Origin of the sequence: Lysobacter sp. CA196, assembly GCF_052078695.1 — a bacterium.
In the GTDB taxonomy this organism is placed as follows: Bacteria; Pseudomonadota; Gammaproteobacteria; order Xanthomonadales; family Xanthomonadaceae; genus Lysobacter.
Map to the genome: position 1 here is coordinate 112441 of NZ_JBQJIN010000008.1, position 57671 is coordinate 170111.

General features: G+C 67.2%; 43 protein-coding genes (2 of these 43 only partly in view). 27 read left to right on the forward strand and 16 right to left on the reverse strand.

Annotated features, from left to right (window positions below; translation table 11 throughout):
- From ACTOWK_RS09970 to ACTOWK_RS10010, 9 genes are all read left to right on the forward strand, one after another.
- Positions 1 to 161: the 3' portion of a CheR family methyltransferase gene (locus ACTOWK_RS09970; protein WP_441330015.1), read on the forward strand. Its footprint begins 1108 nt before the window's first position; only the last 161 of its 1269 coding nucleotides appear in the window; its start codon lies beyond the left edge, outside the window; it ends in the stop codon at positions 159 to 161.
- A gap of 25 nt (positions 162 to 186) precedes the next feature.
- On the forward strand, positions 187 to 771 hold the full coding sequence (locus tag ACTOWK_RS09975; protein WP_441330016.1) for a chemotaxis protein CheW: 585 nt from the start codon (positions 187 to 189) through the stop codon (positions 769 to 771).
- The gene (locus ACTOWK_RS09980; RefSeq protein WP_441330017.1) at positions 768 to 3014 is read left to right on the forward strand and encodes a hybrid sensor histidine kinase/response regulator; all 2247 of its coding nucleotides are present in this window, start codon (positions 768 to 770) and stop codon (positions 3012 to 3014) included. Before ACTOWK_RS09975 ends, ACTOWK_RS09980 begins: the two co-directional genes overlap by 4 nt.
- Positions 3011 to 4030, forward strand: a complete 1020-nt coding sequence (locus ACTOWK_RS09985; protein WP_441330018.1) for a chemotaxis response regulator protein-glutamate methylesterase — start codon at positions 3011 to 3013, stop codon at positions 4028 to 4030. Before ACTOWK_RS09980 ends, ACTOWK_RS09985 begins: the two co-directional genes overlap by 4 nt.
- Positions 4027 to 5040, forward strand: a complete 1014-nt coding sequence (locus ACTOWK_RS09990; RefSeq protein ID WP_441330019.1) for a diguanylate cyclase — start codon at positions 4027 to 4029, stop codon at positions 5038 to 5040. The genes ACTOWK_RS09985 and ACTOWK_RS09990 overlap by 4 nt, the downstream gene beginning before the upstream one ends.
- A gap of 442 nt (positions 5041 to 5482) precedes the next feature.
- The gene (locus tag ACTOWK_RS09995; protein ID WP_441330020.1) at positions 5483 to 8926 is read left to right on the forward strand and encodes a hypothetical protein; all 3444 of its coding nucleotides are present in this window, start codon (positions 5483 to 5485) and stop codon (positions 8924 to 8926) included.
- A gap of 13 nt (positions 8927 to 8939) precedes the next feature.
- Positions 8940 to 9959, forward strand: coding sequence for an OmpA family protein (locus ACTOWK_RS10000; RefSeq protein WP_441330021.1), 1020 nt, complete (start codon positions 8940 to 8942; stop codon positions 9957 to 9959).
- 8 nt (positions 9960 to 9967) lie between these two features.
- Entirely contained in the window at positions 9968 to 13366 is a 3399-nt protein-coding gene (locus ACTOWK_RS10005; RefSeq protein WP_441330022.1) for a hypothetical protein, read from the forward strand.
- A 519-nt stretch (positions 13367 to 13885) separates the two neighbouring features.
- Positions 13886 to 17701, forward strand: coding sequence for a beta strand repeat-containing protein (locus ACTOWK_RS10010; protein WP_441330023.1), 3816 nt, complete (start codon positions 13886 to 13888; stop codon positions 17699 to 17701).
- Positions 17702 to 17896: 195 nt separating this feature from the next.
- Here ACTOWK_RS10010 and ACTOWK_RS10015 read toward each other — a convergent pair whose 3' ends face one another.
- The 4 genes from ACTOWK_RS10015 to ACTOWK_RS10030 all read right to left on the reverse strand — a co-directional run bounded on the left by ACTOWK_RS10015 (position 17897) and on the right by ACTOWK_RS10030 (position 21596).
- Positions 17897 to 18760 (reverse strand): plasmid replication/partition related protein, encoded by an 864-nt coding sequence (locus tag ACTOWK_RS10015; protein WP_441330024.1) that lies wholly within the window; start codon positions 18758 to 18760, stop codon positions 17897 to 17899.
- Between the two features lie 154 nt (positions 18761 to 18914).
- Positions 18915 to 20282 (reverse strand): XVIPCD domain-containing protein, encoded by a 1368-nt coding sequence (locus ACTOWK_RS10020; RefSeq protein ID WP_441330025.1) that lies wholly within the window; start codon positions 20280 to 20282, stop codon positions 18915 to 18917.
- Positions 20279 to 20899, reverse strand: coding sequence for a hypothetical protein (locus ACTOWK_RS10025; protein ID WP_441330026.1), 621 nt, complete (start codon positions 20897 to 20899; stop codon positions 20279 to 20281). Before ACTOWK_RS10025 ends, ACTOWK_RS10020 begins: the two co-directional genes overlap by 4 nt.
- An 85-nt stretch (positions 20900 to 20984) precedes the next feature.
- Positions 20985 to 21596 (reverse strand): response regulator, encoded by a 612-nt coding sequence (locus tag ACTOWK_RS10030; RefSeq protein WP_441330027.1) that lies wholly within the window; start codon positions 21594 to 21596, stop codon positions 20985 to 20987.
- 815 nt (positions 21597 to 22411) lie between these two features.
- Here ACTOWK_RS10030 and ACTOWK_RS10035 point away from each other — a divergent pair.
- Together ACTOWK_RS10035 and ACTOWK_RS10040 are read left to right on the forward strand one after the other, a co-directional pair.
- Entirely contained in the window at positions 22412 to 23539 is a 1128-nt protein-coding gene (locus tag ACTOWK_RS10035) for a type IV secretion system protein (RefSeq protein WP_441330028.1), read from the forward strand.
- Positions 23540 to 23544: 5 nt separating this feature from the next.
- Positions 23545 to 24060, forward strand: coding sequence for a DUF4189 domain-containing protein (locus ACTOWK_RS10040; RefSeq protein WP_441330029.1), 516 nt, complete (start codon positions 23545 to 23547; stop codon positions 24058 to 24060).
- Positions 24061 to 25036: 976 nt separating this feature from the next.
- Here the strand turns inward: ACTOWK_RS10040 and ACTOWK_RS10045 are convergent.
- A complete protein-coding gene (locus ACTOWK_RS10045; RefSeq protein WP_441330030.1) occupies positions 25037 to 25276 on the reverse strand; it encodes a hypothetical protein in 240 nt (79 codons plus the stop codon).
- 363 nt (positions 25277 to 25639) lie between these two features.
- On the opposite strand from ACTOWK_RS10045, the gene ACTOWK_RS10050 reads away from it, so the two are divergent.
- Together ACTOWK_RS10050 and ACTOWK_RS10055 are read left to right on the forward strand one after the other, a co-directional pair.
- Entirely contained in the window at positions 25640 to 25954 is a 315-nt protein-coding gene (locus ACTOWK_RS10050; RefSeq protein WP_441330031.1) for a hypothetical protein, read from the forward strand.
- A 235-nt stretch (positions 25955 to 26189) separates the two neighbouring features.
- Entirely contained in the window at positions 26190 to 26732 is a 543-nt protein-coding gene (locus ACTOWK_RS10055) for a nuclear transport factor 2 family protein (protein ID WP_441330032.1), read from the forward strand.
- 228 nt (positions 26733 to 26960) lie between these two features.
- Here ACTOWK_RS10055 and ACTOWK_RS10060 read toward each other — a convergent pair whose 3' ends face one another.
- Together ACTOWK_RS10060 and ACTOWK_RS10065 are read right to left on the reverse strand one after the other, a co-directional pair.
- A complete protein-coding gene (locus ACTOWK_RS10060) occupies positions 26961 to 28133 on the reverse strand; it encodes an efflux RND transporter periplasmic adaptor subunit (RefSeq protein ID WP_441330033.1) in 1173 nt (390 codons plus the stop codon).
- Positions 28130 to 31324: an efflux RND transporter permease subunit gene (locus ACTOWK_RS10065; protein WP_441330034.1), complete on the reverse strand. Its 3195-nt coding sequence runs from the start codon at positions 31322 to 31324 to the stop codon at positions 28130 to 28132. The genes ACTOWK_RS10060 and ACTOWK_RS10065 overlap by 4 nt, the downstream gene beginning before the upstream one ends.
- A 463-nt stretch (positions 31325 to 31787) precedes the next feature.
- Here ACTOWK_RS10065 and ACTOWK_RS10070 point away from each other — a divergent pair, with 463 nt between their 5' ends.
- From ACTOWK_RS10070 to ACTOWK_RS10095, 6 genes are all read left to right on the forward strand, one after another.
- Entirely contained in the window at positions 31788 to 32741 is a 954-nt protein-coding gene (locus ACTOWK_RS10070) for an AraC family transcriptional regulator (protein ID WP_441330035.1), read from the forward strand.
- A gap of 249 nt (positions 32742 to 32990) precedes the next feature.
- Complete coding sequence (locus ACTOWK_RS10075; protein WP_441330036.1) at positions 32991 to 33731, forward strand: hypothetical protein; 741 nt, start codon at positions 32991 to 32993, stop codon at positions 33729 to 33731.
- A 641-nt stretch (positions 33732 to 34372) separates the two neighbouring features.
- Positions 34373 to 35710 (forward strand): hypothetical protein, encoded by a 1338-nt coding sequence (locus ACTOWK_RS10080; RefSeq protein WP_441330037.1) that lies wholly within the window; start codon positions 34373 to 34375, stop codon positions 35708 to 35710.
- An 11-nt stretch (positions 35711 to 35721) separates the two neighbouring features.
- Positions 35722 to 36213 carry a hypothetical protein gene (locus ACTOWK_RS10085; protein ID WP_441330038.1) on the forward strand — a complete coding sequence of 164 codons (492 nt, stop codon included), beginning with the start codon at positions 35722 to 35724 and terminating at the stop codon, positions 36211 to 36213.
- Positions 36210 to 38180 (forward strand): GMC family oxidoreductase, encoded by a 1971-nt coding sequence (locus ACTOWK_RS10090; RefSeq protein ID WP_441330039.1) that lies wholly within the window; start codon positions 36210 to 36212, stop codon positions 38178 to 38180. The genes ACTOWK_RS10085 and ACTOWK_RS10090 overlap by 4 nt, the downstream gene beginning before the upstream one ends.
- Positions 38181 to 38842: 662 nt before the next feature.
- Positions 38843 to 41290, forward strand: coding sequence for a S8 family serine peptidase (locus ACTOWK_RS10095; RefSeq protein WP_441330040.1), 2448 nt, complete (start codon positions 38843 to 38845; stop codon positions 41288 to 41290).
- 140 nt (positions 41291 to 41430) lie between these two features.
- On the opposite strand, the gene ACTOWK_RS10100 is transcribed toward ACTOWK_RS10095, so the two are convergent.
- Entirely contained in the window at positions 41431 to 42375 is a 945-nt protein-coding gene (locus ACTOWK_RS10100; protein ID WP_441330041.1) for a helix-turn-helix transcriptional regulator, read from the reverse strand.
- A gap of 100 nt (positions 42376 to 42475) precedes the next feature.
- Here ACTOWK_RS10100 and ACTOWK_RS10105 point away from each other — a divergent pair, with 100 nt between their 5' ends.
- Positions 42476 to 42883: a GFA family protein gene (locus tag ACTOWK_RS10105; RefSeq protein WP_441330042.1), complete on the forward strand. Its 408-nt coding sequence runs from the start codon at positions 42476 to 42478 to the stop codon at positions 42881 to 42883.
- A 70-nt stretch (positions 42884 to 42953) separates the two neighbouring features.
- Positions 42954 to 43418, forward strand: a complete 465-nt coding sequence (locus ACTOWK_RS10110) for an MmcQ/YjbR family DNA-binding protein (protein ID WP_441330043.1) — start codon at positions 42954 to 42956, stop codon at positions 43416 to 43418.
- Here ACTOWK_RS10110 and ACTOWK_RS10115 read toward each other — a convergent pair.
- On the reverse strand, positions 43330 to 44754 hold the full coding sequence (locus ACTOWK_RS10115) for an aminotransferase-like domain-containing protein (RefSeq protein ID WP_441330044.1): 1425 nt from the start codon (positions 44752 to 44754) through the stop codon (positions 43330 to 43332). The genes ACTOWK_RS10110 and ACTOWK_RS10115 overlap by 89 nt on opposite strands.
- A 320-nt stretch (positions 44755 to 45074) precedes the next feature.
- Here ACTOWK_RS10115 and ACTOWK_RS10120 point away from each other — a divergent pair, with 320 nt between their 5' ends.
- Genes ACTOWK_RS10120 through ACTOWK_RS10140 form a run of 5 tightly spaced genes read left to right on the forward strand, consistent with a single transcriptional unit; the run spans position 45075 to position 47099 of the window.
- Complete coding sequence (locus ACTOWK_RS10120) at positions 45075 to 45485, forward strand: hypothetical protein (RefSeq protein WP_441330045.1); 411 nt, start codon at positions 45075 to 45077, stop codon at positions 45483 to 45485.
- Positions 45482 to 45688 (forward strand): twin transmembrane helix small protein, encoded by a 207-nt coding sequence (locus ACTOWK_RS10125; protein ID WP_441330046.1) that lies wholly within the window; start codon positions 45482 to 45484, stop codon positions 45686 to 45688. The genes ACTOWK_RS10120 and ACTOWK_RS10125 overlap by 4 nt, the downstream gene beginning before the upstream one ends.
- A 54-nt stretch (positions 45689 to 45742) precedes the next feature.
- Complete coding sequence (locus tag ACTOWK_RS10130; RefSeq protein WP_441330047.1) at positions 45743 to 46000, forward strand: hypothetical protein; 258 nt, start codon at positions 45743 to 45745, stop codon at positions 45998 to 46000.
- Positions 45994 to 46122 (forward strand): hypothetical protein, encoded by a 129-nt coding sequence (locus tag ACTOWK_RS10135; RefSeq protein ID WP_441330048.1) that lies wholly within the window; start codon positions 45994 to 45996, stop codon positions 46120 to 46122. The genes ACTOWK_RS10130 and ACTOWK_RS10135 overlap by 7 nt, the downstream gene beginning before the upstream one ends.
- The gene (locus tag ACTOWK_RS10140; protein ID WP_441330049.1) at positions 46119 to 47099 is read left to right on the forward strand and encodes an ADP-ribosylglycohydrolase family protein; all 981 of its coding nucleotides are present in this window, start codon (positions 46119 to 46121) and stop codon (positions 47097 to 47099) included. Before ACTOWK_RS10135 ends, ACTOWK_RS10140 begins: the two co-directional genes overlap by 4 nt.
- Positions 47100 to 47451: 352 nt before the next feature.
- Here ACTOWK_RS10140 and ACTOWK_RS10145 read toward each other — a convergent pair whose 3' ends face one another.
- The 5 genes from ACTOWK_RS10145 to ACTOWK_RS10165 all read right to left on the reverse strand — a co-directional run bounded on the left by ACTOWK_RS10145 (position 47452) and on the right by ACTOWK_RS10165 (position 55573).
- Entirely contained in the window at positions 47452 to 48570 is a 1119-nt protein-coding gene (locus tag ACTOWK_RS10145) for a ricin-type beta-trefoil lectin domain protein (RefSeq protein WP_441330050.1), read from the reverse strand.
- Positions 48571 to 48809: 239 nt separating this feature from the next.
- On the reverse strand, positions 48810 to 50690 hold the full coding sequence (locus tag ACTOWK_RS10150; RefSeq protein WP_441330051.1) for a glycoside hydrolase family 35 protein: 1881 nt from the start codon (positions 50688 to 50690) through the stop codon (positions 48810 to 48812).
- Between the two features lie 84 nt (positions 50691 to 50774).
- Positions 50775 to 51056, reverse strand: a complete 282-nt coding sequence (locus ACTOWK_RS10155) for a transposase (RefSeq protein ID WP_441330052.1) — start codon at positions 51054 to 51056, stop codon at positions 50775 to 50777.
- Positions 51057 to 51135: 79 nt separating this feature from the next.
- Positions 51136 to 52506, reverse strand: a complete 1371-nt coding sequence (locus ACTOWK_RS10160) for a hypothetical protein (protein ID WP_441330053.1) — start codon at positions 52504 to 52506, stop codon at positions 51136 to 51138.
- A gap of 64 nt (positions 52507 to 52570) precedes the next feature.
- Positions 52571 to 55573, reverse strand: a complete 3003-nt coding sequence (locus ACTOWK_RS10165) for a TonB-dependent receptor (protein ID WP_441330054.1) — start codon at positions 55571 to 55573, stop codon at positions 52571 to 52573.
- A 418-nt stretch (positions 55574 to 55991) separates the two neighbouring features.
- On the opposite strand from ACTOWK_RS10165, the gene ACTOWK_RS10170 reads away from it, so the two are divergent.
- Positions 55992 to 56705 carry a FadR/GntR family transcriptional regulator gene (locus tag ACTOWK_RS10170; protein WP_441330055.1) on the forward strand — a complete coding sequence of 238 codons (714 nt, stop codon included), beginning with the start codon at positions 55992 to 55994 and terminating at the stop codon, positions 56703 to 56705.
- 33 nt (positions 56706 to 56738) lie between these two features.
- On the opposite strand, the gene ACTOWK_RS10175 is transcribed toward ACTOWK_RS10170, so the two are convergent.
- Both ACTOWK_RS10175 and dgoD read right to left on the reverse strand, forming a co-directional pair.
- The gene (locus tag ACTOWK_RS10175; protein ID WP_441330056.1) at positions 56739 to 57491 is read right to left on the reverse strand and encodes an SDR family NAD(P)-dependent oxidoreductase; all 753 of its coding nucleotides are present in this window, start codon (positions 57489 to 57491) and stop codon (positions 56739 to 56741) included.
- On the reverse strand, positions 57485 to 57671 hold the final stretch of the coding sequence (dgoD, locus tag ACTOWK_RS10180) for a galactonate dehydratase (RefSeq protein WP_441330057.1). Its footprint extends 959 nt past the window's final position; 187 of the gene's 1146 nt are visible here — the last part of the coding sequence; its start codon lies off the right edge, out of view — the gene reads right to left on this strand; the stop codon is at positions 57485 to 57487. The genes ACTOWK_RS10175 and dgoD overlap by 7 nt, the downstream gene beginning before the upstream one ends.

Here is a 57671-nt window from a genome sequence, read left to right on the forward strand (position 1 = left end):
ACGACGCGGCCGAAGACTATTTCCGCAAGGCCTTGTACATGCAGCCCCAACACGAAGAGACCCTGATGCATCTGGCGTTGCTGCTCGAAACCCGCGGCGACGCGGCCGCAGGGCGCGTCCTGCGCCTGCGTGCGCAACGCTCGCGCAGGACGGCAGGCTGATGCGCACCGATAAGGACTCCGCAGGATGAGCGTCAAGCACACGCCGACGGGATCGATCAGCGCCGTCGCCCGGCTGCTCGACCGCGCGCCCGAGCCGGAGGCCTTGCACGAGGCCACCCGCCACGTCGCCGCCAAGGCCGAAGACCTCCGGTCGCTGACCGCGTCGGCGTTCGTGTTCCGGCTCGGCGCGGAATGGCTGGGCCTGGCCGCCGCGGTGGTCGACGAAGTCATCGAGCCGCGCCCGATCCACAGCTTGCCGCACCGCCGCGAAGGCGTGGTGCGCGGGCTGGTCAACGTGCGCGGGCAACTCACCGTGTGTGTAGCGCTGGAAGCGCTGTTCCACCTGGAAGCGGGCCAGGCCGATGCCGTGCGCAGCTTGTTGAGCCGGCGCCTGGTGGTGCTGGCCTGGCAGGACCAGCGCCTGGCCTTCGAGGCCGACGAAGTGCACGGCTCGCATCGTTACGACCCGGCCGGCATCGGCAACGTCCCGGCGACGGTCGCGCATTCGGTCTCGCCGTTCAGCACCGGTATCCTGGCGATGGGCCGGCGCAACGTCGGCGTGCTCGACGACGCGCTGGTGTTCGGCGCACTCAATCGGCGGCTCGGATGAGCACGGGCAACCTCCAGGATTATTCGCTGCACGACCTGTTCCGCATGGAAGTGGAAGGGCAGGCGCAGGTGCTGACCGAGGGCTTGTTGATCCTCGAAAGCCATCCGGCCTCGGCGCCGGAGCTCGAAGCCTGCATGCGCGCGGCGCATTCGGTGAAGGGGGCCGCGCGCATCCTCGGCCTGTCGGCGGCGGTGGCGGTCGCGCATGCGATGGAAGACTGTCTGGTCGAGGCGCAACAGGGGCGGCTGATCCTCGGCAACCTCGTCATCGATGCCTTGCTCGGCGGTGTCGACCTGTTGGCGCGTATCGCTGCGACGCCGGCCGCCGAAACCGCGCCGTGGATGCGCGACGACGCGCCCGAGGCCGAACGCTTCCGCAGCGTCCTGGCCGCGGCCCTCGCCGCCGATCCGGTGCCTGCCGCGGCGATCTCGCCGGCGGCGGAGGCCGAGCCCGAACCGGCCGCCGAGACCGCCCAGGCCGACGCCGAAAGCGAAGAGCGCGTGCTGCGCATCACCGCGCGCAGCCTCAACCGCATGCTCGGCCTGGCCGGCGAGTCGCTGGTGGTGTCGCGTTGGCTCGATCCCTACATCCGCTCGATGAGCCGCCTCAAGCGCCTGCAGAACGACAGTGCGATCGCGCTGGACCGGCTGGCCGACGTTTCGCCGGCCATGTCGCGCGATCAGCACGCCAACGCATTGCTGATGGAAGCGCGCTCGGCGATCGCCGAATCGCAGCGGCAACTCGCCGACCGCATCGCCCAACTGGACTTGTTCGAGCGCCGCATCGCCAGCGTCGCCCATCGCCTCTACGACGAGGCCTTGTCGAGCCATATGCGGCCGTTCGCCGACGGCACCCGCGGCTTCAAGCGCATGGTCCGCGACCTGGCGCGCGAGCTCGGCAAGGAGGCGCGGCTGGAGATCGTCGGCGCCAAGACCCAGGTCGACCGCGACGTGCTCGCCAAGCTCGAAGCGCCGCTCGGCCACCTGCTGCGCAATGCGGTCGATCACGGCATCGAGGCGGCCGAGCAGCGTCGCGCCGCCGACAAGCCCGCCGGCGGCCTGGTGCGGCTGGAAGCCCATCACGTGTCCGGCCTGCTGGAAATCACCATCGAGGACGACGGCCGCGGCATCGACCTGGAGCAGGTGCGCAGGATAGTCATTGCACGGCGCCTGGCCGACGAAGAGACCGCCTCGCGCCTCAGCGAGGCGGAACTGCTCGAATTCCTGTTCCTGCCCGGATTCACCCTGCGCGAGGTGGTCACCGAGATCTCCGGGCGCGGGGTCGGCCTCGACGCCGTGCAGAACATGGTCAAGCAGTTGCGCGGCACGGTCCGGCTGTCGTCGCAGGCCGGCGGCGGCACCCGCTTCCAGTTGCTGCTGCCGCTGACGACCTCGGTGCTGCGCGCGCTGGTGGTCGAGATCGGCGCGGAAGCCTATGCCTTCCCGTTGACCCAGATCGTCTGTACCGCGATGGTCGCGCGCGAAGAGGTGCAATGGCTGGAAGGGCGCCAACATTTCCAGTTGAACGGCCGCCGCATCGGCCTGGTGTCGGCGCAGCAGGTGCTCGGCGGCGCCGAAGCCAAGGCCGCGCCGGAACAACTGCACGTGATCGTGCTCGGCGCGCCCGGCGGCGGCCACGAGTACGGCCTGGCGGTGGAGCGCTTCCGCGGCGTCAGCGAGTTGGTGGTGCAGTCGCTGCCCACTGAGTTGGGCAAGGTCAAGGACATCAGCGCCGGGGCCCTGCTCGACGACGGCACCCCGGTGCTGATCGTCGACGTCGAGGACCTGCTGCGTTCGGTCGAGCGCCTGGTCTCGACCGGGCGCCTGACCCAGCTGCGTTACGACGACAGTGCGCAGACCGCGACCCGCAAACGCGTGCTGGTGGTCGACGATTCACTCACCGTGCGCGAGCTCGAACGCAAACTGATCGAAAGCGGAGGTTACGTGGTCGAAGTGGCGGTGGACGGAATGGACGGCTGGAACGCGGCGCGGGCGGGCCATTTCGACTTGGTCGTCACCGACATCGACATGCCGCGCATGGACGGCATCGAACTGGTCGGCCTGATCAAGAAAGACCCGCGCCTGCGCAGCGTGCCGGTCATGATCGTGTCGTATAAGGATCGCGAGGAAGACCGCCGGCGCGGCCTCGATGCCGGCGCCGATTTCTATCTGACCAAGGGCGGCTTCCATGAGGAAGCGTTGTTGCAGGCGGTGGTCGACTTGATCGGCGAGGCCGCCGCATGAGGATCGGCATCGTCAACGACCTGGCGCTGGCGGTGGAAGCGCTGCGCCGCGCGATCGGCCAGCGCGGCGAACACCGCATCGCCTGGACCGCGACCAGCGGCGAGGAGGCGGTCGAGCGCTGCGCCGCGGACACGCCGGACCTGGTGCTGATGGACCTGCTGATGCCGGGCATGGGCGGGGTCGAAGCCACGCGCCGGATCATGGCGCGCAGCCCCTGCGCGATCCTGGTGGTGACCGCCAGCGTCGGCGGCAACGCCTCGCTGGTGTTCGAGGCCATGGGCCACGGCGCCATCGATGCCGCCGACGTGCCGACCCTGGGCATCGACGATTACGCCGGTGCGCAGGAGTTGCTGGCCAAGATCGACCTGATCGGGCGCCTGGTCGGCGATGCGCCGTCGCGGCAGGCGAAGCCGCCGCCGCTGCGCCGCTCCAGCACCAAGCGCCTGGTGGCGATCGGCGCTTCCGCCGGCGGTCCGGCGGCGCTGGCCGAATTGCTCGGCGGATTGCCGGCCGGCTTTCCTGCGGCGATCGTCATCGTCCAGCACATCGACGAAAAGTTCGCCAGCAGCATGGCCGACTGGCTCAACCGCTTTTCCGCCAACCCGGTGCGGCTGGCGCGGCCGGGCGATCGGCCGAGCACCGGCAGCGTGTTGCTGGCCGGCACCAACGAGCACCTCGTGCTCGGGCCCGACGGCGAGCTGGCCTACACGCCCGAGCCGGTGGAACAACCGTACCGGCCTTCGGTCGACGTGTTCTTCGAGAGCATCAACAAGGACTGGCCGGGTGAGATCGTCGGCGTGCTGCTGACCGGGATGGGGCGCGACGGCGCCAGCGGGCTGCACTCGCTGCGCATGCGCGGCCATCACACCATCGCCCAGGACCAGGCCAGCAGCGCCGTCTACGGCATGCCCAAGGCGGCCGCCGATCGCGGCGCCGCCGTCGACATTCTTCCCTTGGATCGAATCGCATCGAAGTTGCGGTTGCTGTTCGGGGACATCAGGAACGTAGCCCCATGACTGAGCATTCTTCGAGCTTTACCTCGGCCCCGCCCCGCAGGCGCCGGTTCGTGGTGCTGCTGGTCGACGACCAACCGATCATCGGCGAGGCGGTGCGCCGGGCGATCGCCAGCGAGCAGGACATCGAGTTCCACTACTGCAGTTCGGCCAGCGACGCGGTCGCGACCGCCGAGGCCTTGCAGCCGACGGTGATCATGCAGGACCTGGTGATGCCCGGCGTCGACGGCATGACCCTGGTGCATCTGTATCGAGTGCACGCGACCTTGCGCAACGTGCCGATCGTGGTGTTGTCGAGCAAGGAGGACGCGGCGGTGAAGAGCCAGGCCTTCGCCACCGGCGCCGCCGATTACCTGGTCAAGCTGCCGGACCCGATCGAACTGGTCGCGCGTATCCGCCATCACTCGCAGGCCTATCTCAACCAGATCGAACGCGACGCCGCCTACCGCGCGCTCAGCGAGAACCAGCAGAAGCTGCTGGAAATGAACGAAGTGCTGCGCCGGCTCAGCGACGTCGACGGCCTCACCGGGCTCAACAACCGCCGCTATCTGGACAGCTATCTCGACACCGAATGGCGCCGCGCGGTGCGCGAGCAGGGCGACTTCTCGATCCTCATGGTCGATGTCGACAACTTCAAGGCCTACAACGACGCCTACGGTCACCTGATCGGCGACGAGGCCCTGAAGGCTGTGGCCGGCGCCGTGCAGCGTTGCGCGCAGCGCCCGGCCGACGTCGCCGCGCGCTTCGGCGGCGAAGAGTTCGCGCTGGTGTTGCCGTCGACGCCGAGCGAAGGCGCGCGCCGCGTCGCCGCGCAGATCTGTGCCACCGTCTACGAGTTGGCGATCCCGAACACCGGCGCCGAGGTTGGCCGGGTCACCGTCAGCGTCGGCGGCGCGACGTACTCGCCCTGCAGCGGCGATTCCTACGAGCCCTTGCTCGAAGCGGCGGATTTCGCCCTTTACGAAGCCAAGCGCGCCGGCAAGAACCAGGCGGTGCATCGCGAACTGCCCTGAGCCGTCGCCGCCCGCTGGCGGCGGATGAGTGTTGTGCAGCGCCATTGGGTTCGCCGCGGCGCGCGAGTTCGCGACACCGAGCTCGGGCACCGAGCGCGTGCCGAGCGGTCGATCAGCGATGACAACCAGCGGCCTTGCGCACGATGCGGCGCAAGGCCGGTGTCTGCGCGCGGCGACTAATGTGCTTTGTGTGATCGGCGCAATGAACTGACACAAATGAGTGACGCATAGCGTCACTATTCGTCATTTATGTTGATTAATGTCACAAATTTTCCCCGTCAGGCCGGTACTGACGAGCTTGGCACGTGGCTTGCGTCTCTAATTCAAAATTGTGATTGTAGTCACAAAAATATAGAGATCGAGAGTCGCCGCCCTCGGGCTGTGGTCGCTCTCTGCCTTACCGGACAGCCCGCCTCGGGTTGTAAACGAGGGAAGCAAGGATATGCGTCAAACGGAACGACTTCTGCGCCGGAGTGCGCTGAGCACACTGGCCTGTGCGATCGCCGCGATCTGCGGCACGGCGCAGGCGCAATTCAAGACCGATAAACCCCTGCCGACGCCGTTGCTGGCGCAACGCCTCGCACCGCAGCAAGCCGCGACGATCCGCGTCGCCGTCGACCGCGACAGCCTGCCGGCCGACGGCCAGACCCCGGCGAAACTCGACATCCAGGTGCTCGACCGCGATGGCCGGCCGCTGCCGGGCGAGACGATGCTGACCCTCGAATCCTCGGCCGGCCGGTGGCAACTGCCGGGTGCGAGCAGCGATCAATTCGGCCTGGCGCCGCGCGATCTCGATGCGGCGATGCCGGGGTTCCAGGTGGTGGCCAAGGACGGTGCCGCGCAGGTCTGGCTGTTGGCGCCGATCGAACCGCAACAAGTGCAGGTGCAGATCTCCGCCGGCGCGGCCGTGGCCAAGGGCGAGATCGGCTTCGTGCCGGCGCTGCGCGAGATGATCGCGGTCGGCCTGGTCGAAGGCATCGTCAGCTTCGATCGCAAGAACCCCTTGAGCCTCAGCCCGGCGCGGCCCGAGGACGGCTTCGAGGACGAGATCCGCAACTGGTCGCGCCGTTCCGGCGACGGCAAGCGCAGCGCCGCCTTGCGCAGCGCGTTCTTCCTCAAGGGCAAGGTGCGCGGCGATGCGCTGCTGACCCTGGCCTACGACAGCGACAAGCCCGACCGCGACCGCTTGTTTCGCGACCTCGACCCCGAGCGTTGGTACCCGGTGTACGGCGATGCCTCCATCGTCGGTTTCGAGGCGCGCAGCAACAGCCGCCTGTACCTGCGTTTGGACAAGGAGCGCAATTATCTGTTGTACGGCGACATCGTCACCGGCGACGGCTTCAGCCAGCGCAACGGCCAGGGCGGCGTCGCCTCGCTCGCGACCCGCGACCTCGGCCAGTACAACCGCGCCATGACCGGTCTGCGCGCGCATGCCGAAGGCGCGCGCGGCGCGCTCGACGTGTTCGCCGCCTACGACAACCTGCGCCAGGTGATCGAGGAATTCCCCGGGCGCGGCCTGTCCGGCCCGTACACGGTCAGCAACAGCGCCGGCGCGGTGCTCGGCAGCGAGCGGGTGGAGATGATCGTGCGCGATCGCCATGCGCCCTCGCGCATCGTCGAGGTCAAGCCGATGCAGCGTTTCGTCGACTATAACTTCGAGCCCTTCAGCGGCCGCATCCTGTTCGCGCAATCGGTGCCTTCGGTCGATGCCGCGCTGAACCCGGTGTCGGTGCGGATCAGCTACGAAGTCGACCAGGGCGGCGAGCGCTATTGGGTCTACGGAGCCAACGGCCAATACCGCGTCGGCGAGCGTTTCGAACTCGGCGGCAGCTACGTCAAGGACGAAAATCCCTTGTCGCCGTATCGACTGGCCAGCGGCAACGCCACCGTGCACTTCGGCGAGCAGACCTGGCTGCGCGGCGAAGTCGCGCGCAGCCGCAGCGCCTACAACACCTTGCCGGGACTGCTGTACACCGCGCTGCCGGGCGCGGCCGTCAACGGCGGACTGATCGATCCGCTGCGCAGCGATGAGGTCGAAGGCGATGCGTGGCGGCTCGCCTTCGGTCATCGCGGCGAACGCAGCGACGTCAACGCTTATTACGGCGAAAGCGATGCCGGCTTCAATAATCCGGCGTCGTCGTTCATCGGCGGACGCAAGCAGGGCGGCCTGGATGCGCAATGGCGCTTCGACGAAGCCTGGGGCTTGTACGCGCAAGGCAGCCATGTCGAGGACACGGTCAGCGATGCGCGCCGCGATCAAGTCCAGGCCGGCTTGCGCTACACGCCCAACCCAGCCTTCACCCTTGAAGTCGGCGCCAACCGGGTCGACGAACGCGCCGGTCGCTACGGCTACGGCAACGGCCTGTCGGTGCCGGCGCCGATCACCGCGCCGTTCGGCGTCGGTGTGGTCGCACCGGGGTTCGGCGGCGGTTTCTACGGCGCCTCGCCGAACGCGATCAATCCCGGCACCGGCCAGACCCTCTACAACACCGGCTACGGCTGGAGCGGCCAGTACGGCAGTTGGGTCGGCAACGGCCTGGCCGGCGTGCCGGTCGAATACACCGCGCTGCGCGTCGCGGCGCAGTGGCGCGTCGACGAACGCTTCGACCTCAGCGCCGAGGCCGAGCAGGACCTCGACCACAGCGAGCACCGCCGTGCTGCGCTCGGCATGGGCGTGCGCGTACACGAAAAAACCCGTTTGTACGGCCGTTACGAGTGGAACACCGGCCTGTCGTCGGTGGCGACCGCCGAGGGCGCGGTCGACGCCGCCGGCCGTCGTCATGCCAGCCCGTACGAAAGCAATGCCTTCGTCTACGGCCTCGACACCGAGTACATGGACGGCGGTACGGTGTTCAGCGAATACCGCATGTACGACGCCTACAGCGCACGCCAGTTGCAATGGGCCAGCGGCCTGCGCAACCGCTGGCGGGTGACGCCGGCACTGAGCCTGCAGACCGGGCTGGAGAAATTGCAGGTGCTCGACGGCCGCGGCCAGGAGGCGACCGCAGCCAGCCTCGCCGCCGAATGGCGCCCGGACGAGTTGTGGCTGATCAGCGGGCGCCTGGAATGGCGGCGCAGCGACAACGTCGGCGACAACGTTCTGCCGAACGATCCGGTCACCGGCCTGCCGGCTACGGTGCCGTGGCTGAGCCAGGGCTACGACACCTGGCTGTCGACCTTCGCCCTTGCGCGCAAGCTCAATCGCGACTGGACCGGCCTGCTGCGCAACTATCACCTGCGCAACCGTTACGACGGCGACGCTCGCGACAGCTACGAAGACCGTTTCCAGCTCGGTTTCGCCTATCGCGACACCGACCGCAACCGGCTCAACGTGCTCGGCAAGTACGAGTTCTGGACGCGCCGCGACAGCAGCCTGGCCAACAGCGGCCTTGGCAGCGGCCTGCTCAGCGGTAGTTCTCCCGTCGACGGCGACGACCGCTTCGTTCTGGGCAACGAAGGCTTCGACAAACATGTGCTGTCGCTGCATGCCGACTGGCATCCGTCGCGGCCGTGGTGGCTCAGCGGCCGTCTCGCCGGCAAGCGCCAGCGCGATTACTTCGACGGGCGCAGCGATCGCTACACCGCGTATCTCGCTTCGGGCCGACTGAGCTACGACATGTCCGAGCGCTGGGACGTCAGCGCGCTCGCGGCGCAGATGTGGAGCCCCGGCGGCGCGCGCCAGTACGCGTTCGGCGCCGAGCTGGGCTACCTGGTCAAGGACAACCTGTGGCTGTCGGCGGGCTACAACGTTCGCGGCTTCCGCGACGACGACCTGACCCAGGGCGAATACACCAACCAAGGCGCCTACCTGCGCCTGCGCTTCAAGTTCGACGAAACCCTGTTCCGCGGCAACGACCCCGCGACCAACCCCGCCTTGCCGCGCTGAGGAGTATCGAGTGATGAAACACCACCCCACGAAGGAACGTCGGCACCTGTCGGTGTTGCTCGCGCTGATCGGCCTCACCGCGTCGCCGGCGCAGAGCCAGACCGCAGCGCAGACCTTGACGCCGGCGCCGCAGCGCATCGCCGATGCCGCCGTGCACGCCGACCATGAGACTTATGCGGCGACGCAGGCGCGGATCAAGGCGCTCAACGACCGCGGCATCGAAGTCGACGACTACGCGCTGTCGAAGGCGCAGTGTTGGCTCGACACCAGCTTCCACGAGTACAGCCGCAACGACCGCGGCGGTTATCCGCAGGCGGCGTTGGCCGAGTCGGCCAGGCTGATCGCCGCGCTCGAGGCCGGCACCGATCCGGGCAGCGAAACCCCGCTGGTCAACGGCGCGGAGAAGCTGCGCCCCGACCTGTGGGCGCGTTACGACGCCTTGCGCGGTCATTCCGGCTTCCGCTGCGCGCGCCAGGCCACCGCCTGTGCCGAGGTCGAGCTGGTGCACGCCGGCAACGAGATCCACGACGGCGGTTGGCGCCACGCCAAGCCCTACCTCCAGATCGCCGAAGACGGGTTGGCGCGCGCCGAAGCCGCCGCCGAGGCCTGCCCGCCGCCGCCGTCGCCGCAGGCACCGCCGTCGCAGAAGACCGAGTACGAATTCTCGGCGGATGCCTTGTTCGAATTCGATCGCGGCGATCTCGCCGGCCTGCTGCCGCGCGGCAAGGGCCGGCTCGATGCGCTCGCCGCCGAGTTGCGCGAACGCGGCGAGGTCGCCGGCTTCCACGTCGTCGGCCATAGCGACCGGCTCGGCGCCGAGGGCTACAACCAAGGCTTGTCGCAGCAGCGTGCCGACACCGTGCGCAGCTACCTGCAAGGGCAGGGCGTGTCCGCACCGATCACCGCCGAGGGACGCGGCGAACACGAGCCGGTCAGCCAGGGCTGTGTCGGCGAGCGCGCGACCGCGGCATTGAAACAATGCCTGCAGCCGGATCGCCGGGTGCGGATCGAAGTCCGGACCGCGGCGAAGTGAGGACCGGCATGATCATCGCGCCCCTTTCCCGCCTGCGCGGCTGGCTGCCGCGCGCGGCGGCCTTGCTGCTCGCCGCGGCGCTGCCGGTCGCGCCCGCCGCGGCGCAGACCTGCGCGCCGCTGTTCAACGAAAGCTTCGGTTTCGGCTCCGGCACCAGCCGCATCGGCCCGCCGTTGGCGCCGTCGCAGACCACCTACCGCTACGAAGACACCGCACCGCCGTGCATCGGCCCGGACTGCCGGGTCAACGACGGCGAGTACTCGCCGGTGCAATCGCCGCGCAGCGACGGCGGCAACGGCGCCTGGCGCGACGGCACCGACCACACCGGCGACCCGAACGGTTACATGATGCTGGTCAACGCCGACTTCGACCCCGGCGTGTTCTATTCGCGCGATTTCACCGGCCTGGCGGTCGGTGTGCGCCACGACTTCACCGCCTGGCTGAGCAACGTGCAGGAATACCTGCCCGGCGACGGCGACATCGACCCCAACGTCACCTTCCGCATTATCGACCCGGGCACCGGCGCGGTGCTCGGCAGCGTCAGCAGCGGCGACATTCCGGAACTGCCGGGCACCGTGCTGACCTGGAACGAATACGGCGTGAGCTTCGTCCCGACCCAGTCGAGCCTGCGCCTGGAAGTCGTCAACAACAGCCCCGGCGGCGCCGGCAACGACCTGGCCCTCGACGACATCTCGCTGACCGCGCTCGACAGCTGCGCCAGCGACGTGACCCTGGTCAAGAGCGTCACCGACGGCAACGGCAACGGCATCGCCGAACCCGGCGAAGCGTTGAACTACACCATCACCCTGCGCAACATCGGCAACCTGACCGCGATCAACTACGACGTCATCGACAACCTCGACGCCAATACCGTCTACGTCTCGTCCGACAACGGCGGCACTCACGACGGCGCGGCGAACGGCGGCACGGTGACTTGGCGCAACCTCAGCATCGCGCCCGGTGCGAGCCTGAACCTCAACATCGCGGTAACCGTGGTCGACCCGATACCGGCCGGCGTCGCACGCATCCTCAATCGCGCCTACAACCCGGACAAGGGGCCGCCCGATTGCAGCAGCGACCCGAGCCTGCCCGGTTGCGCGCAGATACCGACCGGGCCGCGCGTGAGCGTCGCGAAGAGTTTGTCGGCCGAGTCGGGCAACGTCGCCGGCCGCGCCGAAGCCGGCGAGACCCTGACTTACACCCTGACCCTCAGCAACAGCGGCGGCTCGGCTGCGAGCAATCACAGCTTCTACGAGTTGCTGCCGGCGCATACCGCCCTGGTGTCGGTGAGCGGCGCCAGCGTCGCCGGTTGCGCGGTCGGCGATGTCGGCGCGCGTGCCTGCTCGCTCAGCGTGGCCGGCCCGATCGCGGCCAATGGCGGCACTGCGGCGGTGAGCTTCGTCGTGCGCGTGGCCGATCCGATTCCGAGCGCCGTCACTGCGATCTATAACCTCGTCACCGACGACACCGGCGGTCCACCGCCGGTCGGCTGCGATCCGGCCACCGACCCGAACGGCTGCACCACGCCGCCGCCGGGCTGCGATGCCGCGACCGACCCGAATCACTGCGTGCAAACGCCGGTGATCCAGCCGACCGTGACCGTAGCCAAACGCCTCAGCGGCGAGAGCGGCAACCTGCCCGGCCAGGCCGAGCCCGGCGAAACCCTGAGCTACACCCTGACCCTCAGCAACGGCAGCGCGGTCGCGGCGAGCAACCACAGCTTCTACGAGTTGTTGCCGGCGCATACGACCTTGGTGTCGGTGAGCGGCGCGAGCCTCACAGGTTGCGCGATCGGCGATGCCGGCGCGCGTCCTTGCACGCTGACCGTGGCCGGGCCGATCGCCGGCAACGGCGGCACCGCCGAAGCGAGCGTCGTGGTGCGTGTGGCCGACCCGATTCCCGCCGGCGTGAGCGGCATCTACAACCTGATCACCGACAACACCGGCACGCCGCCGCCGGTGGGCTGCGATCCGGCCACCGACCCGAACGGCTGCGCCACGCCGCCGCCGGGTTGCGATGTCGCGACCGACCCCGCGCATTGCGTCGGCACGCCGGTGGCGACGGTGTTGAGCGTCAGCAAGGACGCTCAGGGCCCGCCGCAGGCGGTGCCGGGCACCGCCGACGAGTTCCTGGTGCGTTACGCGATCGTCGTGCGCAACCAGGGCGCCGCGATCGGCCGCTACGACCTCAGCGATACGCCGCAGTTCGGCGTCGGCGTAAGCGTGCTGGCAGCCACCGCAACGCGCAACGGCGCCAATGTCGCGGTCAGCGGCGTGGGCCCGTGGGCGCTCGCTACCGGCCGCGATCTCGTCGCCGGCGCCAGCGACAGCTATGCACTGGAACTGCGCGTGCGCGTCGCCGCCTCGGTGATCGCCGATCCCTCCCACAATGCCTGCGTCGCCGGCAGCAGCGGGCGCGGCCTGTTCAACGAAGCCTTGTTGACGATGGCTGGGCGCACGCTGCGCGACGAGGCCTGCGTGGACACGCCCTTGCCGTCGACCGAAGCCGTGCTCAGCGTCGAAAAGATCGGTTCGGTGCGCGAAGCCGAAGTCGGCGACCTGGTCGCCTACAGCGTGCGCATCCGCAACAACGGTGCCGGCCTGGCCTTGGCGCCGGTGCTGGTCGATCGCCTGCCGGCCGGGTTCCGTCTGGTCGGCGACAGCGTGCTGGTGCGCGGCGCCAGCCTGGTGTCGCTGAGCGGCGCGCCCGGGCCGGTGTTGCGCATCGCCCTCGACCGCCTGGCGCCGGGCGCCGAAGCGGTGGTGCGCTACCGCGTGCGCATCGGCGTCGGCGCGCAGCAGGGCGACGGCATCAACCGCGCCCAGGCCGAATGCACGGCCGGCACCGGCATGCGTGCCTGCTCGAACCTGTCGCAGTGGAAGGTCGAGATCCGTGGCGGCGTGTTCTCCGACGAAGGCTGCGTCGTCGGACAGATCTTCGTCGACTGCAACCTCGACTCGGTCAAGGATCGCGAGGAACTCGGCATCCCCGGCGTGCGCCTGTACTTCGAGGACGGCACCTATCTGATCAGCGACGTCGAAGGCAAGTACAGCTATTGCGGGCTGCGCCCGGCGACCCACGTGCTCAAGGTCGACTCGACCACCTTGCCGCGCGACAGCCGCCTGACCACGTCGAGCAACCGCAATGCCGGCGACGCCCACAGCCTGTTCGTCGATCTCAAGAACGGCGAGCTGCAACGCGCCGACTTCATCGAAGGCTCGTGCAGCAACCCGGTGCTCGAACAGGTCAAGGCGCGTCGCGCCAACGGCGAGGTGCGTTCGGTCGAGACCGAATCCGGCCAGCCGGCGTTGCGCTTCGAGAGCAAGCCCCCGGCGGCGCCGCAGCAGGCGACCGAGTCGGCGAACCAGCCGATCGAGCGCGCGCGTCACGACGGCGGCGAGCGCTGACGCCGGCACGAAGAATCGACCCGCCGCACGACGGCGGGTCGCAATCCGGCCGCAAGGCCGCGACGCGAGGGGCTACCGGGCGACCCCGCCCGTGGATAAACGCCTCTCGATTCATTCACGCACGCCACGACGACGAGCTTCCCCTAGCTCGCACCGCCACTCGACGCACGTCGTTGCTGAGGCGCGCATCGCTGTGAGCGATCGTCTCCAGGAAGCGACCGACGAATCGCCCACCGCGGAAGACTCGTGCGCGGCGCGATCATCATCGGACTTCGTCGCTTCGCGACCGCTCGTCGGAACTCACATACGTTCACTGGAATCGAGCCATTCGTCTCCCCAGCGACCGAGTGGGCTGCATTACTGTTAAACATGTCACACAAGGGGTGGGGCATGGGGAAACCAGGTCGTTCGGGCAGAGGGCAAAGCGCGCTTCTCGGTGTCCGGCAAGGGGCTGAACCGATATCTGCACGGATCGCGACGCCGCCGCGGCGTGCGGCCAAGGCGCTTGCGCTGTCGGCGATGCTGCTCGGCGGCTTGCTGGCCGCTCCGGCCCAGGCTCAGTTCAAGGTCGCCCAGGCGTTCACCAACAGCACCGCGCCGGGTTGGACCATCATCGGCACCAACAATGCCCTGACCAATAACGACAGCGGCATCCTGACCGGCGGTTATGGCCTGATCGCCGACGGCAACAGCACCAACGACGCCAACGGCAGCGGTTGGTTGCGCCTGACCACGGACCAGGGCACGCAGGTCGGCAATGCCTTGTTCACCGGCGGCACCTTGCCGTCGAGCAACGGCGTCATCGTCGAGTTCGACTATGTGATCTGGGGCGGCAACGGTGCCGACGGCATCAGCTTCTTCCTGTACGACGCGACCCAGACCATGCTCGGGGCCCTGCCCGGCGCCGGCCTGGGCTATTGCGACGGTCTCGGCGGTTATCTGGGCATCGGCCTGGACGAATTCGGCAATTTCTCCGGACAAGCCCCGGGGGTCACCGGCGGCTGTTCGCCGTTGAGCGGCAGCCCGGGCGGCGCCGGCGCCGACAACGTCGTGGTCCGCGGCCCCTTGAGCGACAACAACCGCTTCATCTCGCGCACCTTGCTCAGCGGCGGCATCGACGTGCCGACGGTCACCGTGCGCCCGGCCTCCGATCGCGCCCGCATCGTACTGATCCCGAACGGCTCCGGTGGCTACCGGGTGTCGGTCGGCGTCGGCCAGAACGGCGGCGCCGTCACCACCGTGCTGTCGGAGCTCAACTTTCCCTACACCGCGCCGAGCAGCCTGCGCATGGGCTTCGGCGGCGCAACCGGCGGGCTCAACAACATCCACGAAGTGCGTGAGTTGACCGCTGCGGCGCCGGACGATATCGCGGTGACCAAGACGGTGTCGGCCACACCGTTGTTCCGCGGCCAGCCGATGAGCTACACCGTCACCGTCGCCAATACCGACATCAACCTCACCGACCCGGGCAATCAGGCGCCGTCGATCGATGCCGCCAATGCGCCGGACATCACCGACACCTTGCCGGCCTCGGTGACCGGCGCGACCTGGACCTGCAGCGCCACCGCCGGCTCGACCTGTCCAGCCGCGAGCGGCTCGGGCAACCTGGCCTTCACCGGCGGCTATACGCTCGCGCCCGGCGGGGTGCTGACTTTCACCATCAGCGGCACCGTGGCGGCCGGCGCGACCTGCGGCGCCAGCGTTCCCAACACGGCCAGCGCCAATTTTTCGGCCACCGACGGCTTTTCCGACATCGACCCGAGCGACAACTCGGCGACCGCGAATTTCACCGTCGCCTGCGCCGACCTGGCGATCAGCAAGACCAACAGCCAGACGATCTATGGCGCAGGCCAGTCGTTCAACTATGTGCTGGTGGCCAGCAATGCCGGCCCTGCATCGGTGACGAATGCGGTGTTCACCGATCCGGCCATTGCCAACTTCACCGTGACCGGCGTGACCTGCGCCAGCCCGGTGGGAGGCGCTGTCTGCCCGACGGTCGGGGCCGCACCCGGGCAGCTATCGGTAGCGAACATGCAAGGCGCCGGGGTGAACATCCCGACCCTGCCTTCGGGGGGCAGCGTTACCTTCACCGTCTCCGGAACCGTGGCCTCCAACGCGACCGGCAACCTGACCAACACCGCGCAGATCGCGCTGCCGAACGGTGGTGTCGACACCGCTCCGGCCAATAACACCGCCTCCGACACCGACACGCCTCAGCCCAATTTCGGGGTTTGCGATGCGCGGCTGTGGCTGGAGCAGTCGCCGGGCGCGCCGACACCGACCACGCTGTACCAGATCGGCACCAGCACCAATCCGCTGACCTTCAATCCGGTCGGCACGACCAACCTGCTGTACAACGCGGTCGGCTACAACACCGGCGACAACTACCAGTACGGCCTGGTGACGCTCAGCACCAACACCCTGGTCAGGGTCGGCGCCGACGGCACCACCGTCAGTCTCGGCGCGGTCACCGGGTTACCGGTCGCGACCTATATCAGCGGCGCCTTCGGTACCGCCGGCAACATCCTCTACGTCAAGGACAACGTCGCCGCCGGCACGACGATGTACGCGATCAACGTGGCCACGTTGACCGCCACGCCGCTCACCCTGAGTGCGGCGATCAGCATCGCCGACTGGGCCTGGGTCGGCGGCTTGCTGTACGGCGTGACCAACGGTGGCCAATTGGTATCGGTCAACCCGACCACCGGCGCGGTCACCAACATCGGAGTGCCGAACGGCCTGGCGACCGGCTTCTTCGGCGCCATGTACGGTGCGCCGAACGGTCTGTTCGGTTCGGGCAACAACCCGCCCAGCGGTTTCTACCAATTCGACCTGGCGACCGGTGTGGCCACCTTGATCTCCGGTGCGCCGGGTTCGAGCTCGAACGACGGTTCCAACTGCGCGACGGCCAACATCACTTTCGGCGCCGATCTGGCGATCACCAAGACCAACACCCCCGGGGTCAACGGCAACGTCGACCAGGCCAACGACACCTATACGCCGGGCACGAACGTCGTCTACACCCTCGTGGTCAGCAACAGCGGCCCGTTCGGCGCGCAGAACGCGACGGTTGCCGATCCCTTGCCGGCCGGCATCACCACGGCGAGTTGGACCTGCAGCGGCAGCGCGGGCGGCGTGTGTGCGGCGAGCGGCAGCGGCGCGATCAACGACGCCACCGTCGACCTGCCGGTCGGCGGCTCGGTGACCTACCTGCTGACCTTGACCGTACCGGCGAACTTCACCGGTGCCTTGACCAACACCGCCACGGTGACCGCTGGTGCCGGCACCAGCGAGGCCAATACCGCCAACAACCAGGCGACCGATTCCGATACCTCGGTGTCGCGCCTGACCCTCAGCAAGATCAGCCTCGGCGGAGTCGGTGCGTTCAACTTCACCGGCACCAACGGCGTGGTCGCGCAGACCTTGACCACGACCGTGGCTGGCACGCCGGTGAACGGCGTCATCCAGACACTTACGAGCGTCGGCGTGGCGACCACGATCACCGAAGCGGCGGTGGCGGGCTACGCGGTCACCGACATCACCTGCACTGGCCTGGCCGGTGGCGGCACGGCGACGTTGGACCTGGCCAACCGCAACGTGGTGCTCGATGCCGCGGCGACTGCGGCCGGCGCCAACATCACCTGCACCTTCACCAATAGCCGGCAGCCGATCCTGCGTCTGCAGAAGGCGTTGCCGCTCGGGCGCTTCGTCGCGACCGACCAGTTCGTGCTGACGATCAGCGGGCCGGGCGGCCCGGGCACGGCCACCACCACCGGCAGCAGCAATGCGCCGAGCGAAGTGGCGACCATCAACCCGGCGACCAGCGGCGGTACCTACACGCTGAGCGAAGCCGGTGCGGCCGGCACCAATCTGTCCAGCTACACGACGACCTATGCCTGCACCAATGCACTGGCCGGCGGGCAGACGCCGAGCGGCAGCGGCATCAGCTTCACTATCACCGCCGCGGCCGGCGACGACCTGACCTGCACCTTGAGCAATACGCGCGCGCCGCTCGCCGACCTGTCGATCACCAAGACCAATACGCCGGGCGTGAACGGAAACGTCGACCAGGCCAACGACACCTTGGTGCGTGGCGCGACGACGACCTACACCCTCGTGGTCAGCAATGCCGGCCCGGATGCGGTGACCGGTGCGGTGCTGCGCGACCCCGCGGCCGGCCGCAGCAACCTGACCTGCACCGCGCCGCCGACCTGCACCGGCGCGGCCTGTCCGGGCGCGCCGCTGACCTTGACCGCACTCGATGCCGGTGTCGCGCTCGGCAATCTGGTCAACGGCGGCACCGTCACCGTCACCCTGACCTGCGTAGTCAACTGAGGCCGATGCGCCCTCGACCGATAGCGAGGGGGCGAACGCAAGCCGCGGGGGCGGCATTGAGGCTGGGGCTTGTCGCCGCGGCTTTCCATCTGGCCAGGCAGCGGCATGGCTGCGGCTGCTTTCTTCCCGGCCCGCACGGCCGCGTCGCCACCGCCTTCGGTCGGGCCGGTGCGGCCCTCTAATTGCGGCCTTGGGTCAGGCCGCAGCGGCTTGCAATAGCGCGAGTTCTTCGCGCAAAGCTTCGTTCTCGGCGGTCAGCTCGGCCACCTGTTGGCGCAGCGCCAGGATCTGATCGGCGAGCGCGGCATCCAGCGCCGAGGTTTCGCCCTCATCGCCTTCGCGCGGCTCGCGCGGTTTGCGCCGCGATTCGCGCACGCGCTTGGCCGCTTCCTTGAGTTCGCCTTTGCCGGCCAGGGCCGCGGCGCGCTGTTCGTCTTCCGGCAAGGTCGCGACCGCGGCCGCGGCATTGAGCGACAGCGTGCCCGATTTCACCGCGGCGACCACTTCCGGCGCCGCCTGTTTGTGGATGGTTTCGATCAGGCCGACCTGGGCGGTGCTCAGGCGCGCCTCGCGGGCGATCTCGCCGCGTTGCTTGCGTGCGCCCGGTGCCGGCTTGGCCGCGGCGGCCGCTGCGGGCTGCGGTGTGTCGGCGCCCGGTTCGGCCGCCGAGGTGTCCCAGGGGGCGTCGTCGTTGCCGGTGTCGGCCGCCGCCGTTGCCGGTGCGCCGGCGGCGGCGCGCTCGGCGAGGATTTCGCGCTTGCGCAGGGCCAGCACGCCGCGCTGGAAGTCGGACACGCTGCGCCGGCCGAGGTGCTGGTCGATCATCCACAGGTAGACGTCGTCGATCGACTGGAAGCGCGGGTTCTGTACGGTCTGGAACGGCAGGCCATGCTTGCGGCAGATGCCGTAGCGGTTGTGGCCGTCGACCAGGACGTCGCCCCACAGCACCAGCGCGTCGCGGCAACCCTCGGCGAGGATGCTGCGCTCCAGCGCTTCGTGCTCTTCCTCGGTCAGCGGATCGATATAGGCCTTGAGTTCTTGGTTGACGAGAATATCCATGGCGGGCACTGCAACTTCGGGCGCGGCATTGTAGGCAGATGCGGCCCATCGGTCAGCTCTGTGCCCATTCTGGCCCGCGGCCTTGCCGGTCGCGTCGGCGTCGGCGCCGTGCGGCCCGCGCGACGGATCGGCCGGATCGCCCGTTGCGGCAGGCTCAGTGAGGGCGCATCGGCGCCGTGCGGATGCGCTCCTGGGGGTCGGGCGATACGGCTTGCGCGGGCGTTTCGGAGTTCAGGTCCGCGAGCTGGCGCAGCGACTCGGCGACCGCCGTGTTCGCCGCATCCGCGGCCGGCATCTGCGCGCGGGCATGGGCGGGATCGCGCGGATCGCCCTGGACCAGGAACAGTTGCTCGGGCTGGCTTGGGGCATGGCCGGCGACGACCCGGTCGACCCGGCTCAAGCCGCTGCGCTTGGCCAGCACCAGCAGGCTCGCGGCGGTGCGCTCGCCGTCTTCGCCGCGTGCCAGGCCCTGGCCTTGCTGGACTGCGGCGAGGCCGCTGCGGATCTGTCCGAACAGACGGTGGTCCGGATGCTCGGCCAGGCGCGGATCGCCGGCGGCCGCGGCCGGCAACGGCGGCAGGCGTCGCGCGGTCTCGTCGAACGGGTTCTGCGGCCGGTCGGGCAAGTGGCGCAGGATCTCGCCGGCCACGCCGCGCGCGCCTTGCGCGAGCGCCGCCGCGATCGATGCGCCTTCGCGGGTCAGCAGCATGTCGCTGCGGTACTTGTCGAACATCGGCCGGTGTTGCTGCGCCAGCCGTTGCGCCTGCGGATCGTCGAGCACCGAGCGGTCGCGCCGCCCCTCGCCGTCGACCGGGAGAAAGTGGTGCATGCGGTGCGACTCCCAGCCGGCCGCGGCCGCGGGCAGGGCGTAGCGGATGTCGAGCCGGTCGCCGTTGTCGGCGTAGCGGCCGACCCGGGTCAGCGTGTCGACTTCCTGTTCGACCGCGTACATGCGGACCCGGCCGAAATGCTTGCCGGCGGCGCTGACCATGTCGCCGGCCATGACGTGATTGACGACTTGCAGGCCGCCTTCGGGGATGCGGTCGTGCAGGCTTGCCGCGCCATAGGGATTGAAGGTTTCGCCGTTGAGGCCGAAGCGGTAGGCGCTGATCTGCGCCAGGCAGCCGCCGAGCGAGTGGCCGGTGACCGACACCGGCACCTCGCGGCCGAGTTCCTGCTTGAGTGCCTGTGCATATTCGACCGCGCGACGGGTCAGGCCGATGGCATCGTCGGCCTGGCGGTTGACGCGCGCGGCGACCATGCCGCCGTCGGCGAGCAGGCCGTCCTTGACGAACTCGCGGCCGAATTCGGTGCCGCGGTGCGCGACCACGATGGCGCCGGTGTCGAGGCGTTGGTAGATCGTGCCCTGGTAACCGGACGGCCGGTCCACGTGTTCGATGACCTTGTAGGTGACCTCGTCGATGCGCAGTTTTTCTTCCCGGCCCCTGGCGCGGCGCCCCGGTTCATAGGGGCTGTAGGCATCGCTGGCGAGGTTCGCGTACTGCTGGCTGTTCGTGCTCATGGCGTCATCGCCTTGGGAATGAAGGTGACGGAAAAGACGTCGGCGCGGATGTCCTCGCGATACATGCGCGGACCTTGGTAATCCAGGGCGACCGCATCCTGCGGATTGGCCCGCGGGCGCCCGTCGCGCCAGAAGTGCAAGGTGCTGCTGCGTCCGGACAGCAGCGCCTCGCCCGGCAGGCTGGGGTCGATGGCGATGTCGCGATGCTGGCGGTCGGCGAGGTGCAGGCCGACGTGCAGTGCGGCGAGCCTCCAACGGCAGACGCCGAGGCCGTGGTAGTCCTCGTCGCGCATGGCGTCGGCATGCACGGCGATGACGTAGCGGCCGGTGGCCGTGCGCAGATAGGTCGCCGGCAGGCTGTGCCGCGGCACCGGCCGGATCCCGGTCCCGGGCAATTCGGGCACGCAGGACAGGTCGCTCACCTCGTACTGGGCCGTGCTCGCCAACGCCAGCACCGGCCCGGGCGCATCGTCGATGCGCAGGGTGACTTCGTAATGCTGCTGCGGATGCGGATTGACTCGGTAGTGCGGCATGGTCGGCTCGGAGAAATTGGAGCAGGCGCCGAGGGCCAGGACGAAGGCGAGGATCAGGCCGGGCACGGCAGGGACAGGGCGCATGCAAGCTCGTTGCAAAGGGGGGTGAGCGGAACGATTCGGCGACGTCGCCGTCACCGTCGGAGAGGCCCTGCGCGGCCCCGCGCGGTCAGGCGAGACCATGCTCGACCGCGAGATAGACCAGGGACGCATCGCCCCTGACGTCGAGCTTGTCGAACACGCGCGAACGGATCGTGCGCACGGTCGATTCGGTCACCCGCAGCGAATCGGCGATGCGGCGGATGCTTTCGCCCTTGACCATGAGCATCGCGACCTCAAGCTCGCGCGGGCTGAGCTGGTCGAACGGCGAAGAGTCGAACAGCACCTGGCAGGCCAAGGCGTTGTCGAGGAAACGCCGGCCGCTGGCCACCTCGCGCACGGCGCGCAAGACCACCAGCGGATCGCTGGTCTTGCTGACGTAGCCCAATGCGCCCGCGGCGAGCAACCGCCGCGGAATCGGACTGCGTTCGAGCATCGAGACGATGAGGACCTTGCGGTCCGGATCCTGCCGCAGCAGGCGGCGGGTCAGGTCGAGGCCGTCGGTATCGGGCAGGTCGAAATCGCACACCACCAGGTCGATGGCGAAGGTCGGAATCAAGGCCAGTGCATCGCGGCCGTTGGCGGCCTCGCCGACCACTTCGATGTCGCCCGCTTCTTCCAATACCCAGCGCATTCCGGTGCGCATGAGGGGGTGATCGTCGATCATGAAGACGCGGATCATTACGAACTCTCTTGCCAAGTCAGATCCATCTGGATGACATCTAATCTCAATAAAACCTCAGAGTTGGCAAGCATCGCTTCTCGAATTTGCTTTGTGTCCACAAGAACGTAGACATTTGTCTACAAGGCGTGGCCAAACGCGCACGACGAATCAGAGTTTTCCTACAACGCATTGCGGAAATCCGGTGCTAGCCTCACTCACGGATTCGATGTCGCCGCGACGCATCCGCAACCACGACGCAGCCCGCCGTGCATGCACGGGCGAAGGCTTGCGAACGGCGACGGAACGCTCGCATCGCGGTCTAGTCGCGCCGGCCATCCGCTCTGACGCGCGGATGCCCAGGTCCGCGATTCGGGTGGCACGCCGGGCAACGCGACTTGCCTGGCGCGACCCGAGCCGCTCGAATCGGGAAGTACGCGCATCCGAAAGCACGCATCCGGAAGCACGCACCAGGAAAACGCACCGGGAAGCACGCACCAGTAAGCACGCATCAGCAAGCACGCACCCAGCAAGCGTCGTTCGGAAGCACTGTTCGGGAAGCACGATCCGGACAACGCAATCCGAACCATCGCGACCAGCAACAGCGTCGAGGAACTCGCATCACGGTGCCGCACGCGCAGCGGCCGCGCCATCGGGCGGCGGAGCCATTGCGGGTCCGTGCGCACGGCGGCTATTCGTAGGGTTTTTCCAGTGCCGGAGGAGAAGCTTCCGGGCAGCGATGAAGAGCGCGCAAGCGAAACACGCGCCGTAGGTCAGGCATCGATCAGCGGGGCCGCCTCATCGGCGCGCCCGGCCGCAACGAAGGGGGAATCGCAATGGCAGGGATGGACCGCGTGTCGAGCGGACTGCATGAGGTGTATCGCGCCGGCATCCAGTCGGGGCTGGGCGACTTCGCCTTCTACAAGTTGATCGATGGCTACTTCAGCCACGAGATCGATGCCTTCGGCCTGCAGCTGATGGGGCGGATGATGGCCTGGGCCAGCGGCATCGCCCTGACCCTGGTGACCCTGTGGGTGTTGCTGGCGGGCTATCGCATCGTCACCGGGCAATCGCGCGAGCCGATGATGGCCCTGGTCGTCAATGCGATGAGGGTTGCGGTCATCGTCTCGGTCGCCACCGGCATGTCGATGTTCGGCGGCAGTCTGCACGGCATGTTCACCGACAGCCTCGACCGCGAGATCCATCAGGTCTTCACCGGCATCGAGGGACGCACCGCCGCCGACAGCATCGACCAGAACCTGGCCTACACCCAGGTCGCCCTGGCCGCGATCGATGCGGTACAGGTCGTCGATGGCGACGATGCGATGCGCGAGGAAAAAGCGCGGGCACTGCTGTTCGCCGGTTTCGGGTCGGCCAGCCCGGCGATGACGGCCGGCGCGATGCTGCTGTTGTACAAGTTCGGCATCGCCGTGTTCATCGGCCTCGGCCCCTTGTTCATCCTGTGCCTGATCTTCGACCAGACCAAGGAGCTGTTCCGTCGTTGGTTGCTGTATGGCCTCGGCACCTTGTTCTCGATGGCGACGCTGAGCGTGGTCACGGCGATGGCGATGAAGCTGCTGGCGAAAGTGGCGATCGCGTTCTGGGTGTCGAAAGCGTTCAACGGTATCGTCGGCCTCGACGCCGAGGGCATGACTAGCCTGGCGATGCAGCAGGGCGGGATCGGCCTGATCCTCACCACCTTCATCGTCGTCGCGCCGCCGGTGGCGGCGGTGTTCTTCAACGGCACCATGGGCAATTTCGTGCATTACTCGGCGTTCGGCAGCAGTGCCGGCGCCGCGTCCGCGGCATCGGGCCAGGCCTCGGCGGGGTCGCATCTGTCGCCGCCGTCGGGCAGCGAGCAACGTCACGCCACGCCGGCCTTGACGACCGGACCGGCGCACGAATTCGGCCGGCCACCGTCGGCGCGCGAGTCGCGCGGCGAAGACTCGGTGCGCAGGGTCTGATGCCCATGCGCGAACGTCCATCCATGCGGCGCAAACGCGCGCTCTGCATCGCCACATTGGCATGGTCTGTCGTGGCGGCAGGGGCTGCCTGGGCCGAGGGCGGTTGCCCGCCGGGGATGATTCCCTACAGCGCGGCCTCGCCGAATGCCTGCGCGCCGATACCCAGCGGTCCCGCCCCGCGCGGCGCGGCGAGACCGCGCTGGGCCAGCCAATGGGGCGCGCTCGCCTTCGATGCGGCGGCCGGCATCATGGGCGCGGCGAGCGACACCGGCAGCAAGCGCGAAGCCCGTCGTGTCGCCCTGGAAAATTGCCGCGCGCGCGGCGGCCGGGCCTGCAAAGTCGAGATGAGTTATCGCGACAGCTGCGTGGTCGTGGTTGCCGGCGATCGCCAGTCGGACACCACCACCGCAAGCAGCGCCGAACGCGCCGCCGAAATCGGCCTGGGCGCGTGCGAGGCACGCAAGGACCGGCGATGTGAGTTGTATTACGCGGAGTGTAGTTTTCCGGTACGGGAGCGTTAGCGGTGTGGTGTCGTATCGCCGAGGCGTGCGATGCGGTGGGATCGATCGATTCTTGTCTTTTGCTTTGGGGATACGCCGCAAGGCCATCGCTGCGCGGTCGCGGCTCGCGCCGCTCCTACCCCGAAGCAGTCTTGCCATTGCTTTTGCTTTTGCTGTGCGTTGCGCTCGCGAAGGCAACAGAAGACCCGTAGGGCGGCGCGCAGGGATGTGCGCCGTTTTTATCGGGACAGGGATGTCCCGTATGTAGAGCCCTGCGGAGGCACCGCTCGTGCGGGCCTGTGATTCAAAACAAAGCCACTACTTTGGTTAGCTTTCTTTTGTTGCCTTAGACAAAAGAAAGTAACCCGCCGCTTTAGTGGCGGAAGCTTTTGGGGTTTGATCTAGATCCTGATTTTGCTTGAGCGATACGCCGCAAGATTGTCACGACGTGGTCGCGGCTTGCGCCGCTCCTACCCTGGCTCCAGCCGAGAGCGTCGCGAGATATAAACGTCATGGCCGTAGCTTCAAAGAGTAGGAGCGACGCAAGTCGCGACCGCGACCCGGCGGCTGCCGGCGTATCTTTGGAGCAAGAGCAGAGCTTCCGTCCGCTGACGCGGCCGGGTTACTTTCTTTTGCTAAGCCCAAAAGTCCCACAGGGAGTTCCTTCGGTTAAAGCTAACCAAAGAAAAGGGCTCTCCTTGCAAGGGCACAAGCCCGCGCGATCGATGCCGACGCAGGGATGCTCCAGACAGGCCATCCATGGCCTGCTTGCGCACGGCCCGCATCCTTGCGGGCCGCCCTACGGGTCTTCTCTTGACCGGCAGAGCGGCAAAGCCACAAAGCAAAGCGGATCAAAATCTCGGCAACGGCAACGGCAACGGCAACGGCAACGGCAACGGCAACGGCAACGGCAACGGCATGGCTGGTCTTCAAACCAACAGCAAGGTCCGGCAACCGGCCATTCCGGCGAAACCCAGAAACCAAACGACGCATCCGACTACCTGCGCCGTAGCGCATGACCATCGCGTTGCATCTGGCGATGATGCCGCTCGGCGCAGGCCGGTCCGCAATAGAGTCGCTGCGGGTCGTCGTCGAACGGTTCCAGGCAGGCGTGGTTCAAGCAATAGCCGGCCGCATGCGGCCGTGTCGCGGCCTCGGCGGCGAGTTGGTGGGCCTGCAGCGATTGGGCGAGGTTGATTTCCTCGAACTTCTGCGCCTGATCGATGATGTCGCTCATGGGTGGATCGAATCCTTGGGAAAGGCGCCGACGCGGGGTCGTCGCAGGGAGGCGGGTCGACCGCGGGGCGGTCCGATGTGGCGACCGGGAGCGGCCGGTTCGTGTCCGCAACAGCCTTCCATCGCGGCGTCCCACCGGCTGACACGCGGCCGCGCAGGGCGGTGGGGAATCGCGTCGCGTGCGCGATCTGTGCCGTGATTCACGCCACCGCGCGCATGGGCTGAACCGATCTCTACGACAAGGCGTCATGACATGACGTGCGCATGAACGAAGCCGCATAAATGCGCCGCCGGTATCTCGGGGTGAGACGTCGGCTCGCTAAGGTGTCGTCATCGGCCACCGCGCGGCCGAGTGGAGTGCGCCATGACGCTCGAGACCCGACCCGATCGCGGCCCGGAAACCAGCCGCGCGATGCAGGCGCTGTACGACGCCACCTGGTTCGCGCTGTGCGAAGGCGACCGCTATTCGGCGATGGGTCGGCGTGCGGTCGCCAATTCGTTCTACAAGCTGCTGCCGCTTCTGGCCGAGGCGCGCAGGGCCATGGCGTTGGAAACCGGCTCCGGCCAGGCCGCGGGCGTTGGCGCGATCGCGGCCGGCGACCGTGTGCTGTGCATGCTGCCCTTGGCCGGCATCGGGACCATCGATGCGGCCTCGTCGCCGCCGGCGCAGGACGATTGAATCGGCGTCGACCGCTCTGGCCGTCGAGTCGGCGCGTCTTCGGTGGTCGGCGCGGGCAGCGCCCCATCCCCGCACACCCCCTGCGGGATGCCTGGAAATCCGGTCTTTCCGACTTGACCGAGGGCCCTGTCGCCCAGTATTGCGAGGCCGCCGAGGCAGGCGCGCGAGGCCGGGCAGGCGACGAAGCAGCCGGCTCCGGCTATGATCCCGGGACCGACACAAGGGAAGTGGATCGATGATCAAGTTGGCTTGGGTACTCGGCTTCACCGCAATGCTCGCAATACCCGCCGGGATCGCTTCCGCCGCCGAACCCAGTGCGCCCGCCGCGACAGCCGCTGCGCCGGCCGTTGCGACCAGCGATACCAGTGCCGCCGACAAGGCGCTGCACGACACCATCGCCGGGCTCGACACGCAGGTGTTCGACGCGTTCAACCGCTGCACCGACCCGAAGCAGCTCAAGCGTTATTCGGATTATTTCTCGTCCGACGTCGAGTTCTATCACGACCTCGGCGGCGTCTCCTGGACCCGCGAATCGATGATCGCCCAGACCCGCGCCGGCGCCTGCGGCAAGATCCGTCGCGAGCTGATCCCGGGCACGGTCAAGGTGCGTGCGATCAAGAGCTACGGTGCGCTGGAAACCGGTCAGCACCGTTTCTGCCAGGTCAAGACCGGCCAGTGCGACGGCATCAGCGACTTCCTGCTGATCTGGCGCCAGCAGGCCGATCATTGGGAAGTCGGTCGCGTGATCAGCTACGGCCACGTCGACAGCAAGCCCTGATCGGCTGCGCGGCCCTGATCGGCTGCGCGGCCTTGACCGCGGTAGCGCGGGCCTGAGGCCCGCAACGGCGCGATCCGCGTTGCGATCGCGCTCTGCACTTCTTCGATAGCTAACTACCTCCCCGTGCCCGGCACGGGGAGGTTTCGGTGTGTTCGGATCCAGGCGCAGCGGCCGTGTTCGCAGCTTGTGTTCTACCGTCTACCCAGCGAGAGCCGGGCAGCGGTTGACTCACGACTTCTTCGGCGGCGGCAGGGGCTTGGCGTGGACCTTGTTGCCTTCGCTCAGTAGCGCGTTCGGCGCCAGCACGATGGTCTCGCCGGCACGGATGCCGCTGAGGATCTCGATCTCGTTGCCGAGGTTGCGGCCCAGGGTGACGTCGCGATAGGCGATGGTCGAGTCGCTCTTGAGGGCCACGATCTGGGCGCCGGCGGCGCGCTGGATCACCGTCGACACCGGCAGCACCACCGCCGCGGCTGCGCGCGGCAGGTGCAGGCGCACGGTGCCGACCATGCCGGCGGGGATGCGGCTGCCGGGGTTGGGCAGGCGCAGCTCGGTGCGCATCACCCCGGCCTCGCGCGAGAGGTTGCGCGCGCTGCGTGCGACTTCGGCCTTGAACACCTGCCCGGGCAATTCGGGGAAGCTGACTTCGGCTTCCAGACCGGGCTCGATCTGCAAGGCGACGTTCTGCGGCACGTCGACGACCACGCGCAGCGGGTCGAGCACGTTGACCTCGAACATCGGCGCGCTGGCCGAAGCCGAATCGCCGACCACGCGGTCGCCGCGCTCGATGTTGCGCGCCACCACCACGCCGGCGAACGGCGCGCGCACGGCCTGGAACGATTGCCGTTCCAGCGCCGCGGTCAGGCGCGCCTGGGCGGCGTTGCGCGCCGCCACCGCGACGTCATAGCTGCCCTTGCGGTCGCTGAAGTATTCCTTGGAGATCGCGCCCGAGCCGATCAGCGCCTGGGCGCGGTCGTAGTTGACCTTGGCCAGTTCCTGGTCGGCGGCGGTCTGGGCGAGCACGGCGCGCGCCTCGCGCACCGACTGGTCGATCTCAGGCGCCGAGATCGTCGCCAGCACCTGGCCGGCTTCGACGCGGTCGCCGAGTTCGACCTTGCGCTCGCTGACGAAGCCGGTCGCACGTGCGTACAGCTGCGCCGATTCGCCGGCCTGCGCGCGCGCCGGCAGGGCCAGTTCGGTGATCGGATCGGCGGCCTTGGCCTGCACCGTGAGCACTTCCGGCAGGGCGTCGGCCGGCGTGGGCTCGGCGTCGCTGCGGCCGCAGCCCGACAGCGCGACGAGCAGGGCCGCGGCGAGGACGGTGCGCAACAGCGTTGCCTGCGACAACGAGGCCTGCGACCACGAGACCCGTGATGGCAGGCCGTTGAGGACGATGTTCATGGAGCGACTCCTGCGGCGATGGCGGCGTCGTCGACCGGGTCGGTCTGCGCCTGCGGTTTTCGGCGGCGGCCGATCACGGCCAGGATGGAAGGAACCAGAATCAGGGTGGCCGGCGTGCCGAACAACAGGCCGCCGATCACCGCGCGGCCGAGCGGCGCGTTCTGTTCGCCGCCGTCGCCCAGACCGATCGCCATCGGGATGATGCCGAGCACCATCGCGCAGGCGGTCATCAACACCGGCCGCAAGCGCACCGCGGCGGATTCGTAGGCGGCCAGTTCCGGGTCGTGGCCGTCGGCGATCAGGCCGCGCGCGAAGCTGGTCACCAGCACGCTGTTGGCGGTGGATACGCCGATCACCATCATCACGCCCATCAGCGTCGGCACGCTCAGCGGGGTGCCGGTGACGAACAGGCCGATCGCGGCGCCGGCGATCGCCACCGGCAGGCCCGACATCGCCACCAGCGGCTGGACCCACGACTGGAAATTCACCACCAGCACCAGGAACACCAGGATCGCCGACATCAACAGGCCGGCGGCGAGTTCGCCGTAGGCGCTCTGCATCTCGCCGGCCTGGCCGACGATCTCGATGCGGTTGCCGGGCTTGAGCTTGCCGCCGAGTTCGCCGGTGATCGCGGTCAACTCGTCGTAGACCGAGCCCAGGTCGGTGCCCTGCACGTTGGCGACCACGCTGATGGTCGGCGCGAGGGTGGTGCGGGCGATGCTGGCCGGGACGTTGCGCGGCGTGACCGTGGCGATGTTGCGCAACAACACCGCCTGGCCGTCGCTGCCGATGCGCAGCGGCGCGTTGAGCAGGGCGTCGATGTTCTGCAGGCTGTTGATCGGCGCCTGCACCTGCACGGTATAGGCGATGGCGTTGACGGTGTCGGTCCAGTACACCGGCGAGACGGTGCCGGCCGAGCCGAGCACGGCGAGCACGGCGCGGCTGGCCTGCTGCGCGTCGAGGCCGAGCTGGGCGGCGCGGGTGCGGTCGATCTTGACCTGGTACTCGGGCAGGTCGAGCACTTGGCGCAGGGCGATGTCGACCGCGCCCGGCACTTTATGCAGGCGTTGTTCGATCTGGCGCGCGGCGGCGAGGTTGCCGGGCACGTCGCGGCCGATCAGGCGCACCTCGAAGGCGGCCGCGGCGGAACCGGCGAGGGTGCGGCTGGTCGCGTCGGGCGGACGCTCGAACAGCTTCACGTCGGGGAAACGCTCGGCGATGCGTTGGCGGATCTTGACCAGGTAATCGTGGCTGTTGGCGTGCGGTGAGCGCAGCTGCAGCATGATCTCGGCTTCGAACGAGCCGACCACGGTGCTGTCGACCAGCGACAGGTTGATCGCGTCGGGCACGCCGATCTGTTCGTACACGGTCTGCAACTCGGCCGGCGGGATGATGCTGCGGATCTCGCGCTGGATTTCGCTGACCCGCGCCGCGGTCTCTTCCAGGCGGGTGCCGGTCGGCAGGCGCACCTGCAGGCGCAACTGGCCGGCGTCGACCTGAGGAAAATATTCGCGGCCCAGCGACATCGCCGCGAGCGCGCCGGCGCCGAACACCAGCACGGCGACCAGGCCGAGCACGGCGCCGTGGTGGCCGAGCCGGATCAGCAGCGCGTGGTGCTTGTCGCGCAGCGCATCCAGCACGTGTTCGACCTTGTGGCTGACCTTGAGCAACAACTTTTCCGGCGCCCAGCGCGGGTTGGCGCGGCTGGCGATGTCGGCCGGCAGCAGCAGGTAGCACAGCACCGGGATCAAGGTGCGCGAGAGCAGGAACGAGGCCAGCATGGCGAAGATCACCGCCAGCGCGAGCGGGGTGAACACCCAGGCCGACAGGCCGGTCATCAGCAGGATCGGGGTGAGCACGATGCAGATCGCGATGGTCGAGACCATCTCCGGGAACACCACTTCCTTGGCGCTGTCGAGGATCGCGGTGCGCACGTCCTTGCCGAGGGCGATGTTGCGATTGGTGTTCTCGACGTCGACCACCGCGTTGTCGACCAGGATGCCGATCGCCAGCGCCAGGCCGCCCAGGGTCATGACGTTGAAGGTGTAGCCGAGCAGATGCAGCATCGCCACCGAGGCGAGCAGGGCCAGCGGAATCGCCGACAGCACGATCATGCTCGAACGCCAGGAGCCGATGAACACCAGCACCACCAGCGCGACCAGCAGGCCGACCAGCACCGCCTCGTGTTCGATCGAGCCGATCGCATTGTCGACGAACACCGACTGGTCGAAGATCGGCTGGATGCGCGTGCCCGGCGGCGCCGAGGCTTCGATCTCGGGCAGACGCTCGCGGATCGCGCGCACGATTTCCACCGCGGATGCGCCGCCGAGCTTGATCAGCGCCACCGACACCGCGCTGGAGCCGTCCATGCGCGCGATGTTGGTTTGCAGCGCTCCGCCGTCGCGCACCGAAGCCACGTCGCGCACGTAGATCACCACGCCGTTGCGCGCGGTCACCGGGATTTCCAGGAATTCGGCCGCGGTGGCCGGGCTGGTGTCGATCGAGATCTGCATCTCGCGCCGGCCTTCGCGGATCGAACCCGAGGGCAGGGTCGGGCTGCCGCGTTCCAGCGCACCGGTGACGTCGGCCGGGGTCAGGCCGTAGGTCTGCAGCTTGGCCGGGTCCAGGTCGACCATGATCTGCCGCGGCGCGCCGCCGTAGGGCAGGGTCATGCGGATGCCGGGGATGGTCTGGATCTGCGAACGCAGCTGCAGGCGCGCGTAGTCGTAGAGCTGGGCCTCGGTCAGCGAGTCCGAGGACAGCACCAACTGCAGCACCGGCGTGCTGGAGACGTTGTTGCGCACCACCAGCGGCGGCGAGGTGCCCGGCGGCATGCGCCGCAGGATCGTCTGCGAGACCGCGGTGATCTGCACCAGGGCGCGGTCGAGGCTGACCGTGGGCTGGAAATCGATGCGTACGATGCTGGCGCCGTTGAGCGTTTCCGAACGCACTTCCTTGAGATCGTCGACGGTGTTGAGGATCGCCGCCTCCGAGAACGAGGTCATCTTCGCGGCGACGTCGGCCGCGGGCAGGCCGCTATAGGTCCAGACCAGGTTGACCGAGGGAATGCCGACCTCGGGCAGGATGTCGGTCGGCATCTTGCGCGCCGACAACACGCCGAACAGCAGGATCAGGATCGCCAGGACGCCGATGGTGTAACGGCGGCTCAGGGCGTATTGGACTATCCACATCGCGAGGGGGTTCCGACGGCTGGATGAGTGGAGCGGTTGTCCGCGCTGCGCGGCCGGGTAGTCGGCCGCATGACGTGGCAATGACTGTGCGTTTGCCGCTGCCGGCGGCAGGCGTCCGACGAGGTGTCGACGTCCGCGGCGTGGGCGGTCGGGTTCCGGCCTGATGGACGAATCGGGCTGGCGCCTGCCGCGCCGGTCCGCACGGCCCGCTCCGGAGCCGATGCCCGCGGTCGTCGGGCGCCGCCCTGTTCAGGATGACGTCGTCGCACGCAGACTCGTCGCCCGCCGGACCCTTAGCCGTGGCATCCGACAGGAGATTGGGCATAACTTAGTCGTTGGGTCGCCGACGCGTTAGTACATTACTGTTGCATCATTGCCTATTCCTGCATTTCGGCCGAAGCGGCACAGTCTGCGGCCAGATTCGTGCCGATAATCGCCGCAACCCGATAGTCGACGGGAAGCCATGAACGCCAATACTTCCGCAGAATCGATCGCCCAACGCGGGAGCTGCGCAGCGCAGGCCGAGCTGGTCGACCGGATTGCCCGATTGACGCACGGCGACGGAGTGCACCCGACCCAGGTCGGCGCCCTGCAGTTGATCCGTATGAGCGCACCGACCGAATGCTCGCCTTCGGTGTACGAGCCGCGCCTGTGCATCGTCGCCCAGGGCCGCAAGGTCGTGACCCTGTCCGACCGCACCTATCACTACGACCCGCTCAACTACCTGGTGGTGTCGGTGACCCTGCCGATGATCGGCCAGGTGATCGAAGCCACGCCCGACAAGCCCTACCTGTGCCTGCGTATCGACATCGACCCGGCCGAGATCGCCCGGCTGCTGGTCGACGCCGGGCAGCCGCTCGCCGAGCGCGGCTACGGCGGCAGCCACCATTCGGCCGACCTCGGCCTGTACGCGGCGCGCGTCAACAAGACCTTGATGGATGCGGTGCTGCGCCTGATGCGCCTGCTGGATACGCCGCAGGACCTGGCGGTGCTGGCGCCGCTGGCGCTGCGCGAAATCTTCTACCGGGTGCTGATGGGCGACCTCGGCCATCGCCTGCGCGCGCTGACCGTCAGCGACAGCCGCTCCAACCGCATCGCCAAGGCGGTCGCGGTGTTGCGCCAGTGCTATCTGCAACCGCTGAGCATCGAAGCCCTGGCCGAGCAGGTGCATATGAGCACCTCGTCGCTGCATCACCAGTTCAAGGCGATGACCACGATGTCGCCGCTGCAGTTCCAGAAACAGCTGCGCCTGCACGAGGCGCGCCGGCTGATGATGGTGAACGGCGTCGAAGCGGTGGTCGCCGCGCATCGCGTGGGCTACGAGAGCCCGTCGCAGTTCAGCCGAGAGTACAAGCGTTTGTTCGGCGCGCCGCCGCGCGCGGAAGTGGTGCAGGCGCGCAGCGCACCGCAGAGCTGAGTATCGCGCCGCTGTGGCGTAGTGTGTTTCGTTCGACACTGTGCCGTGCACAACGCACATTCCATCCATCATCCCTGTGCCGCGTCATGGCGATTCATTCTGTAGGAAGTCCCGCGTCGCCGGTGGGGTGAGATCGGTCGTCGCACGTTTGAGGGATGGAGCGGGGCGCGAGCGCCTCGCGCAACAGCGGCCCGCATCGAGATCGATGACGTACCGCACCAGCCTCATTCGCATCGGAACAGTCAGACAATGAAAAAGATGTCCGCACAGAAACTCGTCGTGCTCGGTCTCGCCGCCTGCGCCACGATCTCGCCGTGGATGCGCAGCGAGGCGCAGACGCATGCGGCCGGTTCGGCCGGCACCGCGCAGGCCGCAGTGCCGGCGATCGTCGTCGCAACGACGCAAGCGTCGACTTTCCCCGAGCCCGCCGAGCTCGATTACGTCCTGCCCGGCGCGCTCACGCGCGACGTCGGTCCCGAGCAATTGCGCCGGCTGTTCGGCAGCGCCAACGTCAAGATCGACGAACAATTGCCGGGAACCGAAGGCGAAACCTATCGCGGCGTGGTGTTGTTCGATCACGATCCGAGCCGTCGTGCCTATGTGTACTACCAGGACGAGCAGCAGTTGCGCGGCCTGCGCATGATCAGCGTCATCGAACTCGGCACCGTTTGGCGCCTCGACAACGGCGTCGCCACCGGCATGTCGCTGGACGAACTGGTGCGCCGCAACGGCAAGCCATTGCGCTTCCAGGGTCTGGATCAGCACTCCGGCGGCTTCGTCCACGACTGGAAGGGCGGCAAGCTCGATGCTCGCGAAGGCGCTGCCGCCAGGCCCCTGGTAAGCCTGGGCTACTCACCGGACGCGCCCCATTTCGCCATTCCCACGGGTTACCGCGGATACGCCAGCAACGACCCCAAGTACCCGCGCCAGGGCGAATTGCTGCATGTGACCATGATCGGCTTGTCGTTCCGCGGCGAAGTCGGCCTGTAGTCGGCCACGATGCCCGCGGATGAGCGAGGCCGCGCCGCGCGTCGTTCTCGACGACACTTCGTGCCCGGCAATGTCGGCGGCAACAGTGCGGCGGCCGCCGGCGACACCGATCCGCTGCGCATCGACGGTTTCGGTGAGTGCATTCCGGTCGGCGCGGAGTTTTAGGCCGATGCCCCGGCCTGGTCCAGATCGAGGTGTGGCCGGGCTGGAACGACTCGGCCGGCGGCAACGATCCGGACGCGCCCGGCTTCGACGAGTCTCGCATGAGCGCGATGGTCGAGCAGTGCGCGTCATTTCGGCGCGCACTCACCCTCGCTCACGAACGCTCGTGCTCGCTAACGCCGCGCGAACGCAACGCGTGCGCTATATGCACTAACGCAAACGAAGCGCGTTGCAGGACAGCATCGGCGGCGAGAACGCAAATAAACCCTGGATATTTTTCTTTTGCCGCGCGCGTCGCATTCTTGCCTGCAGCGCATCGGTAGCTTCTGCGCTCGACGCGAGTGGAGCCAGCGATTGCGATCGCCAGCCAAGCCGGATTCGTCGGCGTGGAATCGCAATACACCAGCACAGGGACGCTGCCTGCACCGCGACGGAGCGAAAGCCTTCGCTTCGTTCGACCAAGGAGCAGGGGTCACGCCATGACACACCGATACCGCCGCAGTCTGATGCTGTCGGCGTCCGTAGCACTGGTCGCCTTGGGCGGTTGCGCCGACAGCGGCGTGAAGCCCGAGCCGCACGACAAGCTGACGCGCGCGGATATCCGCTCGCAGGCTGCCTTGCCGCCGTTGAGCTGGCAGATCCCGCTCGAGGTCAACGTGCCGCAGACCAAGCCGAGCCTGCAGGAATTGCAGGACGATTTCGACTTGATGTCGTGGCAATCCTTCGTCGCGGTGAACTGGCCGGCCGACGCCAACGGCAATCCGAACACCGGCGCGACCATCGGCGCCAACCTGCCGACGGTGTGGGAGAACTGGAAGGAAAGCCGCGAGGTGTTCCTGCCCGGCGGCGCCACGCCGCTGCCGTGGGGACAGGACCCGCCGCCGCCGGTGGTATGCAACGGCCTGGACAGCGGCACCCTCAACCTGACCCAGGTGGGCAAGACCCCGAACGTACTCGACGAAAGCGCCGAGCCGTTCGAGACCGGTCCCTTGATCGACCAGAACGGCCAGTACGTGCGCTTCGCGATCATGATGAACCAGGACATGTTCAACCGCATCGTCACCGATCGGCTGTACAGCAAGGCCGGGCAGGCGGCGTTCAACAAGCCGGCCAACTTCGCCCAGCAACAGACGCCGAGCAACGTCGGCGCGATCATGATCAAGTCCTCGTGGAAGGTCATGGGCCGCAACGACGACGCCAGCCGCTTCCACACCATCAAGGCGCTGGTCTACACCAACCCGGGCGAACACGAGGGCGTGACGGCTTCGTGCAAGCTGCAGACGGTGGGCCTGGTCGGCCTGCACATCGTCCATAAGACCGGGCACGAGCCGCAGTGGGTGTGGTCGACCTTCGAGCACGTCGACAACGCACCGAGCCAGGGCGAGCCGCAGTCGAAGCCGAGCTACAACTTCTTCAACAAGAGCTGCACTACCTGCCAGGCCAACGAACCGCCGCCGCGGCCGTGGAACCCGAATGCGAGCTACACCCAGCCGACCCAGGTCGTGCGCGAGATTCCGCTGACCGATGCGACCAAAAAGCTCAACGCCCAGTATCAGACCTTGCTGCGAGCCGCCAATGCGAACTCGGTCTGGGCCAACTACCAGCTGATCAGCACGCAGTGGCCGACCAAGGCGAACAACCCGATCGACCCCACCGGCACGCCAGCGCCGGTCTTCCTCGCCAACGCGACCCTGGAGACCTACATCCAGGGCAAGACGCCGCAGGGCTCGTCGAGCTGCATGGGCTGCCACAACAACGCGACCATGACCAACGGCATGACCTCCGACTTCACCTACCTGCTGCAGCGCGCGCAATAAGGAGCCTTTCGATGGACCCCATGGAAAATTTCATCAGCCTCAGCATCGGCCTGACCGGATTCAAGCGCGGAGCGCTGGCGCCGGACCCCGACAGCACCGACATCAAGTCGCTCTATCTGGCGACCTTCCGCGCGCGAGTCACTCAGGTGAACCCAGACGACATCCTGATCAGGTATCAGATCATCAACGGCCATATCGCCGGCAATCCCCCCAATCGAGAAGAACGCGTGGTCGAGCTGCTGTTCGCCGAGAAGCCCGAGTATGAGTTCCCGTGCCGGCAACTGCTGTTCCTGTGGTACGCCGGCGCCTGGCCGACGGTGACCGACACCCCCGCGTCCACCCACGGACAGACCTTCAGCGAGGTGATCTCGGCCGACAGCTACACCCAGGGCCTGGTCTGGCGGGTGATGCAATCGCATCCGATGGGCAGCACCACCTACAACTACGGCTACTGGGCCAACCCGCCGGCGCCGCTGAGCGCCTACCTGGAGAACCCGGTATGAGCATCGTCACGCCTCCCGGCGGCTTCGACGTGGTGATCGTCGGCTCCGGCATCTCCGGTTCGATCCTCGCCTACCAGCTCGGCAAGGCCGGCAAGCAGGTCCTGATGCTCGAAGGCGGGCCGCCGGTGCCCAAGAGCCGCGAGGAGTATCTGCAGACCTTCTTCATGGCCAACGCCAAGACGCCCGAGTCGCCGTACCCGCCGACCACCCAGGCCGCGGGCACCGCGAACAATCCGCTCGGCCAGCCCAATCCGTCCAGCCTCAACACGCCGCGCTATACGGTGCTGCAGATCAACGATTGGCAGGACCCGAACATCAGTTATTTCGTTTACAACACCCAGCCTCGCGGGGTGACGCCCGACAGCCCGGAACTGACCTTCGCCTTCGGCAGCTCCTACGAGCGCGTCGCCGGCGGCACCACCTGGCATTGGCTCGGCACCTCGCTCAACAACCTGCCCAACGATTTCCAGTTAAAGACCCGCTACGGCCAGGGCGTCGACTGGCCCGGCGGAGTGCAGTTCTACCAGAACCTGCTGCCTTACTACCGCAAGGCCACCGAGGTGATCGGCGTGTCCGCCGACAAGCAGGCGATGGTCGATCTGTACAAGACCTTCAACGTCGAACCCAGCGGCGTGTACGGCGACAACTACGATTTCCCGATGCCCGCCATCGTGCAGTCGATGAATGACGTGCTGTACGCGCAGAAAGTCGCCACGCTCAAGCTCGACAACATCCCGCTGTTCGTCACGCCGACGCCGCAGGGCCGCAATTCGCGGCCCGGCAACCGCCGCCAGTGCGCCGGCAACACCAACTGCATTCCGATCTGCCCGATCCAGGCCAAGTACGACGGTTCGGTGACCCTGGCCCAGGCCCTGCAGACCGGCAACGTGCAGATCCAGTACAAGACCGTGGCGAGCAACATCCGCCTCAACGGCGATCAGGTCAGCGGCATCGACTACATCACCTACGACAGCCAGACCGGGCCGTCGACCGGCACCGGCACGGCGACGGCGAAGCGCTACGTGTTGGCGGCGCACGCGATCGAGACGCCGAAGCTGTTGCTGATGTCCAACCGCAATGTGGGCTGGAACCACGGCGTCGCCAACAGCTCCGGCCAGGTCGGCCGCAACCTCATGGACCACGTCATGTACCTGGCCTGGGGACTGGCCAAGGACCCGATCTATGCCTTCCGCGGCCCGTTGTCGACCTCGGGCATCGAGGCGGCGCGCGACGGCGCGTTCCGCAGCCAACGTGCGGCCTACCGCATCGAGATCGGCAACGAGGGCTGGAACTGGGCCACCAACGATCCCAACACCACCCTGTCCGATTTCATCTTCGGCCAGAACAACACGCAATTGAACGGCGACTCGGTCAACCAACAGAACCAGCCGCTGCGTTTCGATCCGATCCTGCCGGCCTTCAGCAAGCTGTTCGGCACCCGCCTGGTGAACACGCTCAACGCAATCTACGTGCGCCAATTGCGTCTGGGCTATCTGATCGAGCAGCTGCCCGATCCGGACAACCGGGTGCAGCTGTCGTCGCTGCGCGATCACCTCGGCCTGCCGCGGCCCGCGGTGACCTACCGTATCCGCGAAGACTACGTGCGCAACGCCTTCGTCTCGGCCAAGCAAGTGTCGACGCAGATCTTCAACGCCCTCGGCGCCAAGGAGTACACGCAACTGCCGCCGCAGGTGCATGCCCACGGCTTCGGCGTCACCTCGAGCATCTTCGAGTACCAGGGCGACCGCTTCACCTTCTACGGCGCCGGCCACATCATCGGCACCTACCGCATGGGCAGCAGCCCGCGCGATTCGGTGCTCAATGCGAGGCAGCAGTCCTGGGACCATTCCAATCTGTACATGGTCGGCAGCGGCGTATTCCCGAGCACCGCCACCGCCAATCCGACCTTGACCATCGCCGCCTTGGCCCTGCAAGCGGCGGACAATATCCTGCACGACCTCGTTTAACCCCACGGAGCCGCGCGAATACTGCAGGGAGGGCAGAGGAGGCCGCGTCCGGGAGGGGCGCGGCCTCATTGCATGGCGCGTGGGAATCGCCGTTGCGGTCGCAGTGGCTCTTTGCCTGGGTTAAAGGTCGCGCTTGATCGGAGTCGACGGCATCGGCGTGCACGGCGCCGCGTGCCGTATCGGCCACGGGCGCCCGCCGCGGTGCCCGCGAGTGCAAGCGCGGTTTGCGCCGACGCAGCGCAATGCGGCCCTGGCCGGTTCCGCGTCGAACCGAATCCATTCGCGAACCTCGGCGCGAACGCCCTCGACCGCCGTGAGAAATCGCGTTGCGTTTTCTGCAACACGCCGCGAGTCGGCATTGCCGGTTATTCGATTTCATTCGAAACCGATCGTCTGCGTGTATTCAACGCAAGTCCGCGGCCATCCCCCCACGCGAGACGTCATTGCGATTCGTTCTATGAAAAATTCGCCGCCGCGGTAGGGGAATGATTCGCGTGTCACGTTTGATCTGGTGAGTCGGTTCCGAGCGCCTTGCGCACGAGCGGCTCTCATCGAGGTTTCCATTCGCCGGAACAAGGTCTTCGCCTTGGCCCTGCGGCGGGCGTATGCCCGTCGGCAACGGTGTTCCGTGCTTGCAATCACACGAATAGGAAAAATACAGAATGAAGAAGATCCCCTCCGGCAAGACGTTCGCCGTGCTCGGTCTCGCGGCGGCTTGCGCGACCGTGTTGACGTGGTCGCGCCAGGATGCGCAACAACCGGCGCTCGGCGCACCCGGCGATGCGTTCGCCGCAACGTCCCGGGCCTCGGGCTCCTTTACCGGCGCAAGCATGCGCAACGTCGCTTACGTCGCGCCGACGCCGCGCAACGATGCGCAGGCCAAGCTCGGCAGCGGCCAATTGCTGGATGCGGTGCAGTGGCTCGCGCAGACCCAGGCCGCCAATACGTTGCCGTCGGCCCCTGCCGCCGGCGCCGCTGCATCCGGACATGCCGGTGGTGCTGTCGGTGCAGGTGGTGCATCGGGCGGCGCCGCGCGCGGCGCGATCAGTGCCGCAGCGCAGATCGCCGCACTCGATCGCGCCGGCATCCCGCAGCGCTTCCGCGAGGGCGAGAAGGTCAAGGTCAATCTCGGTCTGGCGTTGAGCTTCGAGGAGGTGCAGAACCCCAGCCTGCTCGACCGCGCGACGTCGACCTTGCGCGAGACCCTGCTGGCCGCCGGTCTGCAGGCGACCCAGGTCAACGGTTCGCCGGTGCTGGAGGCCTTGGTCCCGTTGGCGAAGCTGGAATGGGTCGCCAGCCTGCAATCGGTCGCCCAAGTGTCGTTGATGAAGATGTCGCAGACTGCCGTATTCAGCGATGGCGCCACCGCCAGCAACATCGATCATCTGCGCACGCTCGGCAACTACGATCAACTTGCCGAGAATCTGCGCAGGGATCTGCGCGGCGAAGGCCTGAACATCGCCATCATCGATCATTTCGGCAACCTCAACGGCGAAGTCGCGGCGCTGCAGGCGGCCGGCGAGTGGCCGAGGAACACGGCCGCTGAGCCCAACAAGATCACCATGCGGGCGCTGCAGGGGCAGGCGTTCGGCCACCGCGGCGCGGCGCACGGCAACGCGGTGACAGAGATCGTCTACGACATCGCGCCCGCGGCCTCGTTCCGCATCTACGACAGCTCTGGCGCAGCCGACTGGGTCAGCGCGGTCCAGGACGCGGCCAACCTCAATGCCCAGAACGTCAGCCAGGGCGAGCCGCGATCGCAGGTCATCACCGCGTCGCTGGGCTTCGATCTGTACGGGCCGGGCGACGGCACCGGCACCGGCAGCGCCCTCAAGGGCCTGTACGACGCCATCGAGGCGGCCGCGCGTAACGGTGTGCTGGTGCTCAACGCCGCCGGCAACGAAGCGCAGGTGCATTGGGACGGCAACAGCACCGCCGGCGCCGGCAACGACGTGTTGCAGGATTTCGTGGTCGGCAACGTCGGCGCCAACGGCGCGGCCATCATCGACAGTGTCAATCCGTTGACCATCGAAGGTCGCTACAACGGCTGCATTCCGGTCGGGGCCAGGAGCGAGGAGGATCAAGAGACCTTTGAATTCAGCGTATCGCTGGGCTGGAACGACTGGACCAGCGCGAACAACACCACTAACGCCGACTATCGGCTCGAGCTGGTGCGCTGGGCCGATGCGGTCGTCAGGAACGGGCGCGTGATCACTCCGGCCCGGTGGGTCGTGGCGACGCAATCGGACGAACTTCAGAACGGTGGCGCCGGGCAGACGCCGCTGGAATACGTTTCCTATGTGGCGCCAGCCGCCGCCAGGACTGCCGCGTGCGACGCTCAAGGCTTCGATGCCGCTCGTTTCGCCGGCGGCGGCAAGTTCGGCGTGCGCATCGTCCGCAAGACCGCGGGCATCGCCAACTTCCTACGATTGATGAACTCGGGCTACAACTTCCAGTACGCGCAAGCCGAACGTTCGCTGATCCACCCGGCCGACTCGGCCAACGTGATCACGGTGGCGGCGCTGGACGCGGCGACCTCGAACCTGGAGGACTACAGCTCGCGCGGCCCGGTGCTGGCGGCCGGCGGTGCGCGTCCGAACGGGCAGGCGGTGGGCAACGCCAAGCCGGACCTGGCGAACTTCGCCAATGTCGACACGGTGTCCTATGGCGACAACGAGTTCAACGGCACCTCTTCGGCGACGCCGCACGTGGCCGCACTGGCGCTGCTCGGTCTGCAGCATCAGCGCCAGCTGACCAATGCGACCGTGCCGGTCTTGCCGGCCAATCCGACCGCGCAGCAGCGCGCCGCCCACACCCTGGCGCTGCGTCAGCGCAACGTGTCCCTGGCCGGCTCGGTACAGGACTCGCTGACCTATGTGGCCGGCACGGGCGGCAACGACCTGGGCGTCGCCGGTTTCGACAGCAGTTACGGCACCGGCCGCCTGAAGTTCCACGCGCAGTCGCAGGCCTGCTTCCTGTCGGCGCTGTACGACCCGGCCTACCGCGGTCTGCTGCCGGCGCAGGCCAACCCGTTGCCGGCGGGTCAGAAGAGCTACGACGTGCTGCATACCGATAACGACACGGCCTGTTCGAACGCCGTTGCGCAGTAGCTGGTAACTCAGTAAAGCGGCAATGGCCCGCGTCGCGTCCGCGCGGCGCGGGCCGGTGTTATCCCGTTGGTTTTCCGAGGCCTGCCGGCAAGGCGGGCTTCGGCATGCCTCGCTCGCGGCGAGGCGGTTCGCGCTTCGGCTCAGCCCAGTGCGCGCGTCAGGCGCTCGGCCACCGCCCGCAACTGGGGCAGGCGTTCGGCGGCGTCGATCAATTCGAATTCCACCCCGGTCATCGCCAGCAGGGCCAGCAGTTCTTCCGCGGTCTCCGCGCGCACGTGCAGCAGGCTGCTGTGTTCGTCGATGTGTTCGAGCACGCCGCACCACGGCGGCAGGGTCGGCGCCAGGGCTTCGGCCGAACCGCGCAGGCGCGCGTGCACGACCTCGCCCTGCATGCCCTGGCTGAGGCTGCGCTGGACATAAGTGGCGACGTCCTCGGGGAACTCGCGCGGGGCGAAGCCGGCGCCGCAGCGCGAGCTGCGGATGCGGTCGGCGCGGAACAGGCGCCAGTCGTCGCGGCTGCGGTCCCAGGCCAGCAGATACCAACGACGGCCGCTGCTGACCAGACGCAGCGGTTCGATCGTGCGCTTGCTGGGCCGCCCGCCGCGGTCCTGGTATTCGAGTTCGATCAGCAGGCGGTCGCGGCAGGCGCCGGCCAGCTCGGTCAGGGTGTCGACGTCGGGCGTGGCGGCGTCGTGGCGCAGCGACACGGTCACCGAGTACAAGGCGCTGACCCGGCGGCGCAGGCGCGCCGGCATCAGTTGGTCGAGCTTGCTGAGCAGACCGAGCGCGGTGTCCTCCATGCGCGAGACGCTGCCGGTGGCGCTGCGCAGGGCCACCGCGACGGCGACCGCCTCGTCGTCGTCGAGCAGCAGCGGCGGCAGCGAGGTGCCGGCGGACAATTGGTAGCCGCCGCCGACGCCGACCGAGGCCTGGATGGGGTAGCCCAGTTCGCGCAGGCGTTCGACGTCGCGACGGACCGTGCGCGCCTCCACTTCGAGGCGTTCGCACAGTTCCGCACCGGTCCAGTGGCGCCGCTGCTGCAACAGCGACAGCAGGCGCAGCAATCGGGTCGAGGTCTTGAGCATGGGCCCAGTCTAGCGACTATTTAGGACATATCCTGTCCGCTATTAGTCGTATCCTGAGCCTGTCCCGCGGTACCCCCGCACCTCGATCAGGAATGCCCTCATGACCGTCCAGACCTACCAGTTGAGCTGCCACTGCGGCGCCGTGCGTTGCGAAGCCGACGTCGACCTGGCCGAAGGCAGCGGGCGCTGCAATTGTTCGATCTGCGCCAAGTTGCGCAAGTGGGGCGCGGTGATCCGGCCGAGCGCGTTCCGCCTGCTGGCCGGCGAGGACGCCCTCAGCAATTACCAGTTCGGGGGCTTCGTCGCCCACCACCAATTCTGCAAGCATTGCGGCGTGCACGTGTTCGGCAAGGGTTATGTCGAAGAGATCGGCGGCGACTATTACTCGGTCAACCTGGCCTGCATCGACAACATCGAGCACGCCGAACTCGCCGAGGTGCCGGTGACCTATTTCGACGGCCGCCACAACAACTGGTTCGAAGTGCCGACGGTGACCCGCCATCTTTGAGCCGGCGACTGGGAGTGCTGCGGCGCGGCTGTGCGAGGATGCACGGCCCGACCGCAGGCAAGCCGACCCGATGGATACCGAGCGACTCAAGCGATGGTGCCGTGCCTACCCGGGCGCGGACGAAGTCCTGCATGCGGCGCCTTCGAACATCCTGGTCTACAGCGTCGGCAAGAAATTCTTCGCCTATTTCAAGACCAGCGAGCCCGAGCGCTGGCGTTTCAGCCTGAAGGTCACGCCGGACCGTTTCGTCGAACTGACCGACATGCCCGGGGCCAAGCCGGCGCGATTCATGGGCCGCTACCACTGGGTCACGATAGTCGATGTGCGCCGCTTGCCCGACGATTACCTGCGCGAGCTGGTCGACTGGTCGTACCGCAAGGCGCTCGGCGGGCTCAGCCGCAAGCGCCAGGCCGAGATGCTGGCCGATGCCGATGAAGCGCAGCGGCTCAGGCTGGCGCCGATCGCGCCGACGAAAGCTCGCCCAAGACTCGTAACGCTGCCGCGACGCGGGCATCGAGCGGATGGCCGTAGTTGAGCCGCAGGCAGTGGGCGTGGCCGCGATGTGCGGAGAAGATCGGCCCCGGCGCGATGCTGATGCCGCGGCGCGCCGCCTCGCGCTGCACCCGTAGCGCGTCGCGGTCTTCGGGCAGTTCGATCCAGAGAAAATAGCCGCCGTCGGGACGGGTCACCCGCGTGCCTTGCGGGAAATGTTCGGCGACCGCGGCCAGGTAGGCGCTCTGCTGGGCGGCGAGGGTCGTGCGCAGCCGGCGCAAATGGCGCTCGTAGCCGCCGCGCTGCAGATAACGCGCGATCGCGAGCTGCGCCGGCACGCAAGTCGCCAAGGTGTTGGTGAGCTTGAGCCGCGCCACCCGCTGCGTGTAACGACCGGCTGCGGCCCAGCCGATGCGGTAGCCCGGTGCCAATGTCTTGGAGAACGACGAGCAGTGCAGCACCAGTCCATGCCGGTCGTAGGCCTTGGCCGGCGCCGGCCGATGCGTGCCGAAGTGCAGCTCGCCGTAGACGTCGTCCTCGATCAAGGGCAGTTCGTGGCGCGCGAGCAGGACCACCAGCTCGCGCTTCTTCTCGTCCGGCAGGGTGCTGCCGAGCGGGTTCTGGAAATTGGTCATCAGCCAGCAGGCCTTCGGCGCGTGGCGTTCGATCGCGCTCGCCAGCGCGCCGAGTTCGATGCCCTCGCGCGGATGGGTGGGCACTTCGATCGCGTGCAGGCCATGGCGTTCGAGCACCTGCAGGGCGGCGTAGAAACACGGCGATTCGACCAGCACCGCATCGCCGGGCCGGGTCACCGCGGCGATGCACAGGTTCAAGGCCTCGATCGCGCCATTGCACACGACCAGGTCGTTGGCGCCGAGTTCGACCCCGCCGATGCGATAGCGCAGGGCGATGTGGCGGCGCAGCTCGGCATTGCCCGGGGTCAGGTCGTCGACGGTGCTGCGCGGGTCCAGGTGCACGGCCTCGTGCGCCATCGCCCGCCCCAGCTTGGCGAGCGGGAACAGCGCCGGGCTCATGAAGGCCGAGCCCAGCGGCACGATGTCGTGCGCCATCGCCGATTCCAGCACCTCGAACACCAGTTCGCTGACATCGACCGGCCGCGACTCGCCGTCGGGCTGCGAGGCCGCGTTCGGCTCCGGCGGCAAGGCCCGCGCCTGCTCGCTGACGTAATAGCCCGAACGCGCCCGCGCCTGCACCAGCCCCTGCGCTTCCAGCAGGTAATAAGCCTGGAACACGGTCGCCGGACTGAGTTGTCGCGCCGCGCTGGCCTGGCGCACCGACGGCAAGCGCTGCCCCGGCGACAGCAGCCCCTGGCGGATCGAGCGGGCGATGTCGTCGGCGAGGGCTTGGTAGCGCTTCATGGCGGGGTCCGTGTGCGTGGGGCCGAGATAGCTGCCAATTCCTTGCATCAGGCTGGATGCGACGGTTTCAGATCGCTGCGCACCGCAGCCCTTCCGCGACTGGCTCCCTCGTCCCGTCTGGAAGCATTCGACGGTTTCAGGCCGCTGCGCACCGCAGCCCTTCCGCGACTGGCTCCCTCGTCCCGTCTGGAAGCATTCGACGGTTTCAGGTCGCGATGCAACTGACATGGTTTTTTATCCGAAATCTGATTCTACGTCTTCTGATCCGGTCCCGGCAGAATGGCTTCCGTAGCAAGAGCCCCCTCCGGACACCCGCCGCCATGAACCCGCAAGTCGAACTCAACCTGGCCCTGATCCTGTTCGTGCCCTGGTTTTCGATCCTGGCCTGGCTGTTCTGGGCTTACCCGCGCCAGCCGCGCGGCGGCGCCCGCACCGCGTTCGACAGCGCCAGCCTGATCCTGGCGACCCTGCTGGCCGGCTGGGGCATGCACTGGAGCATGCACAACGCCGACCCCAACGCCGGCGCGATCTGGAAACAGGTGCTGGCCAGCTCGGTCGCTTACGGCTTGTTCCTGCTGGTCATGACCCTGGCCATCGTCGTGCGCTGGCGCTGGCTGCGCGCTCGCGCCGCGACCGATGCCGCCGGGGACGCCGAGGCCGCCGAGGCCGCCGCATCGGCGGGCTCCCACCGAGACAGCATCCGCCCGCTCGCGGGCAAGGTCGAATCATGAAGATCCTGTTCGTCGCCGCCTTTCTCGGGGTGATCCTCTACAACCTCGGTGCCGGCTTGTACTACATGCTGGTCGACAAAGGCACCAGCAAGCGCACGGTCAACGCGCTGACCCGCCGCATCGCCTTCTCGATCGTGCTGATCGGCCTGGTCGTGGTCGGCATCGCCACCGGCGTGGTCCAACCGCACGGCGTCGGCGCTTAAGCCCACTGCCCGCGCAGGCTAAGCTGGCGGCAAACCGCCGACCAAGCCAGCGCGATGCCTCATGCCCGAATCGTTTCCAACGCCGACACCGCCGAGTATGACTTCGAAGAACGCTGCCACATCATCGAGTGGTGGAATTCCAGCGACGACCCGCAGGCTTCGATCGCGCGCGCCCGCGTCGAGCCCGGCGTCGTCACCCGTCTGCACCGCCTGCGCGACACCAGCGAGCGCTATGTCGTGCTCGACGGCCGCGGCCGTGTCGAGGTCGGCGACCTGGCGCCGGTGCTGGTCGGCCCGGCGATGTGGTGGTGATACCGCCCGGCGTGCCGCAACGCATCGCCAACCTCGGCGACGGCGATCTGCTGTTCCTGGCGATCTGCACGCCGCGCTTCGAGCCGGGCAACTATGAAGACCTCGATCCGGAGGCCGCATGAGCGCGACAGCGCCTGCGATCGGCCTGCGCGAACGTTACCTGGGCTGTTTGTTGGGGCTGGCTTGCGGCGATGCGGTCGGCACCACCGTCGAATTCAGCGCGCGCGGCAGCTTCGCGCCCTTGACCGACATGGTCGGCGGTGGGCCGTTCGGCCTGTGCGCCGGGCAGTGGACCGACGACACCTCGATGGCCTTGTGCCTGGCGGCGAGCCTCCTTCATCGCCGCGGTTTCGACGCGCGCGACCAGATGAACCGCTACTGCAACTGGCGCGAAGTCGGCTATATGAGCAGCAACGGCGAATGCTTCGATATCGGCATGACCGTGAGTGCGGCGCTGACCCGTTATCTCGCCGGTGGCGATCCTTTCGCTGGCGACACCGGTCCGCGCGCGGCCGGCAACGGCGCACTGATGCGGCTCGCGCCGGTGCCGATGCTGTGGCGCCGGCACGCCCAGGCGACCCTGCACCATGCGGCCGAATCCACCCGCACCACCCATGGTGCAGCCGAAGCCCAGGACTGCTCGCGTTTGTTCGCGATGCAGTTGCGTGCCGCGCTCATGGGCGCCGGCAAGCAAGCGGTGCTGACCCCTGCGATGCCGCCGCTGGCGAGTCCCAAGGTCGCGGCGATCCACGCCCGCGACTACGCCGGCAACCGCGAGGACGCGATCGTCGGTTCCGGCTACAGCGTCGAATCGCTGGAAGCCGCGCTGTGGTGTTTCCAGCACAGCGACGACTACGAAACCGCGGTGCTGCGCGCGGCCAACCTGGGCGACGACGCCGACACCACCGCGGCGATCTGCGGGCAGTTGGCGGGTGCCTTCTATGGCATCGACGCGATCCCGCCGCAGTGGCTAGAACGGTTGACCATGCGCGAAGAGATCGCGGCGATGGCAGAAGCGCTGTTGGCCTTGTCGGACAGCGATGAGGTGCTGGGAGACGCGCGAGTGATGGCGGGACAAGCAGGAGCAAATCCCCCCTAACCCCCCTTTTTCAAAGGGGGGAGCAACAGTGGGGGAGGATCGTTCGGGGGGCGGGCTGCGTTTGTTGCTGCCGTTGGCATGCATCGATCATGGCCAAGTCGCCGCGTCGCCGCGTCGCCACGTCTCAGGCAGGCCTCCCCCCTTTGAAAAAGGGGGGCAGGGGGGATTTGCCGTTAGCTCGCCGAATGTCTCCAGCCCAGCGAGCGACTACTTCCCCAGCGCCTTCAAGATATCCGGCGCGGTCTCATAGACCGGCTCGGCGCAGAAGGGACTCGCAACCCGCATAGAGAGATGCCTCAGAGTTCTGGTCTAGGGCGTTGAGAGCGTCAATGCATTGCGGGTCGCGAAAGACTCAGGGGGCGGGTCTGCGCACCGTCCAGTTCTGGCTTGCCTGCGTGCCGCAGGCCTGGATGGTCAGCTGCGCGCCGGCGGTCGACGAGGTCAGACATAACCCCGACAAGTCGCTGCGGAGCTGGTTGCCGACCTGGTTCCACTGCTGGTTGCGGCCGCCGTTGCAGCTGTAGACGATGACCGGCGAGCCGGGGGTGGTGCGGTGTTGTTCGACATCCAGGCACAGGTCGGCCTGCAGGCGCAGACTGCGGTCTACGCCGTGCACCCAGGCCTGGTTCTCGCCGGTATGGCAGCCGTAACCGAGTGCGGGCACGTTGCTCGTCGTCGCGCCGCCCTTCGCGTCGATGCACAGGTTGTTGCCGCTGACCACCGTGCCGCGCAGCGAATTGCCGATGGCGTTGACCTGGACGCTGCCGACCGCCGTCTTGTCGACGCGGCTTGCGCAGGGCACGCTGACCTTGGTGCCCGAAACGCTGGCGACCGTCGTGCCGCCATTGCCGATCGGGAGCAGGAATTCAGCGTCGGAGTACGGTTGGTTGTAGCAGTTCGACTTAGGCGAGCTCCACTCGAAGTATTCGGTCCAGTTGACCATGCCCTTCGGAGAGAGTTGCGCCGATGCGCTGCGGATGCTGCCGAGCTTGAACGAGCCGCCGCCGGTCAGGTCGGTCACGGTTACGCCGAACCAGCGGTTGCCTTCGTGGGCGACGCGGAAACGGTAGGTATGGCCGGCCGTCCACTCATGCGCCATGCGGCAGCTCTTGCCCACGCCTTCGCCGTCGAAATTCAGGCAATAGCTGCCCGCACTGCCGGCCTTGGCCTCGGTCGCGTCCCATACCGAGAACAGGAACATGCGCGACTTGCCGCCATTGCTTTGCATGCCGGTGTAACCGCCGGAGGGCGTTCCGACGAAAGCGAATTGATTGCTCCAGTAGACGTTGGCGCGATAGCCGGGATCGGTTTCGACGGTGATGCCGAAATCCACCGAGTCGAGCCCGCTGATCGCGGGATCGAAGGCGTAGTTGGTGTAGGTGCCGGGCGTATCGCCGGCCGAAGCGCTTAGCGAGAGTAGCGACAACAGCAGCAGGCTCCCCCAACGTTGGATCGATCGCACTATCTTCATGACGGTCTCCGAGTGTGTGGGTACGCCATCCGGATGAACGGCGTTCGTGCAGATCCGTTGCGATGCGCTCCTCGCCAGCCGGAACTCGGCCGGTATTTTCGATGCGGCGAGCCGGGCGACAGGCAAGCCGGGTGCGCTGGCGGCCTCGATGCGGTCGCCAGGGGTTTTCACTGCTGCGGGAAACTTACGGGCGCACCTACCCGCTTCTGAACCTCCGTTCGCGAGCGCCGGACGAGCGCCTATTTCGCCCGCGGCTTCAACCCATCCGGTGCGGTCTCGTAGACCGGATCGGTCAGGCCCCGCAGGCTGCGCGCGCCGCCGCCCTCGACGTCGAGCACGACCACTTCGTTGCGGCCTTTGCGCAGCCACGGCGCCGGCACGAACAAGGTCTGCTGCGGGCCGATCTTCCAATAGCGGCCGAGGTGATGGCCGTTGATCCAGACATGGCCCTTGCCCCAGCCGCGGGTGTCGAGGAAGGTGCTGCCGACACGGTCGAGCTCGAAGCCGCCGCGCCAGAACGCCGGGCCAGTCGGCGCGGCCTTGCTGGAGTAACGCAGTCCGCTCAGGTCGTTCAAGGGCAGCGGGTACATCGTCCAGTCGAACAGTTCTTGTCCGCCGACCGTCACCGAACGGGTGACGCCCTTGCGCTCTTCGTCCAGGCGGGTGCCGAAGTTGATCCGGCCCATGTTCTCGACGAGCAGGTCGAGCCGCTCGCCCGGTTTCAAGTCGGCGGCCAGCTCGCGTTCGCCGAAGCGCCGGTCGAGAGTGCCGAACGGCTTGCCGTCGGCGAGCGCGACCGCATAGTCGCGCACTTCGTCGACCACCAGCTTGCCGTTCGCGCCCTGCGGCACGGTGTTGCGATAGAGCACGAAGCCGTAGTTCTGGTCGAGCGCTTCCATGGTCCGCGGCAGTTGTGCGCGCACCGGGCGGCTCAGCGTCGGCAACGCGTCGAGCAGGCCCGCCGATTCGCGCAGTTGGAACGGTGCGATCGCGATGGTCGGCGTGGCCGGTTCCGGAATCGGGAGCAGACTTTCGCCGGCTTCGAGATGACGCCCGATGACCTCGCGCAAGGCGCGATACTTCGGCGTGATCCGGCCGGCTTCGTCGACCGGCGCATCGTAGTCGTAGCTGGTCGTGTCGGGTTGATACGGCATGTCGCGGCTGTAGTTGGCGCCCGCCATCCAGCCGAAGCTGGTGCCGCCGTGGAACATATACAGATTGAACGAAATGCCCTGGTCGAGAAACCATCCGACCGTACTCGCCGCGCGCTCGGGCGGCGTGGTGTGGTGCTGTTCGCCCCAATGGTCGAACCAGCCGGCCCAGTACTCGCCGACCATGCGCGGCCCGTGCGGGCGGAAGGTCTTGAGGTGCTCGAACGAGGCCTGGGCGTCGGCGACGTCGCCGTCGAAGTTGATCACCGCGGTGACGCCCGGCAGAGGACCGCCTTCGAAGTAATGCGGGCCGGCACCGTCGGAGGTGAACAAGGGCAGGTCGAAACCGGCTGCGATCATCTGCCGCTTGATCGTTTCCATGTAGTCGCGGTCGCGGCCGTAGGAGCCGTACTCGTTCTCGACCTGCATCATCAGGATCGGCCCGCCGTGCGTGCTCAGCAGCGGCGCCAGCTCCTCATGAGTACGGCGCAGGTAGCGTTCGACCGCCGTCAGGAAGCGCGGGTCCATGCTGCGTACGCGCAGGCCCGGCGTGCGCAGCAGCCAGGCCGGAAAACCGCCGAACTCCAGCTCGGTGCAGATGTAGGGGCCGGGACGCACGATCACGTCCAGGCCTTCTTCCTTGGCGGTGCGGATGAAGGCGGCGAGGTCGAGATTGCCGCTGAAATCGAAGCGGCCCGGTTCGGGTTCGTGCAGGTTCCAGAACACGTACGTGGTGACCGTGTTGAGGCCCATCGCACGCGCCTGTCGCAGGCGTTCGCGCCAGAACTCGCGCGGAATGCGCGGGTAATGCATCTCGCCGGAGCGGATCAGATGCGGCTTGCCGTCGAGCAGGAAGCGGTCGCCTTCGATGGCGAAACGCGGCGCGGCAAAACTGCCCAGCGAGGCGAAGGCCAGACCCAGGCCGAGCAGGGCGGTGGCGATGCGGTGGCGACGTGCGCGTTGGATCATGATCGGATTCCGTGGTTCGGTCGCCGCATGGGCAGGAAGCGGCCTGCGATGGCGGCGAAAGATGAGCGTTGCGATGGACGTCCGTTACGAATGTGCGAAGGCGACCGGCAGTTTTGCGATGGCGGCCTTGAGCGCCCGAATCTCCGAGGCCTGCTCCCCGTACAGGCGTCTGAGCTCGCGGTGCTCGGCCTGCAGCTCCCGAATCGTAGTCGGTGCGGCTTCCATGCCGCTGAACTTCGATCGCCAGTAATAGTACGTCGGCACGCTGACGCCGTACTTGCGAGCCAGATCCTTGATCGCTATGCCGCTGTCGGTCTCTTTCAGGATCGCCATGATCTGCGATTGGGTGAATCGGCTCTTGCGCATGGAGAGACTTTTCTCTGTCGCGACGGCCCACCCTTGCGTTCGCCGCAGGTGGGCCATCGAATGGATAGGTCGCACGAACTCAGCGGTGGTATCCGATGAACTGCCACTGATCGTTGTCGGTTGCCGTGGTGGGGAAGTACCAGTATTGGCTGGCGGTCTTGAGGCGGAAGTACTTGTCGCCCGACTGGTACATCCAGCCCACGCGGCCGTAGCGATTGTTCTCGCCCCACTGGTGAACGGCCATCTCCGGGACGGTGTCGGTCTTGCGGTAGTGGCGGCCCTTGTAGGTCCAGAACTCGTTGCTGGTCTTGTTGGTGGGGAAGTACTGCGCGCCCTTCTTGACCATGCTGAAGTATTCAAGGTCGCCGGTGTTGGGATTGTCGTAGTAGAAATAATCGCCGATGGCCACGTAGGCCTCGTTTCGTTCGGACCAATTCCTCAGCGGTTGGTTGCGAAAGTAGAGATCGTTGATGACGGGATAGCCCCGGCCGATCGACTGCCAGTCCGCGTTCGACTGACCCTGCGCCGGGAACGGGCCATAGGCGCCGTTGTGTTTGGCCCGGTACATGTAGGGGTAATCGACGGAAAGGTCGGCGGCGAAGTACATGCCGGCGGTGGCCTGCTTGTCGTACTGGCCCCACTCGTACAGCCCGCGGTACTGATTGCCTAGCGTATTGACCGTGCCGTCGCTCTCGGCCCAGGAGATCGAGCCGTAGCCGGCGTGCGTCATCCCTGGCAGCAGCCACGACGAATCGCAGGGATGAGCGCTGCCGTACGCGGTGCCGTCGAAAGCCGCGAGGGCTTTGTCCTGGCCCCAGTTGCCGCGCACCGGCGCGATGGTGAATCTGGAGTGGCGAAGGGAATAACACTGATAGGGATTGGCCGCGTAGTACTCATGGAACATCCCGCTCTTGTTGTGCAGCCCTCCCCAATTGGAAGGCACGCTGATATGCCCCAGCACATCAACCGTTCCGAGCGTCAGGTCGTACAAGGTCATCTGCCACCAGTCGCCGCCGAGGCGTGGGCTCGCTTCGGCGCGCATCCTGTATTGGTGTCCGACCTTCCAGGTGTACTGTCCCTTGATGCTGGAACAGGGGCCGAACTCGTTGCACTCGACGGTGGTGAGGCGATCGCCCGTGGCGCCAGTGCCGTCCCAGATCGATACGAGTGCGCGTTTTTCTCCGCCCGAACGCTGGAGTCCCCAATAGCCGCCGTTCGCGTTGTTGAACTTTATGTACTGTGCGAGATAAACGTTCGAGTGGGACTCGTCGTCCCCCGGGTATTTCTCGCCCGGATCCACGTCGACCCGAATGAAGTAGTCCTTCACCTGGGTCGATGGATTGGCCAGGGTCCAGCTGCCTGCCGGAGTGGTCGCCGCCGCCGGCAGGGACGCCGACGCAAGCCACAGACCGGCCAGGGCCGAGGCGGTATACACGGATAAGTTAGCCATGCGGGTGTCCTCATGATTCGGTGTTCGAAGAATGGGATGGGCGCAAGAAGCGCCAGGCCGGGTATTACTTGAACTCGTAGCGCAGCACGAGCGAGGTCGTCCGCGGCGCCTGGTATTGGCTCGGAATCAGGAAATTGATGTCGGGCACGATCGAATTGTCCGCGTTGACGTCGGCGCTGAAGGTGTTGTATCGATCGGTGATGCCGCGCCGGTTGGTGAGGTTCTGGATGCCGAGGTCGAGGCTGAGCTTGTGGTGTTCGCCGATGCTCAAGTCGTAGCCGACGTTCAAGTCCAACTGCCAGAACCAGGGCAGCCTGCCCATGCTGCCTGCAGGGGTGATGCCGACCGGGTCGGTCTTGGTGTCGCAGTAATGCCCCCAGTCGCCCCAGTTGTAGGACAGGCTGTCGACATCGGGCTTCAGGCCGAAGCAGGTGACCGGTTGTCCGGACTGCACGTTGAGGATGCCGCCGATGCGCAGGCCGTTGTCGAAGTAGTAGACGCCCGATGCGGTGAGCTTGTGGCGCACGTCGTTGATCAGGTTGCCGTTGGCGCCCAGGGTGATCTCGGGGAAGTCGTAGCGGCCGGTCTGTCCGATGTAGCCCGCGTTATGCCCTTCCAGGTCGAGAAAGCCGTTGTCGTTGCCGAACGAGCGCGCCCAGGTGTAGCTCAGGCCGAGGTAGTAGGGTTCGTCCGCGCTGCGGTGGTGATTGAGGTCGAAGGTCAGGTGGATGTACTTGTTCTTGGGCTTGGGAAGACCGAAGGCCGACGCCGGCACCCGCAGCGACTGCAGCTTGCCGTCGCCGGCGAAGTCGCGCAGCACGGTGACGTCTTCGCCCGGGTTCACCTCGAAACAGGCGATGTCGTCCGCTTCGTAGTCCGGATAGCCGTGGGCATTCGCCCAGTCCACGATGCCCTTGTTGTAGCAAGTCTGGTTGATGACGCGCTTCAGCGTCGAATAGCCGAAATCGACTTGCCCGATCCAGTTGCCCGGCAGTTCCTTTTGCACGTATGCCTGGAACTCATCGCGGTAGGGCGCTTTGAGGTTGGTCGCGGACACTTCATGCGTCTGCGGCGGATTGCCGTCGCGTCCCGGAGGTACATAGGCCGAGCCGATCTGGGTGAGGCCGGTCGGGGCCTTGGTGACCGGGTCGATGCCGGTGTACCGATACCATCGGGTGGTCGTCGAGTGCGCCTGCGCCACGCCGAAGCTGAAGTTCGACGGCATCGACAGCGAGTACCTGCCTAGGTTCGCGCCGACCTTGAGGCTGGAGTCGCCATTGACGTCCCAGGACAGGCCGAGCCGCGGCGAATACATCGGGAACGAAAACAGGCGCCGTTCCAGGGCATCCTTGTTGACGTATTTGTCGTAGCGCAGGCCGCCGTACAGCATCACCTTGTCGGTCAGCTGCCAATAGTCCTCGATGTAGGCGGCCTGGTTGACCGAGAACATGCGGCCGAATTCGCGATTGAGGAAATGCTGCACGTACTTGCCGTTGACCTTCTCCCCGTTCTGCAACTGGACGGTGTTCGGCCGGTCGTAATAGGTGTACCAGCCGGCCAGCGACGTATGCCAATCCTGGCCGAGGAAGTGCACGTAGTGCTCCAGGCCGAACACGATCTTGTGGTCGTCGGCATTCCAGGTCAGGTCGCCCTTGAAACCGCGGCGCCAGTAGTCGTCCGGCCGGAAGTTGACGGTCCGCTCGTTCGCGCCGATGTTGACCGTCTTCTGCGATGCGCTGTTGTACTCGTCGACATACGGAATGTCTTCGGCGCCATGGGCGCGATCGTTGATCTGCCCGAGGTAGCCGCCCATCAGCCGCAGTTGCAGGTCGTCGGTGATGTTCCAGTGGTAGTTGCCGATCAGCAGGCGTTGGCGTGCCGGTGAGTGCGAGCTCTGCGAGAACGCGCCCTTGTTGGTGGTGTAGTTGCCCTTCAGCAAGTACGTGTCGGTATCCGATTCGCTCCAGTCGCGCGAGCCGGTCAGGTTGAAGGTCTGGTTGTCGTTGATGTTCCAGGTCAGGTTGACCAAGGCGTTCTTGTTGCGGCTGGTCGTGGTCGTGGCGCGATTGATGGTGTAGCGGTAGCTCTTCCACGGCGCGGTGTCGCCGAGCAGGACGAACGCGAACAGCTTGTCGCGGATCAGCGCGCCCGAGCCCCAGGCGTATTGGGTTGCGCTCGAGTCCCGGTGATTGTTGGAGACGTACTTGTAATAGGAGTCGTCGCCGCCGTAGATGTCCTTCTCGCGCGGGTTCAGCAGATGCGATGTCGGCGGCGTCAGGTACAGCGAATAGCCCGCCCGGAAGCTGTTGCTGCCCTGGCGCACGGTCTGCGCCATGATGCCGCCGGTGGCGTTGGTCCAGGAGGCGCCGAAACTGCCGGCGAGCACTTCGGTGTCCTGGATGGCCTCGCGCGGCAGGCGATTGGAACCGAGCGAGGTGCGGTCGTTGGTGGTGTCGAACTCGTTGAGGTAATAGCGGTTCTCGGCGGGCGAAGCGCCGCCGAGCTGCACCAGGCCGGTGGTATTCGAATCGTGGCGAGCGTTCGAGCGCAGCAATGCGATGCGCTCGGGCGTCGCCGACGGAGGCAAGGGCAGGCCGTTGATGAGTTCGCGGCTGTAGTGATTGGTCAGTTCCGGGGTCGACACGTCGATCGGCGCGACCTCGGTGGCCATCGAGGTGCCGGTCACGACGACGGTGTCGAGTTCGGTCGCGGCGTTCTGGGCGCTCGCTGCGGCCACGGCGGTATCGCTGTTCGGGCGCACGCTGATCCGGCTTTCGGAGACGAGTTGCCCATCGCGGCTGATTTTTACCGTGTAACCGCCGGGGTTCAGGCCGGAGGCGGTGTAGCGGCCGTTCGCGTCGACTTTGAGTTCTCTGCGAAAGCCCGTCTCGGGGTTCTCGACGAGTACGCTCACTTGACCTTGCGTGGGTGCATACCCGTACAGGCCGCCGGTGATCGACTGCGCGTGCGCGCCGCTCGCGGCGGCCAGCACCGCCGCCAGTCCCCAGGCGAGCCGGGTCCGCTTGATCTGCGCGCGGTATTGCGTGTTTCGCTGCTGCAACTTCATTGCGTCCCCCTCAGGACCGGTACTATTTGTCATATATAAGTACATATTTTTTCTGAGTCAAGTGCCGTCCATCGACCTTTTTGCCCGTATATCCCCGGTGAAATGTGCTTTTTGCTCATCGCGTGCCGGAGGCGGTGGATGCTGCACGGCACCATCGGCGGGTCCTCGTGTCGGTGGTCTCGTTCGCTGACGACGCATGACGCGCGTTGCGCGTTGCGATGGCCGCGGACCGGCGAGTGCGCTCGTCCGCCTGTTGCGATGCGTGCGCGACGATCTCGCGGCGCGATGCGGCGAGGCCGGCACGGACCATGCGAAGCCCGCGACCTGGTGTGTTAGCGTTATCGAGCGATATTCATGCGCGCGACGTCGGTCGTGTGCGGCCGCATTCCAGGGACATTGGACGTTGAAGCCTGTTTTCATGAAGCCCGTTCTGATGAAGCCCGTTTCGATCCGCAATTTGCACAGCCACGTGGTCCAGGAGCTGGGCAGGCGCATCGTCGGCGGCGAATTGAAGCCCGGTGAATTGCTGCCGCGCGAGGAAACGCTCGCCGAGCAGATGACGATCAGCCGCACCGCATTGCGCGAGTCGCTGAAGGTGCTCACTTCCAAGGGTTTGATCGAGACGAAGCAGAAGACCGGCACGCGCGTGCGCGAGACGCGCTACTGGAACCAGCTCGATGCCGATGTGCTCGCCTGGCGTTGCGAGTCGATGCCGACTCACGACTTCGTGCACAAGCTCGCCGAGATGCGCGAAATCATCGAGCCGGCCGCGGCCGCGGCCGCGGCCAAGCGCCGCGACAGGAAGCAGCTGGCCCGGATCAAGGGCGCGTATGCGGCCATGGAGGCGGCCGAGGACCTGGACGCCTGGACCAAGGCCGACCTGGAGTTTCATCAAAGCGTGCTGGAAGCGACCAACAACGAATTGATGGTGTCGTTGTTCTCGGTCATCGAGACCGCGCTGGCGACCTATTTCTCGTTGTCGGCGAGCCGGGTGGTCGATTTCAAGTATTCGCTGCCGCGGCATTTCGCGGTGCTCGAAGCGATTCGCTTGCAGCAGGCCGGCAAGGCCCGCGATGCGATGCTCGGTATCGTCGACGACTCGCGGACCAACCTCAGCCGCATGAAGCGCTAGCGGCGCCGGCCAGCCGACGTGCGCCGGCTGCGGTTACAGCCTCGCCAGCCGGCCGCCGCTGACTTCCAGGCCGGTTCCGTTGACGAAGCGGGCTTCATCGGACGCCAGGAACAACACCGCGGCGGCAACATCGTCCGGAGTGCCGATGTCCTGGGCCGAGAGCACCTCGGCGCCCGATTCCAGATTGGGGTTGGCCCACAGCATCGGCGTGTCGATCGCCCCGGGAAGTACCGCGTTCGCACGCAGGCCCTTGGCGCGGCCTTCGATCGCCGCACTGCGGGTCAGCGACAGCAAGGCGGCCTTGGCCGCCGCATACGGCGCCACCAGCGGCGTCGTCATCGACGCGTGGACGCTGGCGATGTTGACCATCGCGCCGCCCGGTGCGGCATGCCGCAGCCATTCGCGGGTGAAGTACACCGGCCCGAGCAGGTTGACGCCGAGCAGTCGCTGCCATTCCTCGCCGGTGAAGGCCTCGAGCGGCTTGAACAGCATCAGCCCCGCCGTGTTGACCACGATGTCGAGCGCCCCGAGAGAGTCGCGCACGCTCGCGCAGGCGGCCTGGACCTGGCCTTCGTCGGACACGTCGCAGCACAGCGCGACGACCTGCGACGCGCCGGCGGCGCGGCAGGCGGCGAGCGCTTCGGCATCGCGATCCGGGCGGAAGTCGACCAGGGCGAGGTGGGCGCCTTCGGCGGCGAAGCGTTTAGCGCAGGCCAGGCCGATGCCGCCCAGCCCGCCGGTGATCAGCACGTTGCGATTCTCGAAACGCTGCGCGAACTTCACCATTCCCGAATGCTCCCATCGACGCCGCGCCAGACCGGGTTGCGCCAAGTATGCGGAATGCGCGCGGCTTCGCGCACCCGGGTCTCGTCGATCTCGATGCCCAGGCCCGGGCCGGACAGCACCTCGACGTAGCCTTCGTGGATGTCGAATACCTGCGGGTTGCTCAGGTAGGTCAGCAGGTCG

Bases quoted from the DNA above. Each gene is read 5' to 3' on its own strand.
- ACTOWK_RS10005 (WP_441330022.1), top strand. From the start codon at position 9,968: ATGATCATCGCGCCCCTTTCCCGCCTGCGCGGCTGGCTGCCGCGCGCG.
- ACTOWK_RS10010 (WP_441330023.1), top strand. From the start codon at position 13,886: ATGCTGCTCGGCGGCTTGCTGGCCGCTCCGGCCCAGGCTCAGTTCAAG.
- ACTOWK_RS10055 (WP_441330032.1), top strand. From the start codon at position 26,190: ATGATCAAGTTGGCTTGGGTACTCGGCTTCACCGCAATGCTCGCAATA.
- ACTOWK_RS10115 (WP_441330044.1), bottom strand. From the start codon at position 44,754: ATGAAGCGCTACCAAGCCCTCGCCGACGACATCGCCCGCTCGATCCGC.
- ACTOWK_RS10035 (WP_441330028.1), top strand. From the start codon at position 22,412: ATGGCAGGGATGGACCGCGTGTCGAGCGGACTGCATGAGGTGTATCGC.
- ACTOWK_RS10110 (WP_441330043.1), top strand. From the start codon at position 42,954: ATGGATACCGAGCGACTCAAGCGATGGTGCCGTGCCTACCCGGGCGCG.
- ACTOWK_RS10125 (WP_441330046.1), top strand. From the start codon at position 45,482: ATGAAGATCCTGTTCGTCGCCGCCTTTCTCGGGGTGATCCTCTACAAC.
- ACTOWK_RS10175 (WP_441330056.1), bottom strand. From the start codon at position 57,491: ATGGTGAAGTTCGCGCAGCGTTTCGAGAATCGCAACGTGCTGATCACC.
- ACTOWK_RS10160 (WP_441330053.1), bottom strand. From the start codon at position 52,506: ATGGCTAACTTATCCGTGTATACCGCCTCGGCCCTGGCCGGTCTGTGG.
- ACTOWK_RS10040 (WP_441330029.1), top strand. From the start codon at position 23,545: ATGCGCGAACGTCCATCCATGCGGCGCAAACGCGCGCTCTGCATCGCC.
- ACTOWK_RS10085 (WP_441330038.1), top strand. From the start codon at position 35,722: ATGGACCCCATGGAAAATTTCATCAGCCTCAGCATCGGCCTGACCGGA.
- ACTOWK_RS10165 (WP_441330054.1), bottom strand. From the start codon at position 55,573: ATGAAGTTGCAGCAGCGAAACACGCAATACCGCGCGCAGATCAAGCGG.
- ACTOWK_RS10095 (WP_441330040.1), top strand. From the start codon at position 38,843: ATGAAGAAGATCCCCTCCGGCAAGACGTTCGCCGTGCTCGGTCTCGCG.
- ACTOWK_RS10060 (WP_441330033.1), bottom strand. From the start codon at position 28,133: ATGAACATCGTCCTCAACGGCCTGCCATCACGGGTCTCGTGGTCGCAG.
- ACTOWK_RS10150 (WP_441330051.1), bottom strand. From the start codon at position 50,690: ATGATCCAACGCGCACGTCGCCACCGCATCGCCACCGCCCTGCTCGGC.
- ACTOWK_RS10025 (WP_441330026.1), bottom strand. From the start codon at position 20,899: ATGCGCCCTGTCCCTGCCGTGCCCGGCCTGATCCTCGCCTTCGTCCTG.
- ACTOWK_RS10000 (WP_441330021.1), top strand. From the start codon at position 8,940: ATGAAACACCACCCCACGAAGGAACGTCGGCACCTGTCGGTGTTGCTC.
- ACTOWK_RS10050 (WP_441330031.1), top strand. From the start codon at position 25,640: ATGACGCTCGAGACCCGACCCGATCGCGGCCCGGAAACCAGCCGCGCG.
- ACTOWK_RS09985 (WP_441330018.1), top strand. From the start codon at position 3,011: ATGAGGATCGGCATCGTCAACGACCTGGCGCTGGCGGTGGAAGCGCTG.
- ACTOWK_RS10155 (WP_441330052.1), bottom strand. From the start codon at position 51,056: ATGCGCAAGAGCCGATTCACCCAATCGCAGATCATGGCGATCCTGAAA.
- ACTOWK_RS10120 (WP_441330045.1), top strand. From the start codon at position 45,075: ATGAACCCGCAAGTCGAACTCAACCTGGCCCTGATCCTGTTCGTGCCC.
- ACTOWK_RS10100 (WP_441330041.1), bottom strand. From the start codon at position 42,375: ATGCTCAAGACCTCGACCCGATTGCTGCGCCTGCTGTCGCTGTTGCAG.
- ACTOWK_RS10070 (WP_441330035.1), top strand. From the start codon at position 31,788: ATGAACGCCAATACTTCCGCAGAATCGATCGCCCAACGCGGGAGCTGC.
- ACTOWK_RS10065 (WP_441330034.1), bottom strand. From the start codon at position 31,324: ATGTGGATAGTCCAATACGCCCTGAGCCGCCGTTACACCATCGGCGTC.
- ACTOWK_RS09975 (WP_441330016.1), top strand. From the start codon at position 187: ATGAGCGTCAAGCACACGCCGACGGGATCGATCAGCGCCGTCGCCCGG.
- ACTOWK_RS10045 (WP_441330030.1), bottom strand. From the start codon at position 25,276: ATGAGCGACATCATCGATCAGGCGCAGAAGTTCGAGGAAATCAACCTC.
- ACTOWK_RS10090 (WP_441330039.1), top strand. From the start codon at position 36,210: ATGAGCATCGTCACGCCTCCCGGCGGCTTCGACGTGGTGATCGTCGGC.
- ACTOWK_RS10145 (WP_441330050.1), bottom strand. From the start codon at position 48,570: ATGAAGATAGTGCGATCGATCCAACGTTGGGGGAGCCTGCTGCTGTTG.
- ACTOWK_RS09995 (WP_441330020.1), top strand. From the start codon at position 5,483: ATGCGTCAAACGGAACGACTTCTGCGCCGGAGTGCGCTGAGCACACTG.
- ACTOWK_RS10140 (WP_441330049.1), top strand. From the start codon at position 46,119: ATGAGCGCGACAGCGCCTGCGATCGGCCTGCGCGAACGTTACCTGGGC.
- ACTOWK_RS10080 (WP_441330037.1), top strand. From the start codon at position 34,373: ATGACACACCGATACCGCCGCAGTCTGATGCTGTCGGCGTCCGTAGCA.
- ACTOWK_RS10130 (WP_441330047.1), top strand. From the start codon at position 45,743: ATGCCTCATGCCCGAATCGTTTCCAACGCCGACACCGCCGAGTATGAC.
- ACTOWK_RS10105 (WP_441330042.1), top strand. From the start codon at position 42,476: ATGACCGTCCAGACCTACCAGTTGAGCTGCCACTGCGGCGCCGTGCGT.
- ACTOWK_RS10075 (WP_441330036.1), top strand. From the start codon at position 32,991: ATGAAAAAGATGTCCGCACAGAAACTCGTCGTGCTCGGTCTCGCCGCC.
- ACTOWK_RS09990 (WP_441330019.1), top strand. From the start codon at position 4,027: ATGACTGAGCATTCTTCGAGCTTTACCTCGGCCCCGCCCCGCAGGCGC.
- ACTOWK_RS09980 (WP_441330017.1), top strand. From the start codon at position 768: ATGAGCACGGGCAACCTCCAGGATTATTCGCTGCACGACCTGTTCCGC.
- ACTOWK_RS10170 (WP_441330055.1), top strand. From the start codon at position 55,992: ATGAAGCCCGTTCTGATGAAGCCCGTTTCGATCCGCAATTTGCACAGC.
- ACTOWK_RS10015 (WP_441330024.1), bottom strand. From the start codon at position 18,760: ATGGATATTCTCGTCAACCAAGAACTCAAGGCCTATATCGATCCGCTG.
- ACTOWK_RS10030 (WP_441330027.1), bottom strand. From the start codon at position 21,596: ATGATCCGCGTCTTCATGATCGACGATCACCCCCTCATGCGCACCGGA.
- ACTOWK_RS10020 (WP_441330025.1), bottom strand. From the start codon at position 20,282: ATGAGCACGAACAGCCAGCAGTACGCGAACCTCGCCAGCGATGCCTAC.